The organism is Streptosporangium sp. NPDC049078 (assembly GCF_040648855.1).
Classification (GTDB): domain Bacteria; phylum Actinomycetota; class Actinomycetes; order Streptosporangiales; family Streptosporangiaceae; genus Streptosporangium.
Genome location: NZ_JBEZEL010000011.1, coordinates 171,823 through 229,493, shown reverse-complemented (window position 1 = coordinate 229,493; position 57,671 = coordinate 171,823). Strand labels below are relative to the sequence as shown.

Sequence of the window (57,671 nt, the reverse complement as noted above, 5' to 3'; positions counted from 1 at the left end):
ATGTGGGACCGGGGGCCTTAGGACGAATCTTGAGTCTGTAAGGAAAGCGTGCCGCGAGGCGCCCCATCAGAAAGGAACCCTCATGGGTCCCGAGTTCCACCTTGAGATGATCGCCCACCGGACCGCCGAGCTCCGCGAGGAGGCCGACGACTACCGCCGCGCCCGTGAGGCGGAGGAGGACAGGAAGGCCCACTCCTCGGAGAAGCGCCGCGGGGGCCTCTTCAGCAAAATCATTCCGGCATGACCCCGTCCCGAGAGCCCGGCCGCTCCCCCTCGCCCGGCCGGGCCTCCCTGCCTCCCTGACTCCCCGATTTCACCGAGCGAAAAATGAGGAGATCGCACCTTTAAGGCATGACATGCTGGCAGACATGGTGGGTCGGGCGGTAAGCCCCATCTTCGTGGGGCGGGAGAGGGAACTCGCGGACCTGGCCGAGGCGTTCGAGCAGGCCCGGAAGGGCGCGGCGGTGACCGTGCTGCTCGGCGGCGAGGCGGGTGTCGGCAAGTCACGCCTGATCGGGTGTTTCGCGGAGCGGGCCACGGCCGACGGCGCCCACGTGCTCAACGGGGGCTGCGTGGAGCTGTCGACCGAGGGCCTCGCCTACGCGCCGTTCACCGCGGCGATCCGCCAGTTCGTCCGCGAGTGCGGCGTCGAGAAGGTCGCGGCCCTGCTGCCCGAGGGAGGGACGCGCGACCTGGCCAGGTTGCTCCCCGAGTTCGGTGAGCCGAGCGGCGACACCGAGAGCGACACCGCCCGCGCGCGCCTCTTCGAACAGATCCTCACCCTGCTGGAACGGCTCGCCGAGCGCCACCCGGTGATCCTCCTCATCGAGGACGTCCACTGGGCCGACAGCTCCAGTCGCGACCTGATCGCCTTCCTCAGCCGGAACCTGCGCACCGCTCCCGTGCTGATGGTCCTCACCTACCGCTCCGACGAGCTGCACCGCCAGCACCCGCTCAGGCCGGTGCTCGCCGAACTCAGCCGGCTGGACGGGGTCCTCCGGCTGGACCTGCCCCGGCTCACCCAGTCGGAGGTGGCCGCCCAGATGGCCGGCATCCTCGGCAGCGCCCCCGAGTTCGCCCAGGTCGACCGGGTCTTCCAGCGCAGCGAGGGCATCCCGCTGTTCGTCGAGGCGCTGATGGAGTGCGGCGGCGACTGCACCTTCCCCGACTCCCTGCACGACCTGATCATCGGCTCCGTGGAGCGGCTCCCGGAGGAGACCCAGCGGGTGCTGCGCGTCGCCGCCGCGGGCGGCATCCGGGTGAGCCACGCCCTGCTCGTCGCGGTCAGCGAGCTGTCGGACGTCGAACTCGACGACGCGCTGCGCACCGCGATCGCGGCCAACGTGCTGCAGGTCGCCGACGGCCGCGCCTACGTCTTCCGGCACGCGCTGATCCGCGAGGCCGTACACGACGAGCTCCTGCCCGGCGAGCACGTACGGCTGCACGCCCGCTTCGCCGAGGAGATCGGCAGGGACCGCACGCTGGTCCCTCCCGGCCGGGCCGCCATCGAGATCGCCCACCACTGGCACGCCGCCCGCGACGACCTCTGGGCCCTCATCTCCGCCTGGGAGGCGGCGGGCAAGGCCGCCAACACCTTCGCCTACAAGGAGATGATGCAGCTGCTGGAGCGGGTGCTGACGCTGTGGGGCAAGGTTCCCGACGCCGCCGAGCGCATCGGCGTGGACCACACCACCGTCCTGGAGCACGCCGCCGAGGCCGCGAGCGCGTGCGGAGAGGTCGAGCGGGGCGGCAAGTTCGTCAAGGCCGCGCTGAACGAACTCGACGAGCGGACCGAACCCGCGAGGGTGGCGAACCTGGTCGTCCGCAGATCGCAGTTCAGGAAGTCCAAGCGGCGCCCCGGGGTGCTCGACGATCTTCGCTACGCCGAGCGCCTCGTCCCGGAACCGGGGCTGGAACGCGCCGAGGTGCTGTCCAAGCTGGGCTCGTACCTCATATTCAGCGGCGAGCTGGAGGAGGGGACGGCGCACACCGAGGAGGCGCTGCGGATCGCGCGCGAGTACGGCGAGGAGACCCTGGAGGCGGAGCTGCTGCTCAACCTCGCGCTGGGCCACTCGATCGCGGGGCGCCTCGACGTCACGATCGAACTCAACGAGACCGCGAAGGCGATCGGCGAGCGCGTCGAGTCCGGCCGCAGCGTCCTGCGCGCCATCGCCAACAACGTGGACGCGCTGAACAACATGGGCCGCTCCACCGAGGCGATCGAGCTCGCGCTCGAAGGGGAGCGGCTCGCGAGGAAGTACGGCCGCCACCGTGACCAGGGCACGTTCATCGCCAACAACCGGGCCGAGGCGCTGGAGGCGCTGGGCAGGTTCGACGAGGCCGCCCAGCTCGTCGAGCGGCTCCTCGGCGCGGACCCCACCCTGCGCACCCGCCACCACCTGCGGCGGATCCGCGGGGACGTGGCGATCGCCCGCGGCGAGACGGACGTGCTCAGAGCCGTCCTGGACGAGGTGGGCGCCTTCGGCAACGCCCCCGAGGAGTTCATGCAGGAGCTGACGGCCAACGCCCGGCTCATGATCGGCCTGCACCTGCTCAGCGGGGAGCCGCTGGCCGCGCTGGAGGTCGCCGAGCGCGTCACCCTCGAGGCGCAGATCACCAGCAAGCCCATGCTGGGCTGGCGGGTGCTCGGTCTGCTCGGCGGGGTCTGCGAGACGGCCGAGGCGCTCGCGCCCGAACGGGTGGCGGCGCTGCACGCCCACGTCGAGAAGGCGAGGGAGGCGATGACCGTGGACAGTCCCGTCGCCGAGGCATACCGGCTCGGTCTCGTCCGCGACCACGACGCCGCGGCCGCCGCCTGGGAACGGCTGGGACGCCCCTTCCTGCGGGCGAAGTCGCTGCTCCTCGGCGGGCGGACGACGGCCGGCGCCGGTGACCGCGACGGTGCCGCGTCCCGGCTGCGCGTGGCCCACCCGATCGCCGTGGCGCTCTCCGCCCGGCCGCTCGCCACCGAGATCGAGGCGCTCGCCCACCGGATCGGGATCTCCCTCACCGAGCAGGCCGGAGACACCGGGCGGGCAAGAGGCTCCGAGCCGCCGCTCACCCCGCGCGAGCTGGAGGTGCTCCGGCTGGTCGCCCAGGGCAGGTCCAACCGCGAGGTCGCCGTCGAGCTGTTCATCTCGGCGAAGACCGTGAGCGTCCACGTCTCCAACATCCTCGGCAAGCTGGGTGTCTCCACCCGTGGCGAGGCGGCCGCGGCCGCCCACCGCCTCGCCCTGATCGGCTGACCCCTCACCCGCCGCCGCTGACGCTTCACCCGTCGCCTCGCCCTGATCCCCCTGCTTCACCGCCGCCGACCACACGCGGTCGTACCGGCTCCGATCAGGCGAACAGCGGTTCGAGCAGCAGGATCACACCGAAGACGGCGAAGGCCGCGGCGGCGCCGTACCGGATGATCTTCTCCGGCAGGTGCTTGCCGAGCATCCGGCCGACCACGATGGCGAGGGCGTCCGCGGCGACCATGCCCACCGTCGAGCCGATCCAGGTGCCGAACCAGCCGTACTGGGTGGCGAGGGTGATGGTCGCGAGCATCGTCTTGTCCCCCAACTCGGCGAGGAAGAAGGCGACGGTCACGGCGATGATCGCCGACCGGGTGGTGCGCTGTGCCTTCTGCGACTCCTCGTCGGTCAGCTCGTCCCCGCGCAGCGTCCACAGCGCGAAGCCCAGGAAGGCGATGCCCGCGATGATCGTGATCGCCGTGGTGGGGAGAAAGTCGCCGACCAGCCCGCCCAGGGCGACGCTGAACAGGTGGACCACCGCGGTGGCCAGGGTGATTCCGGCGAGGACCGGCCACGGCTTGAACCGGGTGGCGAAGGTCATCGCCATGAGCTGGCTCTTGTCGCCGAGTTCGGCCACGAAGATCACAGCAAGACTGATCCAGAACGCTTCCAACGAAGGTGCCCTTCCCGCGTACGCAGCCGGGCGGAAGGGGATACCCGGGGAGTTTCGGGCACGTCTTCGGCCCGGCGGCATCCAGTTAATGCCTGCCAGGCCGAAGGTCTCGTCCGCCGCGAAGCCGGGCCGAACCGGCCGGATCCGAGGCCCGCGCGACCGGGCGCCTCAGGCGCCAGCATGTCGATCACGCGATTGGGACTACTCCCCTTCGGGTCTTTCCATCAGACCATAGCAGCAGAAATCGAATGCCCATTCCCCGCTCAGAGCCGGGTGCCGACCATCACGGGCTCGTTGACCAGGGTGACGCCGAACTTCTCCAGGACGCCGTCCCGCACCTCCCGGGCGAGGTCGAGGAGTTCCTCCGTCGAGGCCGTCAGCTCCGGATTCGTCATGGCGAGGGTGTGCTTGGTGGAGATGCGGGCCGGGCCGCGCCGGTAGCCCTTCGGGAACCCGGCGTTCTCGATCAACCACGCCGCCGGGACCTTGACCGCCCCGTCCCGCATGTCCCAGCGGGGAAACCCCGGCGCCCGCGACTCAAGCTCGGCGGCCTGCGCCGCGGCGAGCACCGGGTTGGTGAAGAACGACCCCGCGCTGCGGGTGTCGGGGTCGGCGGCGTCCAGGACCATGCCCTTGCCCGCGCGCAGCTCCAGCACCGCCGCACGGGCCTGGGCGAGCGGCACCCGCTCGCCCAGGGCGACACCGAGCCGGGAGGCCAGCTCCCGGTAGGCGACCGGGCCGGACAGCGCGTCCCCGGCCAGCTCGTAGGTGACCGCGAGCACGACGTATCGCCCCAGATCATCCTTGAACGCGCTGTGCCGGTAGGCGAACCCGCACTCCCGCGCGGTCAGGTCCCGCACCTCACCGGCCCGGCGGTCGTAGACGCGGACGGCGGTGATCGTCTGGGAGACGTCCTGCCCGTAGGCTCCGACGTTCTGGATCGGCGTGGACCCGACCAGCCCGGGAATGCCGGAAAGGCACTCCACACCCGACCGGTCCTCCCGCACCGCGCGCTCGACCAGGGCGTCCCAGTCCTCGCCCGCCTGCGCGGTGACCAGGTCCCCCTCGATCTCGACCCCCCGGGAGGCGACGCGCACGACCAGGCCGTCGAAGCCCGCGTCGGAGACGACCAGATTGCTGCCGCCCCCCAGCACGAGCACCGGCTCGCCCGCCCGGTCGGCCGCCGCCACCAGCTCGACGATCTCCTCGGACGACCCCGCCTCCACGAACGCCCCGGCCGGTCCCCCCAGCCCCAGCGTCGTGTACGGCGCCAGCCGTACCCCCGCCACCCGCTCCGTCATGCGCTTCCCCACCCGCCACCCGGCCGAAATCCGCGACCAGCCTACGGGGAGCGCAGCAGCTTCAGCACCCGGTCATAGGTCCGCCGGGACTCCCTGTCGCGATATTCGGGGTCCGCGCCGTCGTCGCGGCGGTGCCGTTCCTGACGGACCGGGAGATCCTTTCCCAGGGCGACGAGCGTGCCGGGCAGCCTGAGCGAGAACTCCAGGTCGGCGTTGCGGTAGTAGCGGGCGTCGGCGGGGAACCCCCCGGCGGCGAGCGCGGTGTCACGCCTGATCGCGAACAGGTGGCCGAGCAGCCCCCGGACCTCGCCCGGCTCGGCCTCCAGCCATTCCCTGTCGTCCTCGCGGGGGTTCACGCCCTTCCACCCGGCCGCGGTCACATCGTCGTCCAGCGCCTTGACCAGCGGGGTGACGGCGTCGCCCTCCAGGATCACGGAGGTGTCCATCACGACGTGCACGTCCGAGGTGTCGAGACGCAACAGCTTGTCCCTGCTCTCACCCCATCCCGCGGAGCCTCCCCTCCAGTGCGGCGACTCGGCCACGTGCCAGGACTCCACCCTGCGGGGAAACTCTTCGGCCAGCTCCTCCAGGACCTCTCCCGCGCCGTCCACGTTTCCCAGGTCGAGGGCGAGGATCCTCGCCTCCGTACGGGCGACCAGGGCGCGTACGCACTCGCGAAGCTCGTCGGGGTGGCCGTCGACGAGCAGCGCGACGGTCACCGTCGGCCGCGCCTCCGATGGCTCCTCGGCGTCGGCCGGCGGAGCGATCGACTCGTCGAGCCGGGAGATCGACAGGCTGGCGTCCCACAGCAGCTGGGAGGAGACCGTCCGCTCGGGGTGGCCGTCGAGATCGTCGGTCCGGCCGACCAGCTCCGAGCCCTCGGGCCTCTGCTGGGGCGCCGCCTCGGTCTCGGCGACCCGCTCGGCGTCCAGGTCGCCGAGTCGGCCGGGGTCGCGTCCGGGGTCGGCGACCTCGGCGACCCGCCCCGGATCCGCGGAGTCTTCCCGCCCCGCGGCGTCCCCGCCATCCCCGGCGTCGACCCGTCCCTCGGTCGTGGCGGCGTCCGGCTCCCCTGCCGAACCGTCCCGCGCCGCCCCCTCGGGCAGGGCACTCACCGTGGGCCACACCTCGAAGGAGGGAGAGGGGATGAGCTCGAAGCCGTCGGCGGTGTCCCGGACGAGCCAGCCCTCGCTTCTGATCTCGTCACGGAGCGCGTCGGCGGTGGCGTGGTCCCGCTCGGCTCGCGCCTTGGCCCGCCGCTCGGCGAGGCCGGTCACGTTAGGAGGTACTTCGCTCATGCTGGGGAGCTACCCCGAGACAGGAGGAAGATTCGGCCCCTGCCCAGGAGCATGCCGTGAACCACGGGCCGTTCCCGTGAACCACGGACTCCGCCGGTGAAACACGGACCCTGTCGGTGAAACACGATCCGTGCTCGTGGATCACGAGCCGAACCGTCACGAGCCGATGAGCCGCGTCCCGAACCGGCACGGACCGCATCCGGTGAATCCCGGGCGGAGCCACGCCGTATGAGACCGGCCAGGCCAGGCCTGGCCATGCCGTGCAGGGCGGGACCGCGCCCGTGCCGGGGCGCCTACGACAGCTGGACCACCGCGCGGGCCTTGGAAAGGACCCGGGAGTCGTTGGACTTCGCGGTCAGGGCGACCACCACGCGCTTGTCCTCGAGCTTCTCCTCGATGAGCCCGCTCACCGTGATGACGGCACCCTGCTCGTCGTCGGGGACGACCACCATGGAGGAGAAGCGCACCCCGTAGTCGACGACCGCGCCGGGGTCGCCCGCCCAGTCGGTGACGAACCGGCCGCCCTGCGCCATGGTGAACATGCCGTGCGCGATGACGTCGGGGAGCCCGACGGTCTTGGCGAACCGCTCGTTCCAGTGGATGGGGTTGAAGTCGCCCGAGGCCCCGGCGTACATCACCAGGCTGGCTCGGCGCACCGTGTATTCGGCGGGCGGGATCTGCTGGCCCGTCTCGACCTCGTCGTACTTGACCGTCGCGGCCATGTCAGCCCGCCCCTCCACGCTCGACGATGGTGTTGTAGGTCGTGCACACGGGCTCACCGTCGACGGTGCTGACGTCGCTCTTGACGGTGATCAGCTCGTTGCGGCCGACGCTGCGGATGTCGGTCACGGTGGAGACGCTCACCAGCTCGTCCCCGGCGTGGATCGGCCGCCGGTACTCGAAGCGCTGCTCGCCGTGGACCACCATGGCGAGGTTCAGGCCGAGCTCGGGGTCGGTCAGGATCGTCCCTCCGACCAGGCTGAACACGATGGGGAAGGTCGGCGGCGCGATCACGTCGGGGTGCCCGGCGGCCTGGGCCGCCTCCCTGTCCCGGTAGATCGGGTTGTCGTCCCCGATCGCCGTCGCGAACTCTTTGATCTTCACGCGACTGACCTCGTACGGCGAGGAGGGCGCGGACGCCCGCCCGACGAAGTCACGGTTCAGGGCCATCGTGCTCCTTTGCGGATACCGACGCGACGAGACCGGTCCGTGGACCGGAGTGGAAGCGAGACACTAACAGAACAAGATTCCAAAGCGTGCCCCCGGCCCCCGCCCGGACCTCGGCCGGCCACCTGGAAGTGTGCCACCAGCAAACCTAGCCCGGCTCGCCCTCCCGCAGGTTCTCTTCCCCGGTCAACGCCCGCGGGAGAAAACTGTACGGATACGACAAACCGGCGCCTCGTTGGAGGACGCCGGCTTTCGTGGAGTGTGTGCGTGCCGATGAAGCACTCATCTCCCGCCCACGGCGGAAGGCTTCGCGCAGACTAGCGAGTCTCGCGGTGCGCCTGGTGCGTCTTGCAGTTGGGGCAGTACTTCTTCAGCTCAAGCCGATCCGGGTCGTTACGCCGGTTCTTCCGCGTGATGTAGTTGCGGTGCTTGCACTCCTGGCAGGCCAGCGTGATCTTCGGCCTAACGTCGGTGGCAGCCACTTGGGAGTGCCTTTCTACGTTCTGGACAGTGGACAACCCACGACAGGACTTCTCTGGTGGGAGAAGCCCCTGTGGGTAGTAGCGGAGGCCGGACTTGAACCGGCGACACAACGATTATGAGCCGTTTGCTCTGCCTGGCTGAGCTACTCCGCCTTGAGGCCGACGAAATCGACCGACCCCGCAAGGATACCCGACCCGCAGAGTGCCTGCGTACTTGTGCAGGTCAGGGCGACCTCTTCTGGGTTGCCCCAGTATGCCCGCTCGCGTGTCAGGAACCTTGAGTATTTTCTGGCTCGCCTTTGCTTGTTTAAGGCCAACCAAGCCGAAAGCCCTAACCGGGAGGTTAGGGCCTTTAGGCTGTTGAGCCCCTTTACGGAATCGAACCGTAGACCTTCTCCTTACCATGGAGACGCTCTGCCGACTGAGCTAAAGGGGCCTGTCCGTGTCGCTCTCGCTTGCGGACAGGTGTAACCATACACGGCTCCGCAGCGGGATGCGAAATCAATAGAGGTCCGCCCGGACCACCACACGCTCCCCGCGACGGACCCCGCCCGATCTTCGGCCCGCCCCCTCGAATCCCGCCCGGGAACGCGGGGGAAACGGGCGCGCCGACCGGTCACGGTTCGCCACCAAGTGACCACCAAGTAGCCCATAAGAGGACCGTCGCATCGTGGTCGGGTAAGCAGCCCGCACCGACCGAGGAGCCCTCGACATGACCCCGGAACTTCTGGGATTCCAGATCACCCACCGCGCGATGCGCGGTGACGTCCGCCGCCTGGCCGCGCTCGCCACCCAGCTGGCCGAGGGCCGGCAGTCGGCCGACCAGACCCGTGCCCGCGCCATCGCCGATTTCATCACCACGCTGAACCGGGGCATCCACCACCACCACACGATGGAGGACAAGGTGCTCTGGCCCGTCCTCGAACGGTCCGCCGGAGCCGAGGTGGACCTGCGCGACCTGAGCGACGACCACGCCGACCTCGACCCGCTGCTGGCCGAGATCGACGGCCAGGCCGCCGCGTTCGCCTCGACCGGCGACGCCTCCGCGCTCGCCAAGTCCCTCACCCGGCTCGCCGACATGCTCGACGAGCACATCACGGAGGAGGAGCGGCTGCTCTTCCCGATCATCAGGAAGTACGTGTCCGTCGCCGACTGGCACCGGGTCGAGACGGAGGTCCGCAAGGGCGGGAACGTCAGGATCGACCTGCCGAGGATGGAGCAGTACGCCGAGCCCGACGAGATGGCCCGGCTGCGCAAGCTCGCCGGTCCCCCGCTGACGGTGATGCTCTCCCTGTTCCGGCGGGGCCACCGGCGGCGGCAGCGGCTGATCTTCGGCCCCCTCGCCGTCTCCTGAACGGGATCCTCACCGCGTCCTCGGCGTCTCCTCGGCGTCTCCTCGGCGTCTCCTCGAGACGGATCCTCGCCGCGTCTCCTCGTCCCGGCCCTTCAACGCGTCCCCTCGATCCGGGTTCTCACCGCCCAAGCGCCTCGGCGGCCCTGCGCGCCCAGTGCGGTGATCCGATCCGATCCGCGACGGCCACCGCCCGCTCGTAGTGTGCGGTCGCGTCCCGGCCGAGGAGGACGGCCAGGTCGCCCAGGATCTGGGCGACCGGCCCGAGGGTGATCGACCCCGAGTGCATCCCGGCCGGCTCGCCGTCCCAGGGCAGCAGGACCTCGTAGCAGTGCTCGGCCGCCCGCCGGTCGCCCAGCGCGATCGCGTTCTCCCCGCGCAGGCCCTGCCAGAGGAGCCAGTAGTAGTCCAGGCGGGGCTCCTGATCGGCCTGCCAGTACGTCCGCGCCTCGGCCAGGCGCCCCTCGGCGATCAGCGCCCTGACCAGGATGTCCGAGAGCCCTTCCGGGACGAGCTCGTGCAACGCCAGCAGCTCGGGGATGTCCTGCGGCAGGCCGCCCGCCAGCCGCGCCGCGAACCGGCCGATGGGCCCCATGACGTGGGCGTTCGCCCCTCCGGCGGCTCTCATGCGTTCGGCGATGGCCAGGTAGGACCGCTCCGCGCCCTCGAAGTCACCCTTGATCAGCAGGATCAGCGTGTCGAGCATGGACAGCACGCCCAGCGCGAGACCGAGCTGGCCGGTGGTGGAGTGCTCCAGGGCGCGGTCCGCGTGGTGCCTGGCGGCGGCGAGGTCGCAGCGACCCAGGCTGACCATGAACAGGGCGTGGTGTCCCTGCATCGCGTACCCGGGCAGCCCCGCGCGGTCGCCGAGCTCGACCAGCTCACGGGCCACGACCTCCAGCTCGTCGCGGCGGCCGGGGGTCAGCAGCACGAAGTAACGGGCGTTGAGCGCCAGGCAGACGAGGTCCGTACGCCTCAGGCGCCTGGCGATCTCGACCGCCTCGGCGCTGTAGGCCCGGCAGCGCTCGTCGTCGTGCCCCTCCAGCTCGAAGACGAGCGTGGCCAGCAGCCGGCAGCGGGTCTCGTCGTCGGCGCCGTCCAGCGCCGCCACCAGCGCGTCGACGAGCGGCCGGTCCACGTGACGGCCCGGCTGGATCGACCAGGTCACCGGCGCGTCGTACGCGGTCAACGCCCGGTTCAGGCCGCTGCCCAGCCGCCGCGCGAGGGCGACGGCCCGCTCGCGGTTCTCCCTGGCGGCCAGTACGTCGCCCTCGTGCGCCTGTACGGCCACCAGCGAGCAGAGCAGGTCGAGCCGGAGCGCGTCGTCGTCGACGTGTTCCAGCGCTCCCCGGTAGAACGCCCCCGCCTCCCGATAGGAGTGCATCCCCCTCGCCTGCTCGGCCGCCGCCCTGGCGTAGGGCACCGCCCACCCCGCCGAGCCCGGGGTGGCCGCGGCGAGCGCGTGGTGGCCCAGCGCGGTGACCTCCCCCGGCCTGACCCGCTCCAGCGCGCCGACGACCCTGCCGTGCAGCCGGGTACGGCGCAGTACCGGCGTGTCCTCGTACAGGGTCTCCCTGACGAGCACATGGGCGAAGCGCACCCGTCCGGGGGCGGGTTCGGTGAGCAGCCCGGTCACCACACCCGCCTCCAGCGCTTCGAGGGCGGCGTCCTCCTCGGCGCCCTCCAGGGTGAGCAGCACGTCGACGTCGACGTCCCTCCCGACGACGGCCGCGTCCCGCAGGATCCGCTGGGCCGTCGCGGGCAGTCTGGCGATCCTGCGGCGGATCAGGTCGCGCACGCCCGGCGGCAGCGCGCGGGCGGCCGAGGTACCGTCCGTGGTGATCAGCCGCGCGGTCTCGCAGACGAACAGCGGGTTGCCGCCGGTCCGCTCGGCCACGGTCCGGGCGGTCACCGCGTCCACCTCCCGCCCCGAGCGCTCACGCAGCAGCAGTGCCACGTCCTCGTCGCCGAGCCCGCCCAGGTCGATCCGGTGGGTGTCACGCCCGGCCAGGGCCGCCCAGGTCGCCCCCAGGTGCTCGACGGCCTCGGTGGGCCGGTAGGTCGCGACGATCATGATGTCCGCCTCCGCGCCCCCCGTGGCGAGGTGACGCAGAAGCTGGAGCGTCTCGCTGTCGGCCCGGTGCACGTCCTCCATGACCACCAGCAGCCGGGTGCCGCGCCCGACGACCCGGGAGAGGTAGTCGCCCACCGCGCGGGCCAGCAGGAACGGTCCCGCGGGCGGGGCGTCGTCGTCCAGCAGCGGTGCCAGCCGGACCGCCAGATCACCCTCCGGCGGCCGTTCCACGGCCAGGGCGCGCAGCACCTCGCTCCACGCCCACGCGGGCGGCGCCCCGCCGTCGGTCTCCGGGCACTGCCCGGTCGCGGTCAGCCAGCCGCGCTCCGCGAGCCGCCGGGCGAACGCGGTGGCCAGGGTGCTCTTACCCGCTCCCGGATCACCGCCCAGCCACACCGTGCGCACACCGCCCCGGCGCGCGACCGTTTCCAACGCCGCCAGTTCCTCGGTACGGCCCACAAGACCGGAACCGGGGTCGTCAAGGGCCTCGGGGACGTCGAGAGCACGACCTTCTCCCCTGTCACGGCCCGTGTCCCTGTCCCTGTCGTGCTCCTGGCCCTTGTCCCCGTCCCGACCTCGGTCGAGCCCCCGACCCCGGTCGTGGTTCGGGCCGCGGTCACGCCCCGCCCGGTCCGGCCCCGGCCGTCCCCGACCTCCCTGATCCGGCGCCCTCCCCCCGTTCCCCACGGCGTCCGAGCGCGGCGTCCGTACCCGAACGGGCGCCTCCACCCGGTTCAGGGAGTCGGCGTGGGCCAGGATGTCGGCCTCCAGCGAGCGCAGCGCGGGGCCCGGCTCGATTCCCAGCTCGTCGGCGAGGGTCTCGCGCGCCGTCCTGATCGCGCCCAGGGCGTCGGCCTGCCGCCCTGCCCGGTAGTAGGCGAGGGCGAGCAGCCGTACCGCGTTCTCCCTGAACGGGTGGGCGCGGACGTGCCGCTCAAGCTCGACCTCCGCGTTGCGGCCGAGCGCCAGCAGTGCCTCCGCCCTGTGTTCCACGGCGACGAGCCGCAGCTCTTCGAGCCGCGCGGCCTCGGGCTCGGCCCACTCGTCGTCGGCGAACTCCCCGTACGCGGGTCCCTGCCACAACCCGAGAGCCCGGTCCACCGTCTCCAGTGCCCGTGCCCCGTCCCTCTCGGCGAGCGCGGTCCCGGCGGCCTCGACCAGCCGGGGGAAGGACCAGGCGTCCACCTGATCGGGATCCAGCCGCAGACGGTAGCCGGGTACGGCGCTGACCAGCACCGTGGCGGGCGTGCGCGGCAACCGGCCGGGTTCGAGCACCCGCCGCAGGTTGGACACGTAGACCTGGAGGGCGGCCAGCGCCTTCGGCGGCGGTTGCCCGCGCCACAGGTCATCGATGAAACGATCGGTGGAGACCACGTGCCCGCCCGCCGCGACGAGCCTGGCCACCACGGCCCGCTGCCGGGAGGTGCCGAGGTCCACCGTACGGCCGTTGATCTCCGCCTGGAGCGGACCAAGAACACGCAACATAACAAAAGGCAGGGTATGCGCCCTTCGGCTGCTTCTGGCAAGCCCTGAGCCCTTCCTCGCCTTCGACGAACACCCAAACCTCTGACGAACACCGGGGAGCACGATGTCGCAGGATCGCCGCAGGGAAACGATCCGGGCGCTCGACGAGAGCGACCGGCCACACCTGTACTGGCACGGGGTGGACGGCGACGGCCACGTGTGGCTGTTCGAGACCGTCATCGACAGCGGCGGGGAGTACTGGCCGGTGAGACACGCCGAGCTCGGCTCGGACGGCATCGCCCGCACGTACTCATGGCGCCACATCGAGGACGAGCACGGTTTCCTGGCCGAAGGGCCGATCTATCCCGGCGACTTCGGCCTGAACGCCCTGACCTCGCAGGAGTTCGACACCCTGTGGGCCGCGATCGGCGGATGAGTGCCCTGGCGGTGACCCGGCTCACCCGCCCGGAAGCGTGACCGAGTCTTCGGCAGGAAAGCCTCTCGCACGACTCACCCGGCCGGGGCCGTCGCCCGGTTCCCGGCCGGAAGCCCCTCGTACACCTCTCGGCTCACCCGGCCGGAACCCTGACCAGGATCCCGGCCGGAAAGCCCTCGCACACCCCTCGGCTCACCCGGCCGGGGCCGTCGCCGAGGTCTTGGCCAGCAGCCCCCTCACCCGCGGCACGACCTCCTCGCCGTAGAGGCGGATCGAGTTCATCAGCTTCTCGTGCCCGAGCGTCCCCGAGCTGTACTTGAGCTCGAAACGGTTGACGCCGAGCGTGCTCACGGTCTTCGCGATCTTCGCGGCCACCGTCTCGGGTGATCCGACGTAGAGCGAACCCTCGTCGGCCTCCGTCTCGAAACCGTCCCGGGACGTGGGACCCCAGCCGCGCTCACGGCCGATGCGGTCGTGCAACGCCCGATAGTGCGGCCAGAGTTCTTCGCGGGCCTGCCGGTCGGTCTCGGCGATGTGACCCGGCGAGTGCACCCCGACCGGCAACCGCTCGACCTCCAACTGGGCGAGGGCGCGGTGGTACAGGTCGACGTACGGCGCGAAACGCGCCGGCGCACCGCCGATGATCGCGAGCATGAGCGGCATCCGGTAACTCGCCGCGCGCACCACGGACTGGGGGCTGCCGCCGACGCCGATCCAGGTGCGCAGCCGGCCGGACTCCGTCTTCGGATACACGTGCTGGTCCTTCAGCCCGGCACGGAGCCAGCCCTGCCACGTGACGGGGCCCTCCTCCAGGAGATGGGAGAGCAGGTCGAGCTTCTCCTCGAACAACTCCTCGTACTGGGCCAGGTCGAAACCGAACAGCGGAAACGACTCCGTGAACGAGCCGCGGCCGAGAATGATCTCCGCGCGGCCCTGGGACACCGCGTCCAGGGTCGCGAACTTCTCGAAGACCCGTACCGGGTCGTCCGAGCTGAGCACGGTCACCGCGGTGCCGAGGCGGATGCGTTCGGTGCGACCGGCGATCGTCGCCAGCACGATCTCCGGTGCCGAGATCGCGAAGTCGTCCCGGTGGTGCTCCCCGACGCCGATGGCGTCGATCCCCACGCTGTCGGCGAGCACCGCCTCCTCGACGACGTTGCGGATCACCTGCGCGTACGGCAGCCGGTTTCCGTCCGCGTCGGCGGTGACGTCGCCGAACGTGTCGATCGCGAACTCAAGCGGTGCGACCATGATCCCTCTTTCCCAACGGTTTCCCAACCGCCTCTCAACAGCCTCTCAAGGCTCTCACCGGCACGGGCAGTAGACGAAACCACGGCACCGGGGCGAGAATTCCGGCATCCCCACCCCGCCTCTGACCTGCTACTTCGTGCTCCGGCACTGCGGCAGGAACTTTTTTCCGCCGAATGTCGGCCAGAATGTCGAGAACACGGTCGCCTGCTTCTACCTGTGGGTGAGAGCGTCGAGGAGGACGCTCGAACGTGAGGAGCGATGGCATGAAGTACATGATTTTGATGCAGTTCAGCGGTCAGATGAAGGACGCGGTGCCGCCGATCGACACCTGGCCTGTCGAGGACGTCCAGGCCCACATCCAGTTCATGCAGGACACGAACGGCAAGCTCGTCGAGTCCGGGGAGTTCGTGGACGGCCAGGGACTTGCGGCCCCCGACCAGGCCAAGATCGTACGGGCCGGGGAGGGCGGCGCGGCCGTCGTCACGGACGGCCCCTTCCCCGAGACGAAGGAGTTCCTGGTCGGCTACTGGATCGTCGACTGCGAGAGCCCCGAGCGGGCGATCGACCTCGCCGCGCACATCTCGGCGGCCCCCGGCCCCGGCGGCCGGCCGCTGAACATGCCGATAGAGCTGCGCCAGGTGATGTCGGACGCTCCCTCCGAGGAACTATGACCGCTGAACGGCCCGGTCCCCGGAGGACCGCGACCACCGACATGCCTGGCACCCAAAGGGCCGTGGCCGTTGGATAGCCCTGCCGCCGACGCCGTCGACGACCTGCTGCGCCCGCTGGTGCCGCAGGTCGTCGGCGTGCTCACCCGGCGGTTCGGGGACTTCGCCGCCGCCGAGGACGCGGTCCAGGAGGCACTGATCGACGCCACGGCCCAGTGGCCGGACGAGGGCGTCCCGGCCAACCCGCGCGGATGGCTCATCCAGGTCGCGTACCGCCGGATGACCGAGCAGGTACGCAACGAGCAGGCGCGGCGCCGCCGGGAGGAGTTGGTCGCCACCCGGGAGCCCTCCGACCGGCGGACCGCCCCACCGGCGGACGACGCGTACGAGACGGACCGGGACGACACGCTCACCACCCTGTTCCTGTGCTGCCACCCGGCGCTCACCCCGGCGTCGGCGATCGCCCTCACCCTGCGGTCCGTGGGCGGCCTGACCACGGCCGAGATCGCCAGGGCGTTCATGGTGCCCGAGCCGACCATGGCGCAGCGGATCAGCCGGGCCAAGCAGCGCATCAAGGCCTCGGGGATCCCGTTCCGCATGCCGGCTCCCCGGGAAAGGGCGCGACGGCTCGGCTCGGTGCTGCACGTGCTCTACCTCGTCTTCAACGAGGGCTACGCCAGCAGCGCCGGACCCGACCTGCAGCGGGTGGAGCTGTCCCGCGAGGCGATCCGGCTGACCAGGATGGCCCACGACCTGCTCCCCGACGACTGCGAGGTGGCCGGGCTCCTCGCGCTGATGCTGCTCACCGACGCCCGGCGTCCCGCCCGTACCGACCCCGGCGGCACCCCGATCCCCCTCGCCGAGCAGGACAGGAGCCTGTGGAACGGCGCCGCCGTCGCCGAGGGCGTCGCGCTCGTCACCGCCACCCTGTCCAGGGGCGCGGTCGGCCCCTACCAGCTCCAGGCGGCGATCGCCGCGGTCCACGACGAGGCGGCGACGGCCGAGGAGACCGACTGGCCGCAGATCCTGGCGCTGTACGGCCTGCTGGAACGCATGTCCGACAACCCCATGGTCTCCCTCAACCGCGCGGTCGCCGCCGCCATGGCGCACGGTCCGGAAATCGGCCTCGACATGCTCAGAACACTCGGCGCCGACGACCGCCTCGCCGACCACCACCGCTTCTACACGGCACGTGCCCACCTGCTGGAGATGGCCGGTGACCGGCGGGCGGCCCTCGCCGACTACCGCGCGGCGGCGAGCCGCACCACGAGCGCCCCGGAACGCGACTACCTCACCACCCGCGCCGCCAGACTCACCACCCCGAACCAGCCGGAACTCAGCCCCAATGGCCTGCCGACTCTCTTCGGCACCTGTCAAACAGGTCGGGGCGACACTTCGGAACGAGTGGAAGAGATCCTGACCGAAGGCCACGGTCACGAAGCGTGATCGACACGGCCCCGATCATGGCCGTGACCTTCCGGGACCACAAGAACCACGAACGCTGTGAACGGTTGACGTGGCCGGGTGCCCGGGGCTCTAGGGCCGCGCCGAAGGCTCGGCTTCCCCGCCGACCTCTCGCGCGACATGCTCCAACCGGTCTCGGTAGCCCTCCCACCATCCCTGGTCACCCAGTGCCATGGCATCTCTGTTCTTGCTCAGTCCGACGGCTCCGTCGATGATCTCCCTGACGATGTCGGCGTGCCCGGCGTGGCGGTCCGTCTCGGCGATCATGTGTATCAGGATCCGGTGCAGTGTCACCTGACTCCGGTCATCCGGCCACCACGGCACCCGGCCGATCGCGTCCAGCGCCAGTGCCTCGATCGTCGCGTCCGAGTGCGTCCACGCGCGGTGATACAGCCCGACGATCTCTTCGCGCGATTCATCGGCGGTCGCCCACATGTCCGCGTTGGGTTCGGCTCCGTCCTCGAACCAGGGAAGCGGCTCCGCGGACGGCCGCCCGAAAGTCTCGCCGAAGTATCCCAGCTCGACACTGGCCACATGTTTGACCAGTCCCAGCAGGTTCGTACCGGTCGGCGTCAGCGGGCGGCGGATGTCGTACTCCGAGAGCCCGTCCAGCTTCCACAGCAGGGCTTCGCGGGCGATCCGCAGGTAGTGGTGGAGGTCCGACTTCATGTCCGATTCAGCCATGGCGGACATCCTTCCACTCCGGCGCCGGCGGCAGTCTGTGGGCCCTGAACCTTCCGGACAGGCGCTCGTCGCCTTACCGCCCCATGCCGAAAAAGCCGCGCCTGTGCGCTCTCGACAGGGGCTCCGTCGTCCACACGTCAGGGACGAGTCAGCCTGACGGAGAGAAAGGACGGCGTCCGGTGCAGTTTGTCGTATCTGGCCTCGTCGATCTCTCGCAGGCCGGGTACCGGGCGCGGCTCGACGAGCCGTTCCAGGACGAATCCGGCGGTGAGCAGCTCACCGAGGAACGTCTCCAGCGGCATGCGCTGGTAGCGGATGGAGAACGAGCCGCTCTTGAGGGGAAGATCGACCCAGTCGTCGGCGTAGTACGAGCCGCCGAAGTGGCGCCAGTCGGCCGTCGGATGGGTCGTCGAGACCAGCAGCCACCCGCCGGGCCGCAGCACGCGCCGCAACTCGCCCAGCAGTTGCGCGCGACGAGTGAGGTGGTGGAACACCAGCGCGCACACGGCGCCGTCGAACGACGCGTCGCCGGCGAAGTCCAGCGGCTCCTCCAGGTCGTGCAGCCGCAACTCGGCCCGTTCGCCCACCCGTGCCCGCGCGTGCTCCAGCAGCGTGGCGCTGCCGTCGACACCGACCACCTCGGCGCCCCGCGCCAGCAGGTCGGCGGTGTAGTGCCCGCCTCCGCAGCCGACGTCGAGGACCCTCGCACCGGCGACGTCACCCGCGAGTTCCAGCATCGCGGGCCGATCGGTGTAGGCGTTGTAGGGGCTGATGTCGGCGTGGCCGGCGAAGTAGTCACCGAGGGCGTCGTGGTACGCGGTCTGCTGAGGCATCGACACATCATGACGACGACGGCCGTTCGTCCGCGAACGAATTTCCGGGACGACACGAGGTCGGCGCCGACGGCCCTCCTCCCTGCGCCCACACTCCACCTATAGTAACCTGTAAAAACGCTATAACAGTTATTCGCATTCGGAGGCGCGCGCCAGGAACCGCTCACGTACGTCAAGCCTTCAACCCCAGTCGGAGGATTCGAGATGACCACCCGTAGCGATCGGAAAGCGTCCGGCCCCCTCACCGCCAAAGAGCTGTCCAAGAAGACCTGGAGCGATTTCGAGACGGTTCTCGGGAGCAACGGAGGTGCCCGCGGGTGCTGGTGCATGCACTGGCGGCTGTCCATCGCGGAGTGGACGGAAGGAAAGGGCGAGGGGAACAAGCAGGCGATGAGTCGTCTCGCCCAGCGTGACCCGGCCCCCGGCGTGGTCGTCTACGAAAACGACACGCCGGTGGCATGGTGCTCGCTCGGGCCGCGTTCGTCGTTCCCTCGGCTGGAGCGCTCGCCGCTCCTCGCGAGCGTCGACGACGAGCCGGTCTGCGCGATCGCGTGCGTCTACGTCCAGAAGAAGCATCGCGGCTCCGGGCTGCTGCCGGCCGTTCTGGAGGCCGTCTGCGACTACGCGGCCTCCGCGGGCTACGAGGTCGCCGAGGGCTATCCGGTCGAGCCTCGCGAAGGGAAACGCGCGGGTGCGGACACGGCGATGACGGGAATGGCGAGCGCCTTCCTCGACGCCGGATTCTCCGAGGTGGCCCGCCCCCGCGACGATCGGCCGATCATGCGACGGAAGCTGGGGTGACGCCCCGCATGATCGGTCGACCGGTGAATCCCTCTCGTGCGTCCGGCGGAGCGGGACGCACGCCCGCGTCGCGACGTACCGGCACGTCACCGCCCCCTGCCACCGGCCGGTAAGCACGTCACCGCCCTCTGCCGCCGGCCGGTAGGACGGTGGCACGCGCTCGCGTCGCGTCACCGCCCCCGGCCCTACCCGGTCACGTCACCGCCCCCCGGCCTTACCCGCAGGTGAGGCGGTGGCGCGCGAGTTCGTCGTAGAACGGTTGGTGATGCTCGGCGACGCGGCGCAGGTGATCGTTGGTGTCGGGCGTCTCACGCCGCTCGGGCGCCTTGGCGACGAGCCCGCTGCTCTCGGCCACCTCCGCGTGCCACCGGTTCGTACGCTGCCAGTTCGCCTGCTGGCCGGGGTCCCAGCGCATCGCCTCGGGCATGAACTCCAGCCCGACCCGCTCGCAGTACGCCCGGACCGTCGCCTCCGGACTGGCCACCAGGTCGTCGCCGTCGATCACCAGGGGGATCTCGCCGGTCGCCGACCGCACGGCGTCGAAGATGGCGTGCAGGTATTCGAATCCGTACTCCTCCAGGGTGGCCTCGGGGTTGACGGCGTAGTGCGAGGAGATCGCGCTACGCGGTTCCCGGATCATGAAGGTGTTGATCACGTCGCCGAACAGGCGCTCGTCCTCGAACAGCGGGGTGTAGGTGTAGTCGGAGGTGTCCTTGGCGAACACCCGCCGCCCTTCGGCGTTCACCTCGAGCATCGCGTCGAGCAACTCGATCGCCGACGTGGCGCGCCTGCCCGCGAACTCGAAGTGGCCGTCCGTCTGGAGGTACGAGAACGGCTCGTGGGCCACCTCCAGGTCGCCGCGTTCGAGCATGATGCGCAGGAACGCCGTGGACCGGGATCGGGGCACGGCCCACAGCACGATGGGCTTCGACGCGGCGCTCATTGCGACCACGCCGTCGGCCGGCGGTCCCAGCGGTGTTCGCGCAACCGCGCCATCAGCTCCTCACCCAGGGGTTCGGCGTCACTGGCGGCGATGTTGGCGCGTACGTGGGCGGGCTTGCGCATACCCGGGATGACGGTGGTGACGTCGGGGTTCCGCAGGATGAAGCGCAGGGCGAGCTCGGGCATGGTCATGCCCTCGGGCACGATCCGCGCCAGCCGTTCGGCGCGCTCCACGCTCGCGACGAGGTTCTCCGGTACGAAGTAGGTGTTGCGCCAGTCGCCTTCCGGCCAGCGGGTGTCGCGGGTGAGGGTGCCGGTGAGCGTTCCCTCGTCGAAGGGCACCCGTGCGATCACCGCCACGTCCAGCTCACGGCATGCCGGGAAGAGCTCGTCCTCCGGGGCCTGGTCGAAGATGTTGTAGATGACCTGTACCGCGTCGATCAGTCCGGTCTTCAGGGTCTCCAGTACGTTCCAGGGTTCCCAGCGGTTGACGCTGATGCCGACGCCTTTGATCAGCCCGCGTTCCTTCATCTTGATGACGGCGTCCTGCCACGCCGCGTCGTGTGCCCAGGCGTCCTCCCAGACGTGAAACTGGAACAGGTCGACGGACGGGGTGCCCAGCCCTTCGAGGCTGCGGTGCAGACACTCCCAGAGATAGTCCGGCGGGTACACGTCGGACAGCTTGGAGTCTCGGGTGGACGGCCACTCGCGATCCTTCGGCGGGGGTTTGGTCGCGATGCGCAGGCGACGCTCCGGGTGCCTCCGCACCAACTCGCCGAGCATCCTCTCGCTTTCCCCGCGGCCGTAGATCCAGGCGGTGTCGAAGAAGTCGCACCCGAGCCGGACGGCCTCGTCCAACGCGGTGTCGCCCGTCTCGCCGTCGGCGCCGGTCCATCCGCCCTCGCCTCCGGCTATGCCCCACATTCCGTAGCCGACGTCGCCGACCATCCAGCCCAGCCGGCCGAATCGACGCTCACGCATCGCCTCCTCCTTTCATCCAGATGGCTCGTTCATACGGTTCTTTCGGACGGTCCTTTCAGACGGCGACCACCTCGCTCCAGCGGTTGCCGCCCGAGCCGAACCGTGTCTGCTGCACCACGTGACCGGCCACCTTCATCCGCTCGACCCTGACGACGCCGCGGTGGACGGAGAGGGTCACGCTGCCGCCGAGCTCGCCGACGAGCCGGTCGATCGCGTCCCGCGCCGCGCACGCGGCGGGATCGAGCCACCGCGCCTCGTACAGCGCGGCGCCCAGAACGCCTGCCAGCCGGTCGTGGAGTTCGCGGCCGGCCGCGTCGAGGCCGGCCTGCAGGACGCGGGTCCACGCGCGTTCGAGCAGCTCAAGCCCCGGCGCCTCGTAGACGCCCCGGCAGACCGTGCCGATGATGCGCCGTTCGACCACGTCACGAAGCCAGACGCCGTGCCGTGACCCGATCTCGTTGGCCCGCGTCATCCACTCGACCGGGTCAGGCCCGCTGCCGTCGACGTCGGCGACGCGTCCTTCGTGGAAGACGACGGTGACGGTCTCGGGCTCGGCGGAGGTATCCCCCGGCCATCGGCTCCACCGCGGCCGAAGGCGGGTGACCGGCGTTTCCAGGTCTTCCAGCTCGGCCGACTCGTGCGAGATGCCCGCGAGGTTGGCGTCGGTGGACCGGTCGGCGCCGCTGCCGTGGTCGAGGTGCAGCCCGTGCTCGGTGACCGCCGCGAGCATCGCGTCGCGATCGGGGAACCTCTCCAGCGCCCGCGGGCTCGTCCACGGCTCGACGACGGACATCTCCGGGGCGACCTGGGTGCCGTAGCGCGCGAACCGGCGCTGGTCGTTGCCCCCGCCGACACAGCCGTGGACGAACGTCCGGCATCCGTCCGCCCGCATCCTCGGCAGGACCTCGTTGACGAGCACGAAGCGGGACGCGCCGGTCGTGTTCCAGTAACCGCCGTCGTGACGGGCGCCGTACCGCAGCAGGTCCGACGCCATGGAGGCCATCGACGATCGTAAATCCATAACGACGACCTCGTCTCCGAAACTTCGCAGAGAAGAAACGAGTGCGTCCATATTCGTGATATCTGATTGACCGATATCGGCGAGATAGTGCCTCGCCGGAGTGGACGTCTCACGAAGCCAGACTCCGACGGCGAGGGAGGAGAGCCCTCCCGATTGGAATAATCCGACCCGCGTGTTGTCGTTGACCTGCTCCACAGCCTCCTCCTATATCCCGCCGGGCGAGATGCGACGCGATGATCAATAAGCCGACACTCACCCACACTACCCATGCACGACAATCCCTCACTCCTTGCTGGCCGACGAACTCCGCATCGAATCCCGGCGACCGGAAGCGATCTTTACGGGCGCCCTTACAGGCCATTCAGTTAAGTCGATCAAGAGCGCCGGGAGGTGCCCCGGATTGCCCACCGATAATTTATCGGCCACGATGTCGCATTGATCATTCTTTGATCCTCCGCTGGTCATCGTCCATTTTCGAGCGGATCTGACAGAAAAACGCGATCGGTGGATTAGCGGGCATCGGGTTGGGTACGGACGGACATGCCTTTCACACCCCCTCTGGGCGACGACGTCCTGTCGCACCGGCACCGGAGCCTTTTGTTCCACATTCCGGGTGGTCGGACCGCACATCCGGAATCAGCGTTTGTGTTGTCACCGATTCGGATGGGGGCGCGAAGCCGTCACGACGAGGAGCACCCGGACGCCCGTCGCCGCTCCACGCGAGCCTGGCGCTCATTTCCCCAGTTCACAGCTACTGTCAGCCGACCGCAGCGACGCCCGAGCTTGCGAACCCGGAGCAGGTGTCCCACTATGGAAGTAACCCGTAAATTAGTTAACGACGGTTACTTAATATTTTGTGCAGCACCTAAACCGACTGGCGTTGGGAGGAAACGCGTGGTCACCGCACGCACGAGCCGTCATGGAACGAATACCTATCGGCTTCGCATATTCGACCGAGAGCCGGGCGGCCGCCAGGCGCGCCGGAAAAACGCGGTGAACACCCCTTCGCCACCCTTGTGACGCTCGCCGAGAATCGGCCACGGCTATCTGAAGCCCACCTATCTGAATAGTGATCGATCTGCCTGACAGAGGACCTGTTGCCAGCCGAGACCATGGAAGCACGATGTCAAGCCATCAGCAGACGCACTTGATTGACGATGCCCGAACCGCCATTCACTTATCACTGGGTCCGCAGCATGCGTTCCCCCGGCAAAGCACAGTTCTCGACCTGTTCCACGAACAGCGGGAGAACGCACCGGACCGTCCCGTGATTCGCTATCGGGACATGACGATGAGCTACGCAGCCCTCGACGCCGCAGCCAATACAACGGCCAATCGACTGATCGGCGACGGCGTACTGACACGACATTTGATACCCGTGCTGATAGCGGAAGGGCGCGAATTCCCGGCCGCGCTCCTCGGAGTGATGAAGACGGGCTCGGCGTTCGTTCCACTGGATCCCTCCTGGCCGATCGACCGGCTCAGGACGATCGTCGCCGAACTGTCGCCACCCGCCGTCCTGGCGTCGCCGGCGACGGTGGAGACAATCACCGAACTGCGATTGTCCATTCCGACGGTGATCGTCGACTGCTCGAAACCTCCGCGTGATCCGGCCGACCTGGAACCGCCGCCCGCCGACCGTGCACCCGGGCCGGAAGACCTGATCTACGGGTTCTACACCTCCGGTTCGACGGGCACGCCCAAGTGCGCGCTCAACCACCACCGCGGCCTGGTCAACAGGTTGACCGCGATGTCGCGCCGGTTCGGCGACGGGGCCGGCCACGTGACGCTGCAGAACAGCCGGTCCACGTTCGACTCCTCGATGTGGCAGGTGCTGTGGCCGCTGACATCGGGTGGGCAGGTCGTACTGCCGGACCGCGACGGGATCCTCGACCTTGAGGAGACCGCGATGACCATCGGCCGCTACGGCGTCACGATGACCGACTTCGTCCCCTCGGTGCTCACGGCGTTCGTCTCCCTGCTGGAGACGCGCGAGGATCTGCGCGCCGCGACGTCGAGCCTGCGCCGCATGCTGATCGGCGGGGAGACGGCCGGTCCCGCCGTGGTGCACCGGCTGCGCGCGCTGCTGCCCGACCTCGAGGTCACCAACACGTTCGGGCCGACGGAGTGTTCGATCGGGTCGGTGTTCCACGACGTCACGGACGCCGACGTCGACCGGATCCCGCTCGGGCGCCCCATCGACAACACCGCCGCGATCGTCCTCGACGAGGATCTCAGGCCCCTCCCGAAGAACGCCCCCGGCGAGCTGTACCTCGGCGGCGAGTGCGTCGGAGCGGGCTACCTCAACGATCCCGAGCGCACCGCGCGGGTGCTCGTGACCAACCCGTTCCCGGAGATCCCCGGCGAGAGGCTGTACCGGACGGGCGACCTGGCGCGGGTCGGCGAGGACGGGCTGCTGCACTTCAACGGCCGGCTCGACGAGCAGGTCAAGATCGGTGGGGTACGGGTGGAACTCGGCGACGTCACCTCCGCCCTCGCCGGCCATCCGCTCGTCGGCGACGCGATGGCGGTCGTGCTCGGCGAGGCGCCCGAGGCCACCCTGGTCGGTTGCGTCACGCCCCGCTCACCGGACGAGACACCCTCCGTGGAGGAACTTCGCGCGTACGCGGCGGAGAAACTACCGGCCGAACAGGTCCCGCACCGGATCGTGGTGCTCGACGCGCTCCCGCTCAACCGCAACGGCAAGGCGGACCGCAAGGCGCTGGCCGCGCTCATCGTGGCCGAGACGGCACGGCAGGAAGGCCCGGCCGAACACATCGAGCCGCCGACCAACCCGATGGAGGAGCTGCTCTGTTCGGCGTGGCGCGAGGTGCTTGAGCGGGAACAGGTCTCGGTGGTCGTCCCCTTCTCCGACTACGGGGGCACCTCGCTGAGCGCCTACCGGCTCACCACCGCCGTCAGCGAGCGGCTGGGCAGGCCGGTGCGGCCCAGGGACCTGCTCGTCGAGTCGACCGTGCGCGCACAGGCCGCGCGGCTGGCCGAGGGCGTCGACGACGACAGCGCCGAACTCGCCTACATCAAGCACGACCTGACGTGGCGCCCGCCTCGGACGCTGCTGCTCACCGGCGCGACCGGGTTCATCGGGGCGCACATCTTCGCCGAGTTGCTGACCCGCTCCGACGTCGAGCTGATCTGCCTGGTGCGGAGCCTCGACCCCTCGGAGGGCGCCCGGCGGCTGACCGAGGCCCTCGACCGGTACGGGCTCACGTCCGCCTGGCAGCAGCTACCGGCGGCGATCAAGGCAGGACGGGTCGAGGTCGTTCCCGGCGACCTGGGCAGCGAGCTGCTCGGCCTGCCGCAGTGGCGCTTCGACGCGATCGCGTCGGCCGTCTCCGGTGTCGTCAACGCCGCGGGCGCGGTGAACTTCCTGTTCGGCTATCTGGACCACCGCCCGGCCAACGTGCTCGGCGTGCAGGAGCTCATCAAACTCGCGTCGAGTGGTGCCCGCCTGCACACCCTGTCCACCCTGAGCATCTTCGCCCCCGGCGAGCAGGCCGCCTCCAGCTTCACCGAGGACCAGATCCCGGTGCTGGACCAGGTCGCCGCGGACGGCTACAACAGATCGAAGTACGTAGCGGAGAACCTGCTCGCCGACGCGCACCGCCAGGGCGTCAGCTCGGTGGTGTACCGCCTCGGTGAGGTCTGGCCGCACCGGAAGACAGGCGTGGCCAACCCCGATTCACTCGCGCACAACCTGTTGTACGCGTGCGCGCGCACCGGATGCGTGTTCCCCACGGAGGCCGAGGCCGACGTGACGCCGGTGGACGTGGTCGGCCGGTTCGTGGCGGGCGCCGCGATCGGCGACATCGAGGTGCCCGACGGCGCGATGCACGTGCTGTGGCCGACGAGGCTGCGCTTCGCCGACGCGTTCGACGTGCTCACCGCCCGATGCGGGCTCGACCGGGTCGGCTACGCGCGGTTCCGCGACCGCCTGGAGGCGATCGCCGAGCCCGACGAGCGGCTCGCCGGGCTGCACCTGCTGCTGCCGCCCGCGGCCTCCGGCCGTGACGCGGCGCCGGTCGAGTTCGACCGGATGTTCACCGACTGCTCCCGGCACTTCGACACCCGGCGGTTCGACCGGCACGCGGCCTCGCTCGCGCGGCCGACGGTGGACGGGCTCGGGACGCTCGACCGCTACCTCAGTCAACTAACCGATATTTCCGCCTTCGTACCTCAAGAAAGGTAGGCGTTGTGGAAGAGAAGTTCGCCGTGGTGATCAACCACGAGGAGCAGTACTCGATCTGGCCCGCCGGCCGGGAGATCCCGCCCGGCTGGCGCGAGGCCGGGGTCGAGGGCGACAAGGGCGAGTGCCTGGAACACATCGCGCGGGTGTGGACCGACCTGCGACCGCTGAGCGTGCGACGGTGAAGGAGGAGAAGGAGATCATGGCAAACCCCGAAGAGCGTGACGTCGCCGACATCAGACGCGCCCTGCTGGAGAGGAAGGTCCGCCAGCGTGTGGCGGAGAAGGCCGAACGGGAACGGATCGTCGCCGTCCCGCGCACCGGCAAGATGGCGATCGCCGAGCAGCAGCGATTCCTGTGGTTCCTGCACCAGATGGTCGCGGGCGCACCGGTCTACAATGTGCCGTTCGCGATGCGCCTGCGCGGGCCGCTCGACGTGAACGCCCTGTCCGAGGCGCTGCGCGGGATCGTCGCGCGGCACGAGAGCCTGCGCACCCGGTTCGGCGACGAGCACGGCGTGCCGTTCCAGGTGGTCGACCCGCCGCCGGAGACGTGGGAGCTGCCGGTCGTCGACGGGACCGAGGAGTCCGTCCAGGAATGGATCGACGCCCAGGTGCGCGAGGAGTTCGACCTGCGCAACAGGCCGCCGTACCGGTTCGCCGTACTGCGTCTGGGTCCCGAGGACCACGTGCTGTCCATCGTGTGGCATCACATCGTCATCGACGGATGGTCCTCGCGCCAGTTCGCCGAGGAACTGACCGCCCGCTACACCGATCCGAGCGGCTCGCAGTTCCCCGAGCTGAGCCTCCAGCCCGCCGACTTCGCGGCCTGGCAGCGGCTCTGGCTGCTCAGCGAGGAGCCGGCCAAGCAGATCGACTCCTGGCGTTCCGCCCTGGACGGGATGGAGCCGCTGGAGTGGCGCGGCGACCGGGAGCGTCCGTCGGCGCCCACCGGGGCCGGCCGCATCTACGAGGGCCGCCTGCCCGACGAGCTCGCCCGAGGGATCCGCGACCTGGCCCAGGCGGAGAACGTCTCCCTGCTCGCCCTCACGATGGCCGGATACCAGGTCGTGATCAACCGCTACACCGGCCAGGAGGACATCGCGCTCGGATCGGTCTTCTCCGGACGGACCCGCTCGGAGACCGAACCCATGATGGGGTTCTTCGCCAACACGGTGGCGGTCCGCGGGAACCTCGGGGGCGATCCGGTGTTCCGCGATCTGGTGCACACCACCAACGACACCGTCCTGGACGCGATGGCCCGCCAGGACATGCCGTTCGGCCGGATGATCGAGGAGCTCGGCCCGGAGCGGATCCCGGGACGGAATCCGCTGGTCGCGCACCTGTTCACGCTGCTGCCCGAATCGATGATCGCGCGCTGGAGCCTGCCCGGCGTGGACGTCGAGATGCTGACCCCGCAGCCGGAGACGACCAGGTTCGACCTCACGTTCCAGATCAACGACCTGCCGGACGGCGGACTGGGCGTGTGGATCGAGTACTCCTCCGAGCTGTTCGACCACGAGCGGGTCGAGCGCCTGGTGGAACACTTCACGACGGTGATGACCGACGCGCTGTCCAGGCCGGACGCCCGGATCGACTCGCTGGACATCATGCCCAACAGCGAGTACCTGCGCGTGCTCACCGAGTGGAACCCCGAGCCAGGCGAGCGCGACGAACGCCTGCTGCACGAGCTGGTCGCGGCGCGCGTGGCCGAGGCGCCCGACGCGGTCGCGATGCGTTTCGCCGGAGAGGACCTCACCTACGCGCAGCTGGACGAGCGCGCCAACCGGCTGGCGCACGCGCTCGTCGAGGAGTTCAAGGTGGCGCCGGGGAGCGTGGTCGGGGTGCTGCTCGACCGCGGCTTCGACCTGCCGGCCGCCGAACTCGGCGTGCTCAAGGCGGGCGGGGCGTGGCTGCCGCTCGACCCGCAGTATCCGCCGGAGCGGCTCGCCTACCAGCTCGAAGACGCCGACGTGGCCGCGGTCGTCACGACCTCGGACCTCGTGGACCTGCTGCCCCCGAACGTGGGGCGGATCCCGCTGGACACCGACGCGCTCGACGGCCGGGAGGTCTCGCCGCCCTCGGTGCACGTGGCGCAGGAGGACACCGCCTACGTCATCTACACCTCGGGCTCGACCGGCACCCCCAAGGGAGTGATGGTCCCCCACCGGGCGGTCGCGAACTTCTGCACCACCTTCCGGCGGATGTTCTCGGTGACGCCGGACGACCGGATCCTGCAGTTCTCCAACCCCGCCTTCGACGTGAGCGTCTCGGACGTCTTCTCGACGCTCACCGCCGGCGCGACCATCGTGGGCGCACCGCGCTCGGAGCTGCTCGACCCCGAGACGCTGCAGGCGCTGCTCGCCCGCGAGCGGGTGACGATGGTCGACATCCCCCCGGCCGTGCTCGGGCTGCTCGATCCGTCCGCCCTGGACGACCTGCGGGTGTGCTTCATCGGCATGGAGCCGTTCGGCCCCGACCTGGTCAACAGGTGGCGCAAGCCGGGACGCGAGTTCCACAACGGATACGGCCCGACGGAGGTCACCGTGACGTGCGTGGACTACCTGTGCCCGCCGGAGCCGCTGGACGGACCGCCGCCGATCGGCCGGGCGATGGACAACCAACGCGCCTACGTCCTGGACAAGAGGTTGCGGCCCGTGCCGGTCGGCGTCCCCGGGGAGCTCTACATGGCGGGCGCCGGTCTCGCCGTCGGCTACCTCGGCCGGCCGGACCAGACCGCCGAGAAGTTCCTGCCCGACCCCTTCGCCCCCACACCGGGCGAGCGCATGTACGCCACCGGTGACCTGGCGCGCTGGAACGGCGAAGGCAACCTGGAGTTCCTGGGCCGGGTCGACCGTCAGGTGAAACTGCGCGGGCTGCGCGTGGAGCTCGGCGAGATCGAGCACGCCGTCGAGAGCTTCGAGGGCGTACGGCAGTGCGTCGTGACCGTGCGCGACGCGGGCACGACGTCGGCGTGGCTCGCCGCCTACGTGGTCGGCGAGTTCGAGCCGGACGCGCTGCGCGAACACCTCGCCGGGCGCCTCCCCCTGCACATGGTGCCCACCGACTACGTGCGGCTGGAGCAGCTCCCGCTCACCTCCACGGGGAAGGTGGACCAGACGAAGCTGCCCGACCCTCGCCCCGAGGGCGACGCGGGACAGGTCGAGCTGACCACCGAGACCCAGCGCCGGCTCGCCGAGATCTGGCAGAGCCTGCTGAGCCTCGACCCCGGGAGCGTCGGCGCGCAGGACAACTTCTTCGTCCTCGGCGGCAACTCGCTGCAGGTCACCCAGATGATCTCGCGGGTACGCGACGCCTTCCAGGTGACGCTCGACCCGCGACGGCTGTTCAGCTACCCGCTGCTCAGCCAGTTCGCCGCCCAGGTCGACGACGCGCAGCGCGCGCTGCTCGGCGACGACGAGGTGGCACAGCTGGAGGCTCAGGTCGCCGATCTGTCCGAGGAGGAACTCGACCGGCTGCTGAAAGAGTCGAGCTGATGGGCGGTTCGCGTCCCTCCACCCTGGAGGAGAAACGAGACGCGCTGCTGAGGCTCCGGCTCCGGCGCAAACGGGAGGAGGCCCTCTCCCTGCGGAGGGCCCCCTCCGCCCCGGCGGAGGGGCGGCCGCCCGCGTCTCCGCTGGTGCCGCTCAGTCGCGGGGGCACGAAACCACCGCTGTTCCTCGTACACGCGGCGGGCGGATCGGTGGCGCCCTACGTCACCCTCGCCGCGCTGCTCGGCGACGACCGGCCCGTCTACGCGCTGGAGGACCCGGGCCTGCACGGCGGCGTGACCGAGGGGCGGCGGCTGTCCGACCTCGCGGCCACCTACCTCGCCGCGGTCCGCGAGGTCCGGCCCGACGGGCCGCTGCACCTGGGCGGCTGGTCGGTCGGCGGAGCGGTGGCGCTCGACATGGCGCGCCAGGACGGCGACGTCGCGGTGACGTTCGCGCTCGACACCGCCCTCCCCGAGGAACCGTCCCATCCCTGCGACGACGAACTGCGGGCGTGGTTCGCCGCCGACGTCGCGGAGATGGGCGCGGAACCGGACACCACCGAGATGGCCGAACGATTCCCGGTGTTCGCCGCGAACGTACGCGGACTCCTGACGTTCCGTCCCACCCGGGTGGGCGGCCGGGTGGTGCTGCTGTGCGCCGAGGACGCCGACCCGGACAAGCTCGACGGCTGGCGTGCCTACGCCGACGAGATCCAGGTGGTGCGCGGCGACCACTACACCATGCTCCAACCAGCACACGTCGAAGCCCTGGCGGACGTGATGCGCGACAGATTAAGCGAGGTGAGTGTCCGATGATGCCGGCCTTCACGCCAGAGCAGGACGGCTTCCGGCAAGAGGTCTGCGGGCTGTTGTGCGAGGACGCGGTGAGCGCGGAGATCGCACAGTCCCGGCGGATGCCGTACGGGCAGGAGAGCGGCCTGCTCGACGTGCATCGGCGGCTGGGCAAGCTCGGCCGGCTCGCGATCAACTGGCCGGAACGGTACGGCGGATCGGGCGCCACGATCGTGGAGAAGGCGATCCTCACCGAGGAGATGATCCGCCACGGCGTCCCCGAGAACGTGCACTCGCTCGGCGTCGACATCGTCGGGAACGCCATCCACCTGTTCGGCACGCCGGAGCAGAAGGACCGGTTCCTGCCTGGCCTGGCGCGCGGCGAGATCACGGCCAACGTGCTGTTCAGCGAGCCCGACGTCGGCTCCGACCTCGCGTCGCTGACCACGCGCGCCGAGCCGGACGGCGACGGCTGGCGCCTGTACGGGCGGAAGATCTACAACATGAAGGCGCAGCACAGCGAGTTCGCGCTGTGCGCGGCCCGTACGTCGACCGGCCCGGTGAACTTCTCGGGGATCACGCTCTTCCTGGTACCGCTGCAGAGCGTGGGCACGGTCATCGAGCCGGTGTGGAACCTGTCCGAGGAGCGGTTCGACCTGGTGACGCTCGACGGGATCCGGCTCGGGCCCGAGGACGTGCTCGGCGACGTCGACGACGGGTGGCAGGTGCTGGGCAAGGTGCTCCCGCTGGAGCGCACCGGGCTGGACCACTCGGCCAAGGCCGAGCGCACCCTGTCCGCGCTGCGCGAGCACGCGCCGCCCGGCTGCGAGGAGCGGCTGGTCCAGCTCGAAACCCGGGTGCGCGCGGCCCGCCTGCTGGCCTGGCGGTGCATAACCAACCTGCACGAGGGACGGCCCGACGAGGTCCACTCGGCGACCGCCAAGTGGTACACGTCGGAGACGGCCAAGGAGGTGTCGCTGGCGGCGGTCGAACTGCTCGGACCACGGGCGCTGCTGGACGCACGCGACCCCGAGGCCATCGCCGAGGGTGTCTTCGACGCCGCGTTCCGCGAGGCTCCGGGACTCACGCTCGCCCAGGGCTCCTCGGAGATCATGCTCTTCTTCGTCGCCACATCGAAATTGGGGTTGCCGTCATGACCACAGTGGAGACCAGAGCGGAGAGCACGGCGTTCGCCGACTTCTTCGACGGAGATCTGGCGCCGCTGGTGCGGCGGATGACCGATCGGCCTCGCCCGGCGGGTGGGGAGACCGACGACGACAACCGCGAAACCCGCGCGATGGTGTGGGAGGGGCTGGTCGGGCTCGGCGCGCTGCACACCTCGGACACCGTACGGCTCGCCGAACTGCTCGGGTCGGTGCTGTACCAGGGGCCGCTGCTCGACACGCTCACCGCGCGGGAGCTGTTCCCCGACGACATCGGCGAAGAACCGGTGGCGCTCGCGGTCGCGGCCGAGCCATGGTCCGACCAGGACGGTGCGATCTCCGCGCGGCGGGCCTTCGTCGGGTTCGCGGCGGAGGTCGACCACTTCGTCGTGGGCGAGGTCGGCGTGGGTGGAGCCGACGTGAACGGAGCCGGCGTCGGCCAAGCCGACGCGGATGGAACCGACGCGGGCCGAGCCGACACGAACGGAGCCGACGCGGGCGGCGCCGACACCACCGGGCCGCGCCTCGCGCTCGTGCGTGCCGGCCATCCGTCCATCACGATGCGGCGCCACGAGGAGACGAGCCGGGGCGAGACGTACCGGGTCGAGTTCGAGGGCACGCCCGCGGTGGCCCGGGCCGACTCCTCCGCCGCGTGGGAGGCGGCGCTCGCCAACGCGCGGGTGCGCCAGGCGGCGTATCTGGTGGGCCTCGCCCAGGCGGCGCTCGACCACGCCGTCGACCACGCCAGGACACGCCGCCAGTTCGGCCGGCCGATCGGCAGGTTCCAGGCCCTGTCCTTCCGGCTCAGCGAGCTGTCGATGCACATCGACGCGACGCGCCTGCTGGTGCACGACCGCGACGCGGCCTCGCACGCGGCGGCCAACCTCGCGGCGGCCTCGGACCTGGCCCGTACGGTCACGACGCGGACCATGCAGATCCACGGTGCCGCGGGCATGCGGTCCGACAACGACGCGCAGCTGTACTACAGGTGGGCGGCGGCCGAATCGGTACGGTTCGGCACACCGTCCCGGCTGCGGCGCGAAAGCCGGGACACACGATGACGGAGGCCGCGGCGGCCGGGAGGCCGTTCCGCACCCGCGGAACGGCCTCCCGGCCGCGACGACACCTCGCGCGTCGACCGGCCGACCGTGTCGGCCACGCCGACAGGGCCGGTCGGGCCGGTCACTTCGACCGCACCGGCCGCGCCGGCCGTCGAGCCGGAAACCCGGCCGAGCATGCCCGGATGGTTCTCAAGGAAGCACGTGACGCAGGAGTGAACGATGGGCCTGGTGATACAGAAGTACGGCGGAACATCACTGGGTGACGTGAGCAAGATCAGTCACGCAGCGCAGCGCATAGCCGCCGCCGATGGATCCGTGGCCGTCGTGGTGTCCGCGATGGGCGGCACCACCGACGCCATGCTTGAACTCGCACGCGACCTCACCGACAATCCACACGCCCGGGAACTGGACATACTGCTCAGCACCGGTGAACAGGCCTCCGCCGCCGCACTCGCCATGGCGCTGCACGAGCTGGGCGTACCCGCCCGTTCGTTCAACGCCCGCGACGGCGGCATCATCACCGACGGAGTGCACGGCTGCGCGCGCATCGTCAACGTTCACCCCGAACAGATCCGCGAATGCATCCAGGCCGGCTATGTCCCCGTGGTGACCGGCTTCCAGGGCATCGCCGCGGAAAGCGGCGAGCTGACCACCCTGAGCCGAGGCGGCTCCGACACCACCGCCGTCGCCCTCGCCGCCGCGCTACGGGCCGAGGTGTGCGAGATATTCACCGACGTCGAGGGCGTGTTCACCGCCGATCCCCGATACGTCGCCGAAGCCCGCAAACTGAGCCACCTCTCCTACGAGGACATGGCCGAGCTGGCCGCGGGCGGCGCCACGGTGCTCGCCCACTCCAGCGTCCAGTACGCAGGTACCCACCGTGTTCCCCTCCACGTCCGGTCCAGCACGACCGAGACCACCGGCACCTGGGTGACCGGCTCCCGCTCGACCACCCCGCCGGACGGCGAGCGGTTCACCGCCGTCGGCGTCGCCCACCGGACGGGTCAGCTCCGCTGCCGACTCGACGGGGTCGTCCCCACCGCCCTCACCACGATCGCCGCCATGCTGGCCGACCCCGCGCTGTCCGTGGACATGCTCGACCACCTGGCCGCCGACGGCTCCGGTCACTCCCTGCGGTTCGTCGTGAAGGCCACCGACCAGGACCAGGTCAACGGGGTGCTCGCCGACCTGCGCGCGGCGGGCGCCTTCGGTGAGTGCCACTGGTCAGGGCCGGTGGGGAAGGTGTCGCTGGTCGGCCACGGGTTCTGTGCCCGCCATCCCCAGGTGCGACTCCTGCCGGGCGCGCTCGCGACCCACGGCGTCACGGTGCGGGACATGACGGTCCGTACCCGGCGGATCTCCATCACCTGCGCCGAGTACGAGGTGCTCAACGCCGTAAGACGGCTTCACCGGATGTTCCTCTCCGCCGACACCCACACGGATCCCTACTCCCACGCGGGTCGTTCTCCCGGCGGCACCCACGCGGACCTCTCCTCGTACCCGGATCGTTCTCCCCGCGACACCCACGCGGCCCCCTACTCCCACGCGGGTCACCCGGCACGCGGAACCCCGCACGCCCGCGCCGAGGCTCCAGCGGGAACGGGCGAGATCCGGGACACGACCGCGCAGGGACCGGCCCAACCCCATCTCCTGGAATCTCCGGCCCGATGGTCGGCAGAGACGAAAGGCGGGTGAGATGAAGACGGCATCGTCACACACGACAGGAAGCGCCGAGATCGCGTTCGGGTCCCGGCGGTTCTGGCAGCTCACCGTCATCTGCGGCACCCAGTTCCTGGTCGCCGTCGACTATTCGATCATCAACGTCGCCGCCCCGAGCATCCGCGAGGGCCTGAACTTCGGCTCCGGAGGTGACATCGCCTGGGTGCTTTCCGGCTATCCGCTCGCTTTCTGTGGCTTCCTCCTCCTGGGCGGAAGGGTCGCCGATCTTTTCGGAAGAAAGCGGGTGTTCATCTGGAGCCTTGTCGGCTTCGGCCTCGCCTCGCTCCTCGCGGGCCTCGCCTGGTCACCGGCCGCGCTCATCGCGGGCCGTGCCCTGCAGGGCGTCGCCGCCGCGTTCATCGCCCCGGCGGGTCTGGGGCTGCTCCAGGCGGCCACTCCGGAAGGACCGCAACGCGAACGCGCTCTCGGCGTCTACGGTGCGGCGCTGTCGGCGGGGTTCGTCTCCGGCATGGTGCTCGGGGGTGTTCTCACCGAGTACGCCGGATGGCGGTCCGTCTTCCTGATCAACATACCCGTCGTCGTGGCCGCCGGTCTCCTCGCGAGGGTCCATCTCGACGAGAGCCGGGACACGCGCGCCTCCCGCCACCTCGACGTCATCGGCGTCGTCCTCGCGACCACGGGCATGGTCGCCCTCGTGTTCGCCCTCACCGAAGGTGAGAAGTACGGCTGGTCGTCGGCTCCGATCCTGCTCTCAGCGGGGATCGCGGTGCCGGCGATCGCCCTCTTCGTCTGGACTCAGTCCAGAAAGGACGACGCGCTGGTGCCGATCCCCATCTTCCGCACGGCCGCCATCGGCGCGGCCAACCTCGTCACCGTCCTGCTGGTCTGCTCCTACGGTGGAATGCTGTTCATCCTCACCCTCTACCTGCAGACACATCTCGGTCTGGGCGCGCTCGCGACCGGTCTGGCGTTCGCCCTCTCGGGCGTGATCGCGGTCGTCACCGGAATCTACGCGGGAAAGCTCGTCGAACGCTTCGGGCTGTACCGTGTCCTCCTCTACGGAATCGTCGTCGAGACGATCGGCATCGTGGTCATGGTCGGCCTGCCGGAAGACCACGGACTCACCCTCATCCTGATCGGCACCTCCGTGAACGCCGCCGGTCACATCCTCGCGCTGATCACGACGAGCATCGCCGGCACGAACGGCGCCGAGGAAGGGCGACGGGCGACGGCCGGCGCGCTGATCAACGCCTCGCAGCAGCTGGGACTCGCCGTGGGGGTGGGGGTCGTGACCTCGGTGGCCGCCCACTTCGCCGCCGGATCCGCCGGCCCCGAGGCCGTCCTCATGGGCTGGCGCTGGTCCCTCTGGTGCTCGGTCGGGTTCGCCACCGTGGCGATCGTGACGACCGTCCTTCTCAGGAGGCGTTTCAAGGGAGATGCCGTGCGGGTCACGTAGGCCGTGCGGGTCACGTAGGCCGTGCGGGTCACGTAGGCCGCGTGACCGCGGCTCCCACACGATCGCTGCACGCCACCTCGACGCCCCACCCCCCGCTCCGAGTCGCACGGCAGACCAACCCCAACCCCCGACACCACCACCGACCACCGACCACCGACCACCGGCTTCGGCCACCGACCACCGGCCACCGGCCACCGGCGGAAAACCATATACACTCAGTACAATGGTTACTTTGACCCCCCAGGCCCGGCCGCCCTGGCAGGACACCCATTTCGTCGGCGGCCATCCGGTCCTGGACCTCACGAACACCGTCTTCGACCGCACGCTCCCGGCCGAGGACGTCGAACTGCTGAACACCCCCTCGGACGTCCTCACCTGGTGCGCGTCCGCCGGCCTGTTCGACGAGGTGCCGTCCTTGGCGGAGGACTCCGTGAGCGGTCTCGTACGTGAGGTCCGGGCCGTTCGCGAGCAGGCGTGGGCCGTGTTCAGCGCGATCGCCGACGGCGAGACCGTGCCGACCGAACCCTTCGGCGCACTCCTGCAACGAGCGGGTAAGGGAACGCGAGCCGGGCAGGTCCAGCGGATCGACGCCGCGCTCGACGGCTGCACCGCCGACTGGACGGCACCCGGAGCCATCCCCACGACACTGTCGTTGCTGACCGTTCACGCGGTTTTCACCCTCCCGCCCGGTCGGATCAGGACGTGCGGGCGATGCGGCTGGTTGTTCCTGGACTCCTCGCGAGGCGGACGTCGCCGCTGGTGCAGCATGAGCGTCTGCGGAAACCGCGAGAAGGCGCGCCGCCACCGCCAGACGTACCGCTGACGCCCCTCACCCACGGGGTGAGACCATGCGGCGGGATCCAGGGCGGCACATGCGCGTATGAGGCGCACGCCGCGGAAAACCCCGGGCTCGTGATGATCGAATTGTTGTTTCACCAGCCCCACGTACATCTTGTGCAAATCTCCTCGATACCGTAACAATTGCATCGTTCCAATACGCTGCCGGAAAGGTGTTTTAGTACTGTCCCGATCTATCAGGTAAGGGACCTTTCCTCCCCGCAGCCGCACGAGCATCTTGGGGCGAACACGCCCAGAAGGATCAGTGGAATCCGCCGTGAATTGGTTTGATGCTGCCTACGAATGGATCGTGCGATCCAGTGCCAACGGAACCTGGCGGGATCTGATTCCGCTGGGCTTGGCGGGTCTGCTCGTCTGGGGCCTGTGGGTTTATCGGGTGGTGTTGTCCCGGCTGGCCAAGCCGGTCGTGAACGGCTACCGGACCACGGTCTCCGTGGTCGTCCCGTCCTACCGGGAGGATGCCGAGATCCTGGTTCGCTGCCTGGACAGCTGGCTGGCCCAGAACCCCCAGGAAGTGATCATCGTCGTGGACGTCGGGGACACCGACTGCCACGCCAAGCTCCGCGAGGTGACAGACCCCCGGCTGCGTGTCCTGGTGTACGAGCACTCGGGCAAGCGCTCCGCGCTCGGGGTCGGCATCCGGGCGGCCCAGGGCGAGATCGTGGTCTTCGCCGACTCCGACACCTGGTGGCAGCCCGGTCTGCTGGACGCCGTACAGATGCCGTTCGAGGACCCGTCGGTCGGCGGGGTAGGCACCCAGCAGAACGTGTACCAGCGGACCAGCAGCGTCTGGCGGCGCATCGCCGACTGGCTGGTCAACCTGCGCTACTACGACTACGTGCCCGCGATGGGCAGCAGGGGTGGGGTGGCCTGCCTGTCCGGCCGCACCGCCGCCTACCGGCGCGAGGCCATCCTCCCGGTGCTCACCCACCTGGAGAACGAGTTCTTCCTCGGCCGCCGGTGCATCGCCGGCGACGACGGCCGGCTCACCTGGCTCGTCCTCGCCTCCGGGTACAAGACCGTGCACCAGTCCTCGGCCCGCGCCATCTCGATGTTCCCCGACTCCTTCCGCGCCTTCGTCAAGCAGCGCGTCCGCTGGAGCCGCAACTCCTACCGCTGCTACCTGACCGCGCTGTGGAAGGGATGGCTGTGGAAGACGCCGCTGGTCACCAAGGTGACCGTGCTGCAGATCCTGCTCACCCCGGTGACCATGGGCGTCACACTCGCCTACCTGTTCTTCAGCAGGCTTGAGCTCACCCCGCTGGGCATCGGGCTCGCCGTCGGCTGGCTGCTCCTCGGCCGGGGCGTCCGCGGCTGGTCGCACCTGCGCCGTCACCCCGGCGAGATCCTGCTGCTGCCGCTGCTCTGCCTGGTGGTCATCATGATCGCGCTGCCGATCAAGCTGTACGCGTTCCTCACGATGAACAAGCAGGGCTGGCTCACCCGTACCTCCGACCAGGTGGGCGGGGCGGGCCAGAGCGCTGCCACCCTGCAGGGAATGAGCTGAGATGGAACGCTCTATTTCCGTGCTGCTCGGCGCGGTGGCGCTGGCGGTCGGGCTGGGGGGCGGGCCGGCCGTCGCCCTCTCCTCCCCCACCCCCGGAGGGAATTCCGAGACGGTCTCGGGGCCCAGCGCGTCTCCGACGGGCAGCGCCCCCTCGGACGACAACCCGTTCCTCGCCGACCCGTCGCCAGAGCCCAAGCCCTCCGCGGAGGACGACCCCCCTCCGAAGGCCACCCGGACCCCCACCGCCAAACCGAGGCCGACGGCCACCGCAACCCGGACAACCGACCCGGCCACGGGAGAAGGCTCGGAGCCGACGTCCGCTCCCCCCTCGACGACCCGCCCCGCTCCGACCTCCGGTCCCGCCCCGACCTCCGCGACGGACGACCCCGACCTGGAGGAGAGCCCGGCTCTGGTCGAAGACGCGATCATGGCGGACGACGCGATCCTGGAGGCCGGCACCCTCGCCGCGGAGGACGCCGAGGCGCAGGCGATCCTGGTGGACGTCGAGGACCAGCGGATCATCCAGACTCGCGCCGCGCTCACGGCCATGCTGCAGAGCGGTGGCATCGCGGCCGCCCAGCGCAAGCAGCCCCAGGTCTTCGTGTCGGCGCACGGCAGGACGCTGGTGCTGCCCGCGCGCAACACCGAGGCCGCGTACACCCTCAGGGATCTGGCGGCCGTCGAGAAGGGCCGGTACCTGCGGCGGCTGAAGGACGGTTCCTACCTGCTCGGCGTCCACGTCTTCGTGGCCGACGGGGCGCGCCTGCAGTTGCGCGGCCCGCTGACGCTGCGGATGGGCAGCCTGCCGGGTTCGTTCAGCTCGATCATCACGTTCGGCGGCGGCATCGAGATCAAGGGCACCGCCAAGAGGCCGGTGCGGATCACCAGTTGGGACGTGCGGACCCAGAAGCCGGACACGACCACGACCGACGGCCGCGCCTACATCCGTGCGGTCGGCGGCGAGTTCGAGATGACCCACACCCAGGTCTCCCAGCTGGGATTCTGGAGCGGCCGTACCGGGGGCATCGCGCTCACCGGCACCGAGCGACCGGCCAGTGTCTACCGGCACCGGACGAAGGACCAGCGTCACCAGGACAAGCGGGAACGGCTGGCGAACACCAAGCAGGGCGAGCGAGGTGGCAGCAACTTCGGCGACGTGGAGACCATTCCGATCGGCCCCGGCACCGCCTCACACGTGCTCGCCGACGAGCTGGTCTCCGGATCGATCAAGAACAGCGTCATCACCGGCGACGCCTACGGCGTCTTCGTCTCCGGCTCGAACCAGACACAGATCATCGACAACAGGATCGTCGACAGCCTGGTGCACGGCGTGTTCATGCACCGGTTCGCCAAGAACGCGACGATCGAGAAGACCGAGGTGATCGGTAGCGGCGGCGACGGTTTCGTGCTGTCGCGGGCGACCGAGAAGGTGAAGGTCGTCGACTGCCTGGCCGAGCGGAACGGGCGCAACGGCTTCACGCTCAACGGACGGGCGCTCGCGAGCGGTCCGTCCGCGAGCGGCGAGTCGCTCGCCGTCTACGGTGACAGTTCGGTCAGCGGCAGCACCGCCCGCGACAACGGAAGGTACGGCGTCGAGGTGCTCGGCGGCAGCCGGCTGGCCGTGCAGACCAGCGAGATCATCGGCGGTGACATGGGAATCGTGGTGCGCGAGGGCGCCAGCGGTGTGCAGATCTCCGGCAACAGGCTGACCGGCCAGCGCCGACAGGCGATCGCGCTGCGCGACAGGGCGACCGGCGCGCATGTGGCCGGCAACACGATCGCCGGGACCGTCACCGGGATCTATCTCCGCGACTCCGCCGGCATGATCATCGGAAACAAGATCACAACCCTGTCGCATCCCAAGGCCCACGGGATCACCGTGGTCGGCGACGCGGCGGGTTCCGAGATCACCCGCAACACCGTCATCGGTTCGGGGACGAGCGCGATCAGCGTCGCACGGGCCGCCGACACGGTGAACAAGCACAACAACGACGAGGACCAGTGGAACGACACGTCGTCGTTCTGGGTCAAGGCCAAACGCTTCGTCAAGCCCATGAACGTGATCTGGGCCGCGGTCATCCTCCTGGTGATCGTGTCGGCGATCCGATCCCGCGCTGTCGTGGAACGGACGCAACGGCGCAGGGAGATCCGCAACCCCTACGAGCAGCAGCGGCTGCTCGCCGAGGGGCGGTTCCAGGTACTGCGCCACGCCGCCGTGCCCGCGCCGGACCATCCGGTGCCCGCCGACGGACGTCTTGCACGGCGCCGGCGGCCGTCCTCGCCGCACCTCGACCCGGCCCACATGACGGGCCCCTCCATCGGCGGCCCCTCCATCGGCGGTCCCTCCGTGGGCGGCGCTCCCGTGGGAGGCAGGGGATGAGCCGGCCACCCCGGAAGAGGAGCCGTACCCTCCTCATCGTCCTGGCCCTGTGCCTGTCCGCGGCCGGTACCTGGACATACCTCTCCTACATCGATCGCCCCGTGCCACCTCCCGGCGTGAACGAGGTGCCCGCGGTGGAGGCACAGCAGCAGTCGGCCCTGGTCGACCAGGAGGATCTGCGGATCATGCAGACCCGGGCGACGCTGACCTCGGCGATGGCGCGGGGCGGCCCCGCCGCCGCGAGATCCCGCGTGCCGCACATCTCCAGCTCGGCCAACGGCCAGACGCTCGTGCTACCGCAGCGCCGCGAGCCGTACCGGGTCGCCGACCTGGAACGCCTCGGCCAGGAGCACTTCCAGAAGCAGTCGGACGGCTCCTACGTGCTCGGCATCAACCTGTTCGCCGGTCCGGGGGCCAAGGTCGTGCTCCAGAACGCGACCGGCCCCCTGGTGATCCGGATGCGCAGCGACCCGGGTGCCTTCGTGTCGATCGTGAGCTTCGGCGCGAACATCAAAATCAACGGTTCGGCACGAAACCCGGTGCGGATCACCAGCTGGAACGCGCACGACAGGACGGCCGACACCAAGGTCTCCGACGGACGCGCCTACCTGCGCGTGATCGGCGGGGAGCTCAAGATGAGCCACGCGACGGTGGAGCATCTCGGATTCTGGAGCGGCCCGACCGGCGGGCTCGCGTTGACCGGCAGTGACCGGCCGACCACGAACGCCGATCTGGTGACCGTCCCCGCCTCCCTGCCGGGGGCGTCGCCCACCTCCTCGCCGAACCCCACCTCCCGGCCGAAGCGGGCCTCCTCCCAGCAGCGGGCGCTCCTGCCCAACGGCCTCCTCGTGCCGAGCAGGGGCAGCGGTAACGAGGTCGAGATCACCAACGGAGCCGGCCGGGGCAGGGTCGCCTACCGGCTGCCCGAGGCCAATCTGGTCACCGGCGACATCACCGACACCAAGGTCACCGGCAACGCGTACGGGATCTTCATCACGGCCTCCAACGAGACCCGGATCATCAACGTCTCGGTCACCGGGAGCCTGGTCCACGGGATCCTGCTGCACCGGTTCGCGCGCAACGCCACCATCGAGAACACCACCGTGACCGGCAGCAGGGGTGACGGGTTCGTCCTGTCCAGGGGCACGCAGAACGTCACGATCACCGGTTCGGGAGCCGAGCGCAACAACGGCAACGGCTTCACCATCAGCGGCCTGCCGCTCGCCCGGGGGCCGTCGGCGTCCGGGGAGTCGCTGCGCAGCTTCGGCGGCAGCTCGGTGACGAGCAGCACGGCGCGGGACAACGGCCGCTACGGCGTGGAGATCCAGGGCGGCGTCAAGCTCGTCGTACAGACCACCGAGGTGATCGGCGGGGAGATGGGCATCGTGGTGAGCGAGGACGCCACCGGGGTCCGGGTCTCCGGCAACCGTCTCACCGGCCAGCGCAGCCAGGGAATCGCGCTGCGCGGCGGGGTACGGGGGGCCCGGATCAGCGGCAACATCGTGCGGGACACCCAGACCGCGATCTACCTCCGTGACTCCGAGGCCACCATCTCCGCCAACACGGTCGAGTCCGCCTCGCTGCACGCGATCTCACTGCTCGGCGCGGCCGAGGGCACCACGATCACCGGGAACACCCTGGGCGGTGCCGGCCGCAGCGCGCTCGACACCGGCCGGGCGAAGGGAGCCACCACCGTCGCGCAGAACAACACCACCGGCTGGCAGGACACCGCCGGCTTCTGGACGATGGTCAAGCGGATCGCCAAGCCGATGAACCTGATCTGGCTGGGAGTCATCTCCCTGATCGTGCTCTCGGCGCTCCGGGCACTACGCGGCGACGGCCCGCGGGCCGGCCGGCGGTTCGTCCATCCGTACGAGAAGCAGACACTGCTGGAAGAGCGACCGGCCAAGCTCCTGCGGACCGCCGCCCACACTCCAGCCGAGAGAAGTTGAGCGATGCGCCTGGACATTGACAGGAAGACCCTGGTGGGGATGCTCGCCGGGGCGGTCATCACGGTGATCGTCGTAGTGCTGCTGCGCGGGCTGTTCGGCGGTGCGGAGGAGCCGGGCACCGCGATCGAGGACATCCGGCCGAAAAGCGCGGACGCGCCGGCCGCACAGCAGGAGGACGACACCGCGCGGGCGGAGGATGACGTGAACGAGGACCGGGACGCCGAGGACAGGGACGCCGAGGAGTTCGTCGCGTCGCAGGAGCCGCCCGACATCGCCGTACCCCTCGGGAAAGGGCTGGTCGAGTGCCCCGAGGCCACGGTGACCGTCACGGACGCCACCGAACTCGCCGAGGCCCTTGAGGCGGTCGAGCCGGGTGCGGTGATCAGGCTGGAGCCCGGTGTCTACAGCGGCCGGTTCGTGGCGGCGGTCTCCGGGACGGAGGCCGAACCGATCTTCGTCTGCGGCCCGCCCGAGGCGATCATCGACGGCGGCGGGATCAAGAAGGGCTACGCCTTCCACCTCAACGAGGTCGATCACTGGCGGCTGGTCGGCTTCACCGTCCGCAACAGCCAGAAGGGAGTGATGGCCGACCGTACCGGCAACACGATCATCCAGCAGCTGACCGTCCACCACATCGGGGACGAGGCGATCCACCTGCGCAACTTCAGCAGCGACAACACCGTCCAGTACTGCATGATCTACGCGACCGGCCTGCGCCGGGAGAAGTTCGGCGAGGGCGTCTACCTCGGCACCGCGGAGAGCAACTGGGCGGCCTTCTCCGGCGGGCAGATGGACCGCAGCGATCGCAACACCGTGCGCGGCAACGTCATCCGGGCCACCGCCGAGGCGATCGACATCAAGGAGGGCACCTCGGACGGCCGCATCCTCGACAACGTCTTCGACGGTTCCCGCCTCGGCGGCCACAAGCACAACGATTCATGGGTCGACGTCAAGGGCAACGGCTATCTCATCCGCGGTAACACCGGTAGCCAGAGCAACGGGGACGGATTCCAGACTCACAAGATCGTAAATGGCTGGGGCACCGGAAACGTGTTCCAGGCCAACACCATCGATCTTGGTGGTTCGGGCGGCTTCGGCATCAACGACACGGTCGGCGGAAACACGATCACCTGCGACAACAACGTCACCGGCGGGGCCCTTTCCAAGGCCGACGACTGTTCCTGAACAAGAGCCCGAAGACAAGTAGTAGATAGGACGACGGATATGGGCGAAGCCGAGCTCCCCCGATTGACCGTGATCGGAACCGGCTATCTCGGCGCGACGCACGCGGTTTGCATGGCGTCGCTGGGGTACGACGTGGTCGGCCTCGACGTGGACAGCAAGAAGATCGAAAAACTACAGGCCGGGGAGGTGCCTTTCTTCGAGCCCGGCCTGCCCGAGTTACTGGGCAAGGCCCTGGAGTCGGGCCGCCTCCGGTTCACCACCTCCTACGCGGAGGCCGCCGAGCACGGCGACGTCCACTTCGTCTGCGTCGGCACCCCCCAGCAGCCCGGCTCGGACGCCTGCGACCTGACCTACGTCGACGCCGCCGTACGCGACCTGGCCGCCCACCTGACCCGGCGCTGCCTGGTGGTCGGCAAGTCGACCGTCCCGGTGAACACCGCCACCCGCCTGGCCGGCATGCTGCGCGAACTCGCCCCCGCGGGAGAGGAGGTGGAGCTGGCCTGGAACCCCGAGTTCCTGCGGGAGGGCTTCGCCGTCGACGACACCCTCAAGCCCGACCGGCTCGTGTTCGGCGTCACCTCCGAATGGGCGCGCGAACGCCTCACCGCGGCGTTCCAGCCGATCCTCGACCTCGGTACCCCGGTGGTCGTCACCGACCTGGCCACCGCGGAGCTGGTCAAAGTGGCCGCCAACTCGTTCCTGGCCACCAAGATCTCCTACATCAACGCGATGGCCGAGGTCTGCGAGGCCACCGGGGCCGACGTCCGCGACCTGGCCAAGGCCCTCGCCTACGACGACCGGATCGGCGGCCGGTTCCTCCAGCCCGGCCTCGGCTTCGGCGGCGGCTGCCTGCCCAAGGACATCCGGGCCTTCGCGCACCGGGCCGAGGAGATCGGCGTCGGCCAGGCCGTGTCCTTCCTCCGCGAGGTCGACGCGATCAACCGGCGCCGCCGTTCCCGGACCATCGACCTGGTCAGGGAACTGCTCGACGGCCGGCTCGACGGCAAGAGGATCGCCTGCCTGGGCGCGGCCTTCAAACCCAACTCCGACGACATCAGGGACGCCCCGGCGCTGGACGTGGCCAGGACCATGCACGGCCTGGGCGCCAACGTCCGGGTGTACGACCCGGCCGCGATGGACAACGCGCGCCGCACCTACCCGGAACTCAGGTACGGAACGAGCGCGCTGGACGTGGCCCGTGACGCGGACGTGGTCGTCCTGCTCACCGAGTGGGCCGAGTTCCGCGAGATCGAGCCCTCGGCACTGGCGAGCGTGGTCAAGCACCCCCGGATCGTGGACGGCAGGCACGCGCTCGACGCGGACACCTGGCGTGCGGCGGGCTGGGAATACCGGGCACTGGGCAGCCCCTGACCACTCGCCCACCCTCTCAGCGGTACATCCCCTCCGCGTCCACGCAGGAGGGGACGTGGTTCGTGATTTCCTAACAGAGCACCGTCAACGACCGGATGGTGTTCTGCTCGCGCGCGCGGCCTTCCGGGACGCCGGACGCTTCGACGGCTCGGCGTTCGGCGAGGCGGCTCATCGAACGGGCGTCGTCGGCGGGTTCGCGGCGGGGGGGCCGGAGTCGTCCTGCCCGCCGCTGGCTATCCTGTGGCGCGTCGAGCCGGGTACGGCTCCCCCACCACGAGCCCACCGGAAGGCGACGACCGTGACAGCCTCCCAGCGCCGGAGCGCGTGGCCGACGCCGGTGGCGGTGACGGCGCACCTGGTCGTCGCTCTCCTGACGGTGATCATCCTGGTGGGCGTCCGGCACCTCGGCGCGGACCTGTGGCAGATCTTCGCCTCGGCGGGTGCCGCCGGCCTGCTCCATGCGGGAGTGGTCGTCGCCGATCGACGGCCGTGGGCGGGGTACGCGATCGGCGCGCTGGCGATGCTCGTCCTGGTGACGATGCCCCAGCTGGGCTGGTCACCGAGCATGCTGCCCTCGGCCGTGTGCTTTCCCCTCATGTTGTGGCGGCTGACCGGCCTGGTCCCGGTCAGGTCCTCGGTGGTCGCGTTGGCCGTCGCCGCGCTCGGGATCGTGCTCACCGAGCTGGTGGCGTGGGCCCGGCTGCCCCCTGACACCCCCGGGTGGACCCCCCTCGTCGAGGGTGGCCTGCTGATGCTCGTGGTCGGCGGCGTGTGGCTCGCGGCCCTGCTGGTACGTCGCAGGCACGAGGCCCGGCAACGGGCCGAGAGCGAACGGCTGGCCGCGGCGGTCGCGGACGAGCGGGCCGGCATCCGCCGCGACCTGCACGACGTGATCGCCCACACGGTCACCGTCATGGTCGCGCGGATCGAGGCCGCGGCGGTGACGACGGCGGATCCGGCGACCCGCCACGAACTCGGCGACATCGCCGAGGCCGGCCGGGACGCCCACCAAGGTCTGCGGGCGATGCTGGCCACCTTGGCGCCGCGCGCCGGTTCCCGGCCCGGGGAGGTCCCGATCTCGCTCGACGCCCTCCCCGACCTCGTGGCCTCGGCGGCGAGCCCGCTCTACGCGGTGACGTTCGCGGAGGTGGGCGAGCGACGGCCGCTGAGCCTGAGCGCCGAGGTCGCGGCGGTCCGGACCGTGCAGGAGGGCATCACCAACGCGCTGCGCCACCTCGAACCGCCGGTCGAGGTGACCGTCCGCCTGCGCTGGACCCCGGCCGAGGTGATGGTGGAGGTACGCGACGACGGCGGCAAGGCGCTTCGCGACATCGGCGGCCAGGGGACAGGATTGATAGGAATCGAGGAACGTGTGCGCACCGCGGGCGGCACCCTGTCGGTCGACGGCGGGGACGACGGTTGGGTGCTGCGGGCGCGGCTCCCCACGAAGGAGGGGCATGACCCGGCCGCCACCGAGTCCCTTCACCGAGCACCGTAGTGGTGCCCGCGAGAAAGACGGTGCCCCGGTGACCGGGATCCGAGTCATGCTCGTCGACGACCAGGAGCTGCTGCGGGCCTCGCTCCGTACGGTGCTGTCGGCCGACGAACGCATCGAGGTCACCCACGACGTCGCGAACGGCGGCGACGCGATCGAGGTCGTCCGGCGGCACCGTCTCGACGTGGTGCTGATGGACATCCGCATGCCGCGCATGGACGGGGTCGCCGCCACGGCGGAGATCGTCAGGATCGCGCCCGCGACCCGGGTGCTCATGCTGACGACGTTCGACGACGACGAACTCGTCGTGGCCGCCATCCGGGCCGGCGCGAGCGGCTACCTGACCAAGGACGTCCGGCCCGCGGCCCTGGCCCAGGCCGTGTGCGACGTCGCCTCCGGGACGGCGGCGCTGGCTCCGGGAGTGGCCGCGACGATCCTCGATCTCGTACGACGGGTGCCGACGCGAAGGACGACGGCCCTGGACGGCCTCACCCCCCGCGAGGTCGAGATCTTCGGCCTGCTCGCCCGCGGCAGGTCCAACAACGAGATCCGCGCGGAACTGGTGCTGAGCGAGAACACGGTGAAGTCGCACGTCCGTGCCGTCCTGCAGAAACTGAACCTGCGCGACCGCGTGCACGTGGTGATCCACGCGTACGAGAACGGACTTGTGGGGCGCGGCGATCTGCCCGGCTGAGATTCCATCCTGCCGAGTGGTGCCGTCTCACCCCTCGGGGTGATGTCGGCCGGTGACGCCCGGCCTACGTTCGACGTCGTGCATCTCCTCCATCTGTTCTTTCCTCGGGTGACCGCCCTCCTCATCCTCGGCGGTGTGCTCGTCGCCGTGCTGCTCGGCTGGACGGCACCGGCTCACGCCGTCGGCGAACGGCTGGTCGACGACTACCGCTCCGTCTACGGTGCGCCGGGGGTCGCGGCGGCCGTGATCGACGGGTCGTCGGTCGAGACGATCGTCCGCGGCCGGGACGGGGACGGCAACGCGGTGACGACGCGGACCCGCTTCCGGATCGCGTCGATGAGCAAGTCGATGACGGCTGCGGCGATCATGCTGCTCGTCGACCGTGACCGCGTCTCCCTGGACGACCCGGTCGTCAAGCTGCTGCCCGACTTCGAGATGGCCGATCCGCGCTTCACCAGGATCACCGTACGCCAGGTCCTCAGCCACACCTCGGGGCTCTCGAACGACACGAACAACGAGTACGTGTTCCCGCCTCCGCGCGGCGCGCGGGAGGTCGTGGCCAGGCTGGCCGACAAGACCCTCGCCGCCGATCCGGGCACCCGCTCGGAGTACCACAACACCAACTACTCGATCGCGGCGAGGATCGTCGAAGTGGTGTCGGGCAGGTCCTTCGACGCCTTTCTCCGCAGCGAGCTGTTCACGCCGCTGGGCATGACCGGCACCGGCTCGACCTCGGGGTGTTCCGATCGTGCCGAGGGCCTGCCGTCCGGGTACGAGGTCGTTCTCGGGGTCGCCGTCGCGGCACCGGAGATGCCGGGGTTCTGCGTCGGCAACGGCGGGGTGATCTCGACCTTGGACGACATGGTGCGGTGGCTGCGGTTCAACCAGGGAACCTTCGGGGCGGACCTGCTGAGCGCCGGCTCCCTGGCCGAGTTGCACACCGTCCAGCCCAAGGCCGGCGCCTACGCCCTCGGCTGGCAGTCCCGCCCCCTCGCGGCGGACGCCCCGCCGTCGGTGATCGGCCACGGCGGAACGCTGGCGACGTGGACCGGGGACATGGTCTTCTCCCCCAAGACCGGTGTGGCCGCCATCGTCCTCACCAACAGCGGCGGCGATCCCGGTCTGCTCTCGACCAACCTTCTCGCCGAACGGATCGGGGCGCCGACAACACCGATGAGCAACCCGCTCACCGTCGTGAACGCGGTCCTGCTCGGGCTCACGGCGGGAATGACCGCACTGCTGGTCACCGCGATCGTCCGAGCGCGCCGCTGGGCCTCGCGACGCCGCGCGGCGCGCCGGCCGAGGCTGGTCCCGCGGCTCGTGCCCCTCGCCCTGGTGACGGTGCTGGGCCCGGTGCTGCCGACGCTGATCTGGGGGGCGTTCAGCATCCACTACTGGATCGTCACCGCCTGGCTGCTGCCACTGCTGGCGCTCTTCTGTCTCACCTGTTGCGTGCTCGGGGCGGTCGCGCTCGGCCGCCGCCTCTGGTGCTTCCACCGCGCCGGTCAGGTCGCATAACACCCGGCACGACCTGGGGAAACCCGTACACCACCTCCGTGGACGGTGGACGCGACCCACCCGCCCACTCAGCGGTACACGTGGACGCGCCCCCGTCCCCTCAGCGGTACACGTGGACGCGACCGCCCGTCCGCTCAGCGATATATCCCCTCCGCGTAGGCGGGGCCGTAGTAACGCTCCAGTTCCTCGATCGGCTCCCCCTGCCGTTCCAGCGCCTGGGCGATACGCGCCCGCGAGGGCACGACCTGCGGGTTCCAGCTCTCCGGGCGCCACAGTTCCGAGCGGAGGAAAGCCTTGGAGCAGTGGTGGAAGATCTGCTCGATCTCGACCACGATCGCGAGCGACGGCCGGTGCCCCTTGACCACCATCCGGTCGAAGAAGGGGGCCTCGCGCACCAGGCGCGCCCTGCCGTTGACCCGCAGGGTGTCGCCGCGACCGGGGACGAAGTAGATCAGGCCGACGTGCGGGTTGCGCAGGATGTTGTGGAATCCGTCCGCCCTGCGATTGCCCGGCCGTTCCGGGATCGCGATCGTGGAGTCGTCCAGGACCAGCGTGAATCCGGGCGGGTCACCCTTGGGCGAGACGTCGCAGTTACCGTCGGCGTCCGAGGTCGCGACGAGGCAGAACGGCGAGGCGGCCAGCCAGGCCCGGTCCAGCTCGTGCAGGGTCCTCCGCTCCTTCGCGAGCGCGGCCGGTTTGGGTGCGCCAAGCACCTCCCGCAACTCGTCCGCCGACTCGATCGATTCCCAGCCCTCGGCCCCCATGGTTTCCCCTTCGACGTAGAAAGCCTGTAACGACTATTTCACCGCTTCTGTCGCACGCTTTTAAGAGCGATCGAACGATCCGCCCGTTCGAGGGTTCGGACCGCCCGATCGGGAGTTCAGACCGCCCGATCACCGAAGACCGGACTCCGGCGAGAGCGGTTCGAGAAACTCCAGACGGTTGCCGTGGGGATCTTCGCTGTAGAAACGCCGCATCCCCGGGAAGTCATCGTCGAAGACGACCGGATAGCCGGCCTCGCCCAGCCGCCGGGCCCACCGGTCGATGTCACGGACCAGGAGGCCGGGATGCGCCTTGCGAGCCGAGCGGAAGCCGTCTTCGACCCCCAGGTGCAGCTCGATGCCGTGACCACGGAACCAACATCCGCCACGCGCGGCGAGGACGGGAGGCTTGGGGATCTCGGCCAGCCCGAGCACCCCTTCGTAGAAGTCCCGCGAGATCGACTCACTTCGGGGAGGGCAGGCCAGTTGCACGTGATGCAGCACCACGACTCCTCACATATATCTTGATGTGAAGATACTTTGACCTCATCGCACAGTGCAATCCCCGCCGACCTCCGCGAACTTCCCGGCGACCTGGAGGTACGAACGGTTCACCTCGCCGATGTCGCCTTCGATCTCGGCCAGATCAAGTGGCATTGACTGTGAACAGGCCCTCGCCGGGTCCGCGGTGTCGACGACCCCGGCCCACCAGGGGGTGCAGGATGGTCATCAGTTCCTCGCCGTCGGGAGAGGGGCGTAGCGGATCTGGTCACCGTCCAGCGCACGCTCTCCATCCGCGGCACCATCATCGTCGTCGGTCGGCATGGTGCCGACAGAGCTCAGCCGGTGAGCGCGGCCGGAAGTTCGTCGAGGGAGTGGATGACTCGAATGCCGCTACCGATGGCCGTGCCGACACCGGTGTTCACCCGGTCGAGCCAGTAGGCGTGCAGCCCTGCTTCGTGGGCTCCCACCGCGTCCAGCGCGTACTTGTCTCCGACGTAGGCCACTTCGTGCGGCTGGAGGCCGAGGGAAGCGCAGCCGGCGACGAAGATGCTCGACGCGGGCTTGGCCGCGCCATGCTGCTCAGAGCACACAAGCGTGTCGCCGAAGTAGGGCAGGAGGCCAAGGACGTCGAGCTTGTGACGCTGGTGATCGGCGGATGAGTTGGAGACGACGCCGAGGCGGTAGTCGGGTGCGAGTTTCCTGAGGATGGGCTCGGCGTCGGGGAATGCCGCCCAGGCGGCCCTGCGGTGAACCTGGTATCCGGCGAACCAGGCGGAGGCCTCCTGGTCCGACAGACCGGCGTGCGTGATCTGCCCGAGGCGGGAGAGGAATTCCCTGGTGCGTTCGCGCTGCTGTCCGGTGAAGGTGAGCTCGCCATTCAGAAAGCGGGCGTACTGCCGCTCCATGACATCCCGCCAGAGCGCGAGTGCCGTGGCGGAGTCGGGGAATCTCTCAAGCAGTCCTTCGGCCCGCAGGTGGGCGAGCACGCCGACTTCTTCCGAGGTCGAGTAGTCGAACAGGGTGTCGTCCACGTCGAAAAGCACACCCTGGATCGGCATGAGGTCGTCCCTTCTGGTCCTGGGGTCGCCGGGGTCCGGCGCCGAGCATTCCACATGCCGACCCTGATCGAGACGTGTGAAAAGGGTGGACGAGATCCCGTCCGATCACCTTCGGGCGGGACCTTGTCGTTCCTCCGGAGCCTTCGGCGGCGTGCGGCAAACTCCGGCGGTCTCCTCATCATGGTGGATACGGTCATCAGGTTCACCCGCCACACAGCGGGCGGGGCTCGGCGAGAGTCAGCAGCGCCTCATGAAGGCTAGCTGTCGCACACCTTGGAAATGCGCCGCCCGGTCTTGGCGTCCGTACACGTCTTGCACGTGCGGTTCGGGCTGGCCGTGGTCGGGTCCTTGGTGGTCACGCATTCGACCTCTGTCGAATTCTCGGACTCGTCGTGCCTCCGCTCGCAGTACTGCTTCTTGTATCCACTGCCTTTCTTGTCGCGGCAGTAGTAGCACCTCTTCCCTCCCTCGTCGAGCCATTTACATTTCGGGGCCTGCGAGACGGAGTGGTTGGTGGACGAGACGACGGCGCCGGCGCTCCCGGCCTGCGCCTGCGAGGGTATCGAAGGGACGAGGACGGCAGCCACAAGAGCGCTGACAACACAGGCTTCCTTGAGCATGGTTCCTCCCACGGTTCGCGTTCCTCTGACCCTCCCATCATGAACCCTTCTCTCCGAGAAGCGTCAAGGCAGGCGCTGAACTTATTCCTCAATCACCGTTCGCGCATTTTCGCGGCCAAACATACGCGAACAACTTCCTTTCGATCCTACGGCTGTCCCCGGAAGGCTCCTTTACGTTCTCATGCTTTTCTTTCCATATTGCCCTTACGTTTTTTGGTATCGATGACGGTTCTCTCCGGCGGCGGTATGACGCTGATCCAGCGCCTGCCGCACATCCTCGAACAGGTCCGGCGAGTCGGCGAGAAACCACGGCCCGCAAGATCGCCGGCACGCGATCGCGGTGATCCCCACCCCGCGCCACAGCGGACACGCGCCTCCGGCGAAGCCGCCGCATCCGCTGCCCGCCTCGGCGTCCGATCGGGCTAGGCCGGAGCGGCCGGGTGGTCAAGGCCGACGGACAGCAGGTCGAACGCCTGCTCGATCAACTCGGAGTCCGGCGCGTCACGGCCGACGGCACGCCACGCGTTGACCGCCGTCGGCACCGCGCACAGCGTGACCGAAGCCACCAGATACGGCCGCGGATCAGCCGCCGGATCGACGCCCATCCGGACACCGATCAGACGCGCAACCTCGTCGATCCGGGCAGCGGCCCGCTCGACGCACGCGGCCATCAAGACTGGACTGGCCGAGATCAGGCCCTGCATGCGCAGGTAACGGACCCGGTCCGAGTCGGTCGCACCGCTCTCGTAGGCCCGTACGACCTCGACCGCGGCCCGCCGCATCGCGGTCAGCACCGGCAGGTCGGCCGGTTGCGTCGCGAATCCCTCCAGCATCGTCGTGATCTGCTCATCCGCGAGCGAGAGCGCGACGTCCTCCTTCGAGGTGAAGTATCGGAAGAAGGTTCGTGGCGAGACCTCGACCGCCTCGGCGATCTGTTCGACGGTGGTGGCGTCGAAACCGTTGGCGCAGAACATCGAGTAGGCGGCATCGGTCAGCGCCTCGCGTGTCCGCTGCTTCTTCCGCTCGCGCAAGCCGGGCTTGTCCACCGCGCCAGCGTACGCCCTTTCGACACCACACGCCAAGTGTCACACTCTGCCTTTTTTCAGTTGACGACAGATGCCGATGTCTGCCAACATGACGCCAATGCCGAAGCCTCCTCAGCCCACCTCCCCTTACTGGAAACTCCATCGTCAGATGGCGCGCCTGCACAAGTTCTTGTTCCGCGCGACGCGCGGCAAGCTGGGAGTCACCTTCCTGGGCTCGCCCGTGCTACTGCTCAACCATGTCGGCCGCAAGTCCGGACAGGCCAGGACCAACCCATTGATCTACCTCGACGACACACCCCGGCTGGTCATCGTCGCGTCGAAGGGCGGCGTGGACGCCCACCCGGCCTGGTTCCACAACCTGATGGCGATGGCGACCACCGAGGTCGAACTGCCCGGCGGCGAACGCCGCCGGGTCCGTCCACGCCTCGCCGAAGGCGAGGAGCGGGCGGCGCTGTGGGGGCGACTGGTGGCTATATACAAGCCGTACGCGGACTACGCGACCCACACCGAGCGGCAGATCCCGGTGGTCGTGCTGGAGCCCGCCTCTGAGTGATCATGGTCATCCCGCGGCACGGTATGGACCGGACCGCGGGGTGCCGCCCGGCGCAAAGGCCGGGTGAACATGACGGCCGTGACCGCTTTCCGCCCCGGCGGGCGACCGCATCTGTTCTACGAGCTGCACGTCTACCATGGCCGCAAGAGTGAACCCAAGAGCTTCACCTGGGCTGACTACCGTGACCTCATCGTCGCCACCCACCAGCGGCCGGGCACTCCGATCGTCTGGTGTGGGACAACCTCAACGTCCACCTGGCCGCCGATCTGACCGCGTCCGCTGAGGCTGACACCGACTTGCTACAGATCTTTCACCTGCCCGCCCATGCCCCGGAGCCAAACCCGGTCGAGGGCATCCGGTCCCTGCTCGAGCGCAGCATCGCCAACTTCATCGTCGCCGACCTGGCCGGGCCGACCTGGATCATCAAGCGCAAGCCAAAGAAGATCCAATACCGCCCGCACCTGATCAATGGATGCCTGAAACAGACGGGCTTGCCCCTCGGACCAGGGTGATCACGCGGCCGACTCTACGAATTCAACCTGTTGTACTGTGTTCACTTCGCGCGGGACTGATCGTTGGAGAGGCTTCCTCATGGCCGACCACACCACCCTCATCGACGAGCTGACCAAGGCCGAACAGCGCCTGCAGGCGGCACAGCTCGCCGGAGACGTCGAAGAGCTGGACCGGCTGCTCGACGAGCGGCTCGTCTTCACCGGACCGCCGGACAACCGGTGCCACCCGGATGCCAAGCAGTTCGATCTCCACAACCACCGCTCACGAACACTGGTCCTGACGAAACTCCTCCAGGAAGACCTCACCGTGCTCGTTGTGGGGGACACCGGCGTCACCTGCTTCCTCGGCACGCTGGAAGGCAGCTTCGCTGGAACGCCGTTCGCCGGACGGATGAGCTACACGCGGACGTGGGTTCATGCGAACGAGCACGGGTGGCGCATCCTGGCCGCCCATGCCGGCCCGGCGTAAGCGGGTGCGCGGCACAGGCTGACCGGCCTGCCGAGTATTAGGGCGTACTTTCAAGAAGCCTCGGCCGAGGAAGTTGCGGCCTCCCCGCCGTCCACCTTCTTCGGGACTGTAGGGCACTCCCCCAAGGCCGGGTAGCTAAGGTTTCTGGCCTGCCGGCAAGGGGCCGGGGGAAGCCCCCGCTGTGATCAGCTTCGGAACATGGACAAGGGAGTCATGCAGAGGGTCTGCTCAGCACCGAACTCCTCGAACGTGCTGATGGGGAAAAAGCCAAGGCGGGCGGCGAGTTTCAGAGATCGTTTGTTCGCGGTCTGGGTCACGAGCAAAACCGGCTGGTCGGGGAGTTCGTCAGCCGCAGCGCGCAACGCAGCCGTTGCGGCCTCGAATGCGAACCCGGCGCCCCATGCACTGCGCCGCAGCACATAGCCCAGTTCCAGTTCCTCGCCATCCTCGGTGACATGCCCGGGGCCACCAGTCGACCGGCGGGCGAGCATCAATGTCCCGATAAGTCGGTTCGTCGTGTTGTCCGCGATGACGTAATTGCCGGGGCTGGATGTCGCGTTCGCGATCGCTGCATCGAAGCGCTGCTCGACGTCCTTCCGAGGCTGGGGACCACCGATGTATGCCTGAACCTCGGGGTCGGTCGAGAGCTCGATGAATCCTTCACGGTCGGCATCGTGTAACACACTGCGCAGCAGGAGTCGTTCCGAAAGGACCTCCGTGGCAGATAGCGTGCGCAAGGGGCTCATAGGCCCGTGATCATAGAACAGACCCTTGCACTCGTCTGCGCCTATGGCGTCGATCGCGACCTGTTCGGCACCCGCTACGCCGCAAGCCCGGCCAACTGCGCCGACCTCCTCGAATCCGCTGTTCTGCCCACTGTCGAGCCGTCACATGATCACCATTCGGCCAGACGATGTCGCCACCATGCGGCTGACATCGACGAGCGTCCGTCGTCTGCCCTTGGATCAGGCAGGGTCCGGTCGCGGAACTTCGTGTCCAGAGGCTCCACGATTCGCCAAAGCTCAGATCGAGCGAACGAAGGCAGGGCGTGAAGGGCTTTTTCCAGGAGGTCACGGGCTTCTAGGGGGTCGCAACACGGCAACCCGTCCGGACGGAGGTAGAGGTACCGGCCAGGGTGCCGGAGAAACCCCGCGTACTGGTCCAAGGCATCGGCCAGGGCGTTCAACCACAGACGCTCGGCTTCCAGCCGTCGTATCGCGGCATGGGTTTTACGAGAGATTCCAGGTATCTGCCTGGCCAGGGTGGAGTCGGATGATCGAGGGCACCCTGAACGCAGAGTGCCGGGCGGCCTACGCGGCACGGTTCCTTCGAGTCAGCATGCGGCCATCCTGTCACGTCTCAGCAGGCCATCGAAAGGCCCATACCCGTCGCAGAGCCGCCGGAAAGCCCAGCGCGACCAGGGAAAGCACGGTCAAGATCATTGCACGCATGTTGCGTGGAGTGGTGACATGCGACTGCTTCCGGCTGCCTGTCCCGGAAGCGCAAAAGAGGCCCCGGAGGGCCTCTGAGCTGCCAGTTTGGCTGGTGGCAGGTGCAGGACTTGAACCTGCGTAGGCTGAGCCGACGGTTTTACAGCCCGTGACCGTTCACGCATGCCCACCGCTCTTCACCTGGGATGCAACCTCGTTGACATGCACGCGACACTAAGATCATTGCACGCATATTGCACGGCCTCTGAACGGTCCAGGAAAGCTCGTTCATGCCTGACGCTGGAACGATCTTCATCTGTACGGTGAGTACCCTACCTCTGTGTGCACATACGCAATGGTCACCAACAAGGTCCACTACGTGTACGTCACTTGCCGCCAGAGCCACAAATTGCCGTAGGACGTCGCGGAACACCTCTACACACGCTGCCGGGCACCGATGCTCCTCGCCAGCCATGACTTCGCCGCACCACGCAAAACCAAAGATCGCCATTGAACGGCAGTCGAGGCCGTCCTAAGGGTGGGCCTCCGATACGAAGGATTCGAGGCCTGCAGCTGCGGCTAGGAGCCGAAGTACCGTCCTCGTACGAGCGCGCAGGTCCGAGCACGGCGCAGAGTTACAGCATGTGAAGGACTACCCGAACCTGAAGCACTCGCGCTATGTGACCCCGCCGACGCGTAACTCACCCTGCAGATAGTCAGCTTGACCGTCGGACTAAAAAAGTGAAACGCTGTTTCTCGGCCTAGTGATGCGCCAACCTGGCGCTTATCGCGCAACCTTTCTCGGCATGATAAATGCATTCTGCATATGTTTCAGATCTTGCTTATGACCTTCTAGGGGTGCGGAAGCGAAAGAACTACCTCTTCATCTACAATCCCGGAATCGCTCATGCCGAGCGCTCCAAAGCCAGACACCCCACCGTCACCGCCGAGTGAAAACTAATCGAAATGTGTCGATAACTCGAATTCACCGACATCCTTAATCCATAAACAGGTTTTCTTCCAGCCGGCCTAAACCCCGCAGCACAAGCGCCAGGTTGTTACGACTCTCTAGCGTGCCGGGGTGATTTTCGCCTAGTACCCGACAGCATATCTCTAAGACAGCCCGGTGCTCCCTCTCCGCCTCCTCTAGCCGACCCAAATCATGCAGCACGAGTGCCAGGTTATTACGACTTCCTAGTGTGTCGGGGTGCTCTTCCCCCAGCACTCGGCGGGATATCTCTAAGACGGCGCGGTGCTCCCTCTCCGCCTCCTCTAATCGACCCAAATCACGCAGCACGAGCGCAAGATCGTTGCGGCTGATCAGTGTGGGAGAACGTTCTTCACCCAATACCCGGCGGCGTATTTTCAAAACGGCCCGCTGCTCGACCTCGGCCTCCTCGAAGCGACCTAGCTCTCGCAGCATGAGCGCCAGATTTCCCCTGCTGATTAGAGTGTCGGGGTGTTCCTCACCTAGTACTCGACGACAGACCTCTAATTCAGCCCGCTGCTCGACCTCAGCCTCCTCCAACCGCTTCATATCACTCAGTACAATCGCGAGGCCGTTGCGGCTGGTTAGCGTGTCGGGGTGCTCTTCCCCCAGCACCCGGCGGCGTATTTCTAAGACGGCCCGCTGCTCGACCTCAGCCTCCTCCAACCGCTTCATATCACGCAGCACGTTTGCGAGGTTGTTGCGGCTGGTTAGCGTGTCGGGGTGCTCTTCCCCCAGCACCCGGCGGCGTATTTCTAAGACGGCCCGCTGCTCGACCTCAGCCTCCTCCAACCG

At 69.2% G+C, this 57,671-nt stretch carries 47 protein-coding genes and 2 tRNA genes; 27 read left to right on the top strand and 22 right to left on the bottom strand.

Annotated elements, in window-relative coordinates; translation table 11 throughout:
• Positions 1-82 precede the first annotated feature (82 nt).
• Positions 83-244 carry a hypothetical protein gene (locus AB0B90_RS20655; RefSeq protein ID WP_350942882.1) on the top strand — a complete coding sequence of 54 codons (162 nt, stop codon included), beginning with the start codon at positions 83-85 and terminating at the stop codon, positions 242-244.
• A 124-nt stretch (positions 245-368) separates the two neighbouring features.
• Positions 369-3,245 (top strand): AAA family ATPase, encoded by a 2,877-nt coding sequence (locus AB0B90_RS20650; protein WP_362924104.1) that lies wholly within the window; start codon positions 369-371, stop codon positions 3,243-3,245.
• Positions 3,246-3,339: 94 nt separating this feature from the next.
• Here the strand turns inward: AB0B90_RS20650 and AB0B90_RS20645 are convergent, their stop codons facing one another.
• From AB0B90_RS20645 to AB0B90_RS20610, 8 genes are all read right to left on the bottom strand, one after another.
• Complete coding sequence (locus AB0B90_RS20645) at positions 3,340-3,909, bottom strand: TMEM165/GDT1 family protein (RefSeq protein WP_350942880.1); 570 nt, start codon at positions 3,907-3,909, stop codon at positions 3,340-3,342.
• Positions 3,910-4,172: 263 nt separating this feature from the next.
• Entirely contained in the window at positions 4,173-5,210 is a 1,038-nt protein-coding gene (locus tag AB0B90_RS20640) for a UDP-N-acetylmuramate dehydrogenase (protein WP_362924102.1), read from the bottom strand.
• Positions 5,211-5,251: 41 nt separating this feature from the next.
• Positions 5,252-6,508, bottom strand: a complete 1,257-nt coding sequence (locus AB0B90_RS20635; protein ID WP_362924100.1) for a glycosyltransferase family A protein — start codon at positions 6,506-6,508, stop codon at positions 5,252-5,254.
• 293 nt (positions 6,509-6,801) lie between these two features.
• Complete coding sequence (locus AB0B90_RS20630) at positions 6,802-7,230, bottom strand: MaoC family dehydratase (protein ID WP_350942877.1); 429 nt, start codon at positions 7,228-7,230, stop codon at positions 6,802-6,804.
• Between the two features lies 1 nt (position 7,231).
• Entirely contained in the window at positions 7,232-7,678 is a 447-nt protein-coding gene (locus tag AB0B90_RS20625) for a MaoC family dehydratase N-terminal domain-containing protein (protein WP_350942876.1), read from the bottom strand.
• 314 nt (positions 7,679-7,992) lie between these two features.
• Positions 7,993-8,157 carry a 50S ribosomal protein L33 gene (rpmG, locus tag AB0B90_RS20620; protein ID WP_030921771.1) on the bottom strand — a complete coding sequence of 55 codons (165 nt, stop codon included), beginning with the start codon at positions 8,155-8,157 and terminating at the stop codon, positions 7,993-7,995.
• Between the two features lie 79 nt (positions 8,158-8,236).
• Positions 8,237-8,310, bottom strand: a tRNA-Met gene (locus tag AB0B90_RS20615).
• Positions 8,311-8,520: 210 nt separating this feature from the next.
• Positions 8,521-8,593: transfer RNA gene (locus AB0B90_RS20610), tRNA-Thr, on the bottom strand.
• Positions 8,594-8,869: 276 nt separating this feature from the next.
• Here AB0B90_RS20610 and AB0B90_RS20605 point away from each other — a divergent pair.
• Positions 8,870-9,511, top strand: a complete 642-nt coding sequence (locus AB0B90_RS20605) for a hemerythrin domain-containing protein (RefSeq protein WP_350942875.1) — start codon at positions 8,870-8,872, stop codon at positions 9,509-9,511.
• A gap of 118 nt (positions 9,512-9,629) precedes the next feature.
• Here the strand turns inward: AB0B90_RS20605 and AB0B90_RS20600 are convergent, their stop codons facing one another.
• Positions 9,630-13,067, bottom strand: coding sequence for a BTAD domain-containing putative transcriptional regulator (locus tag AB0B90_RS20600; RefSeq protein ID WP_362924097.1), 3,438 nt, complete (start codon positions 13,065-13,067; stop codon positions 9,630-9,632).
• A 103-nt stretch (positions 13,068-13,170) separates the two neighbouring features.
• On the opposite strand from AB0B90_RS20600, the gene AB0B90_RS20595 reads away from it, so the two are divergent.
• A complete protein-coding gene (locus AB0B90_RS20595) occupies positions 13,171-13,482 on the top strand; it encodes a hypothetical protein (protein WP_350942873.1) in 312 nt (103 codons plus the stop codon).
• Between the two features lie 192 nt (positions 13,483-13,674).
• Here AB0B90_RS20595 and AB0B90_RS20590 read toward each other — a convergent pair whose 3' ends face one another.
• Entirely contained in the window at positions 13,675-14,733 is a 1,059-nt protein-coding gene (locus tag AB0B90_RS20590) for an LLM class flavin-dependent oxidoreductase (RefSeq protein WP_362924095.1), read from the bottom strand.
• A gap of 263 nt (positions 14,734-14,996) precedes the next feature.
• Here AB0B90_RS20590 and AB0B90_RS20585 point away from each other — a divergent pair, with 263 nt between their 5' ends.
• Both AB0B90_RS20585 and AB0B90_RS20580 read left to right on the top strand, forming a co-directional pair.
• Positions 14,997-15,404, top strand: a complete 408-nt coding sequence (locus AB0B90_RS20585; protein WP_362924093.1) for a YciI family protein — start codon at positions 14,997-14,999, stop codon at positions 15,402-15,404.
• A gap of 69 nt (positions 15,405-15,473) precedes the next feature.
• Positions 15,474-16,847 carry a sigma-70 family RNA polymerase sigma factor gene (locus AB0B90_RS20580; protein ID WP_362924091.1) on the top strand — a complete coding sequence of 458 codons (1,374 nt, stop codon included), beginning with the start codon at positions 15,474-15,476 and terminating at the stop codon, positions 16,845-16,847.
• A gap of 90 nt (positions 16,848-16,937) precedes the next feature.
• Here the strand turns inward: AB0B90_RS20580 and AB0B90_RS20575 are convergent, their stop codons facing one another.
• Both AB0B90_RS20575 and AB0B90_RS20570 read right to left on the bottom strand, forming a co-directional pair.
• Positions 16,938-17,549, bottom strand: a complete 612-nt coding sequence (locus AB0B90_RS20575) for a DinB family protein (RefSeq protein ID WP_362924089.1) — start codon at positions 17,547-17,549, stop codon at positions 16,938-16,940.
• 137 nt (positions 17,550-17,686) lie between these two features.
• Positions 17,687-18,382 (bottom strand): class I SAM-dependent methyltransferase, encoded by a 696-nt coding sequence (locus tag AB0B90_RS20570; RefSeq protein WP_362924087.1) that lies wholly within the window; start codon positions 18,380-18,382, stop codon positions 17,687-17,689.
• A 204-nt stretch (positions 18,383-18,586) separates the two neighbouring features.
• Here AB0B90_RS20570 and AB0B90_RS20565 point away from each other — a divergent pair, with 204 nt between their 5' ends.
• Positions 18,587-19,183 (top strand): GNAT family N-acetyltransferase, encoded by a 597-nt coding sequence (locus tag AB0B90_RS20565; protein WP_350942865.1) that lies wholly within the window; start codon positions 18,587-18,589, stop codon positions 19,181-19,183.
• A gap of 214 nt (positions 19,184-19,397) precedes the next feature.
• Here the strand turns inward: AB0B90_RS20565 and AB0B90_RS20560 are convergent, their stop codons facing one another.
• The 3 genes from AB0B90_RS20560 to AB0B90_RS20550 are packed head-to-tail and all read right to left on the bottom strand — an operon-like array spanning position 19,398 to position 22,322.
• Positions 19,398-20,126 carry a sulfotransferase family protein gene (locus AB0B90_RS20560; RefSeq protein WP_362924084.1) on the bottom strand — a complete coding sequence of 243 codons (729 nt, stop codon included), beginning with the start codon at positions 20,124-20,126 and terminating at the stop codon, positions 19,398-19,400.
• The gene (locus AB0B90_RS20555) at positions 20,123-21,106 is read right to left on the bottom strand and encodes an aldo/keto reductase (protein ID WP_362924082.1); all 984 of its coding nucleotides are present in this window, start codon (positions 21,104-21,106) and stop codon (positions 20,123-20,125) included. The genes AB0B90_RS20560 and AB0B90_RS20555 overlap by 4 nt, the downstream gene beginning before the upstream one ends.
• 55 nt (positions 21,107-21,161) lie before the next feature.
• Positions 21,162-22,322 (bottom strand): argininosuccinate synthase domain-containing protein, encoded by a 1,161-nt coding sequence (locus tag AB0B90_RS20550; RefSeq protein ID WP_362924080.1) that lies wholly within the window; start codon positions 22,320-22,322, stop codon positions 21,162-21,164.
• A gap of 928 nt (positions 22,323-23,250) precedes the next feature.
• Between AB0B90_RS20550 and AB0B90_RS20545 the strand changes: the two genes are divergently transcribed.
• From AB0B90_RS20545 to AB0B90_RS20465, 17 genes are all read left to right on the top strand, one after another.
• Positions 23,251-26,334 carry an amino acid adenylation domain-containing protein gene (locus AB0B90_RS20545; protein WP_362924078.1) on the top strand — a complete coding sequence of 1,028 codons (3,084 nt, stop codon included), beginning with the start codon at positions 23,251-23,253 and terminating at the stop codon, positions 26,332-26,334.
• A gap of 5 nt (positions 26,335-26,339) precedes the next feature.
• A complete protein-coding gene (locus AB0B90_RS20540; RefSeq protein WP_350942859.1) occupies positions 26,340-26,516 on the top strand; it encodes an MbtH family protein in 177 nt (58 codons plus the stop codon).
• Between the two features lie 17 nt (positions 26,517-26,533).
• A complete protein-coding gene (locus AB0B90_RS20535) occupies positions 26,534-29,827 on the top strand; it encodes an amino acid adenylation domain-containing protein (RefSeq protein WP_350942857.1) in 3,294 nt (1,097 codons plus the stop codon).
• Entirely contained in the window at positions 29,827-30,639 is an 813-nt protein-coding gene (locus AB0B90_RS20530) for an alpha/beta fold hydrolase (protein ID WP_350942855.1), read from the top strand. Before AB0B90_RS20535 ends, AB0B90_RS20530 begins: the two co-directional genes overlap by 1 nt.
• On the top strand, positions 30,636-31,772 hold the full coding sequence (locus tag AB0B90_RS20525) for an acyl-CoA dehydrogenase family protein (RefSeq protein WP_350942853.1): 1,137 nt from the start codon (positions 30,636-30,638) through the stop codon (positions 31,770-31,772). The genes AB0B90_RS20530 and AB0B90_RS20525 overlap by 4 nt, the downstream gene beginning before the upstream one ends.
• Positions 31,769-32,839 carry an acyl-CoA dehydrogenase family protein gene (locus AB0B90_RS20520; RefSeq protein ID WP_350942851.1) on the top strand — a complete coding sequence of 357 codons (1,071 nt, stop codon included), beginning with the start codon at positions 31,769-31,771 and terminating at the stop codon, positions 32,837-32,839. The genes AB0B90_RS20525 and AB0B90_RS20520 overlap by 4 nt, the downstream gene beginning before the upstream one ends.
• A 219-nt stretch (positions 32,840-33,058) precedes the next feature.
• Positions 33,059-34,534 carry an aspartate kinase gene (locus tag AB0B90_RS20515; protein ID WP_362924075.1) on the top strand — a complete coding sequence of 492 codons (1,476 nt, stop codon included), beginning with the start codon at positions 33,059-33,061 and terminating at the stop codon, positions 34,532-34,534.
• 1 nt (position 34,535) lies between these two features.
• Entirely contained in the window at positions 34,536-35,975 is a 1,440-nt protein-coding gene (locus AB0B90_RS20510; protein WP_362924073.1) for an MFS transporter, read from the top strand.
• 223 nt (positions 35,976-36,198) lie between these two features.
• Positions 36,199-36,798: an ABATE domain-containing protein gene (locus AB0B90_RS20505; RefSeq protein ID WP_350942845.1), complete on the top strand. Its 600-nt coding sequence runs from the start codon at positions 36,199-36,201 to the stop codon at positions 36,796-36,798.
• A 324-nt stretch (positions 36,799-37,122) separates the two neighbouring features.
• Complete coding sequence (locus tag AB0B90_RS20500; RefSeq protein ID WP_350942843.1) at positions 37,123-38,340, top strand: glycosyltransferase family 2 protein; 1,218 nt, start codon at positions 37,123-37,125, stop codon at positions 38,338-38,340.
• Position 38,341: 1 nt separating this feature from the next.
• Complete coding sequence (locus AB0B90_RS20495) at positions 38,342-40,720, top strand: right-handed parallel beta-helix repeat-containing protein (RefSeq protein ID WP_362924070.1); 2,379 nt, start codon at positions 38,342-38,344, stop codon at positions 40,718-40,720.
• Positions 40,717-42,672, top strand: coding sequence for a right-handed parallel beta-helix repeat-containing protein (locus tag AB0B90_RS20490; RefSeq protein ID WP_350942840.1), 1,956 nt, complete (start codon positions 40,717-40,719; stop codon positions 42,670-42,672). The genes AB0B90_RS20495 and AB0B90_RS20490 overlap by 4 nt, the downstream gene beginning before the upstream one ends.
• Before the next feature lie 3 nt (positions 42,673-42,675).
• Complete coding sequence (locus AB0B90_RS20485) at positions 42,676-43,857, top strand: right-handed parallel beta-helix repeat-containing protein (protein ID WP_362924068.1); 1,182 nt, start codon at positions 42,676-42,678, stop codon at positions 43,855-43,857.
• 39 nt (positions 43,858-43,896) lie between these two features.
• The gene (locus AB0B90_RS20480) at positions 43,897-45,228 is read left to right on the top strand and encodes a UDP-glucose/GDP-mannose dehydrogenase family protein (protein ID WP_362896656.1); all 1,332 of its coding nucleotides are present in this window, start codon (positions 43,897-43,899) and stop codon (positions 45,226-45,228) included.
• 298 nt (positions 45,229-45,526) lie between these two features.
• Complete coding sequence (locus AB0B90_RS20475) at positions 45,527-46,726, top strand: histidine kinase (RefSeq protein ID WP_362924066.1); 1,200 nt, start codon at positions 45,527-45,529, stop codon at positions 46,724-46,726.
• A 28-nt stretch (positions 46,727-46,754) separates the two neighbouring features.
• Positions 46,755-47,417 (top strand): response regulator transcription factor, encoded by a 663-nt coding sequence (locus AB0B90_RS20470; RefSeq protein ID WP_350942834.1) that lies wholly within the window; start codon positions 46,755-46,757, stop codon positions 47,415-47,417.
• Positions 47,418-47,495: 78 nt separating this feature from the next.
• Positions 47,496-48,935, top strand: a complete 1,440-nt coding sequence (locus tag AB0B90_RS20465; protein ID WP_362924064.1) for a serine hydrolase domain-containing protein — start codon at positions 47,496-47,498, stop codon at positions 48,933-48,935.
• Positions 48,936-49,069: 134 nt separating this feature from the next.
• Here AB0B90_RS20465 and AB0B90_RS20460 read toward each other — a convergent pair whose 3' ends face one another.
• From AB0B90_RS20460 to AB0B90_RS20440, 5 genes are all read right to left on the bottom strand, one after another.
• Positions 49,070-49,699 (bottom strand): pyridoxamine 5'-phosphate oxidase family protein, encoded by a 630-nt coding sequence (locus AB0B90_RS20460; protein ID WP_362896662.1) that lies wholly within the window; start codon positions 49,697-49,699, stop codon positions 49,070-49,072.
• Between the two features lie 129 nt (positions 49,700-49,828).
• Complete coding sequence (locus AB0B90_RS20455) at positions 49,829-50,203, bottom strand: VOC family protein (RefSeq protein ID WP_362924062.1); 375 nt, start codon at positions 50,201-50,203, stop codon at positions 49,829-49,831.
• Between the two features lie 332 nt (positions 50,204-50,535).
• Positions 50,536-51,258 (bottom strand): HAD family hydrolase, encoded by a 723-nt coding sequence (locus tag AB0B90_RS20450; RefSeq protein ID WP_362924060.1) that lies wholly within the window; start codon positions 51,256-51,258, stop codon positions 50,536-50,538.
• Positions 51,259-51,515: 257 nt separating this feature from the next.
• Complete coding sequence (locus AB0B90_RS20445) at positions 51,516-51,878, bottom strand: hypothetical protein (protein WP_362924058.1); 363 nt, start codon at positions 51,876-51,878, stop codon at positions 51,516-51,518.
• Positions 51,879-52,300: 422 nt separating this feature from the next.
• Complete coding sequence (locus tag AB0B90_RS20440; protein WP_362924056.1) at positions 52,301-52,924, bottom strand: TetR family transcriptional regulator; 624 nt, start codon at positions 52,922-52,924, stop codon at positions 52,301-52,303.
• Between the two features lie 97 nt (positions 52,925-53,021).
• Here AB0B90_RS20440 and AB0B90_RS20435 point away from each other — a divergent pair, with 97 nt between their 5' ends.
• From AB0B90_RS20435 to AB0B90_RS20425, 3 genes are all read left to right on the top strand, one after another.
• Positions 53,022-53,477, top strand: coding sequence for a nitroreductase family deazaflavin-dependent oxidoreductase (locus AB0B90_RS20435; protein ID WP_362924054.1), 456 nt, complete (start codon positions 53,022-53,024; stop codon positions 53,475-53,477).
• Between the two features lie 230 nt (positions 53,478-53,707).
• Positions 53,708-53,989, top strand: a complete 282-nt coding sequence (locus tag AB0B90_RS20430; protein WP_362924052.1) for a transposase — start codon at positions 53,708-53,710, stop codon at positions 53,987-53,989.
• A gap of 79 nt (positions 53,990-54,068) precedes the next feature.
• Complete coding sequence (locus AB0B90_RS20425) at positions 54,069-54,458, top strand: nuclear transport factor 2 family protein (RefSeq protein WP_362924050.1); 390 nt, start codon at positions 54,069-54,071, stop codon at positions 54,456-54,458.
• 185 nt (positions 54,459-54,643) lie between these two features.
• On the opposite strand, the gene AB0B90_RS20420 is transcribed toward AB0B90_RS20425, so the two are convergent.
• Positions 54,644-55,204, bottom strand: a complete 561-nt coding sequence (locus AB0B90_RS20420; RefSeq protein ID WP_362924048.1) for a GNAT family N-acetyltransferase — start codon at positions 55,202-55,204, stop codon at positions 54,644-54,646.
• Between the two features lie 1,681 nt (positions 55,205-56,885).
• On the bottom strand, positions 56,886-57,671 hold a 786-nt coding region (locus tag AB0B90_RS20415), incomplete at its 5' end, for a tetratricopeptide repeat-containing protein (RefSeq protein ID WP_362924046.1).

Bases quoted from the DNA above. Each gene is read 5' to 3' on its own strand.
- AB0B90_RS20655 (WP_350942882.1), top strand. From the start codon at position 83: ATGGGTCCCGAGTTCCACCTTGAGATGATCGCCCACCGGACCGCCGAG.
- AB0B90_RS20650 (WP_362924104.1), top strand. From the start codon at position 369: ATGGTGGGTCGGGCGGTAAGCCCCATCTTCGTGGGGCGGGAGAGGGAA.
- AB0B90_RS20640 (WP_362924102.1), bottom strand. From the start codon at position 5,210: ATGACGGAGCGGGTGGCGGGGGTACGGCTGGCGCCGTACACGACGCTG.
- AB0B90_RS20635 (WP_362924100.1), bottom strand. From the start codon at position 6,508: ATGAGCGAAGTACCTCCTAACGTGACCGGCCTCGCCGAGCGGCGGGCC.
- AB0B90_RS20630 (WP_350942877.1), bottom strand. From the start codon at position 7,230: ATGGCCGCGACGGTCAAGTACGACGAGGTCGAGACGGGCCAGCAGATC.
- AB0B90_RS20625 (WP_350942876.1), bottom strand. From the start codon at position 7,678: ATGGCCCTGAACCGTGACTTCGTCGGGCGGGCGTCCGCGCCCTCCTCG.
- AB0B90_RS20605 (WP_350942875.1), top strand. From the start codon at position 8,870: ATGACCCCGGAACTTCTGGGATTCCAGATCACCCACCGCGCGATGCGC.
- AB0B90_RS20600 (WP_362924097.1), bottom strand. From the start codon at position 13,067: ATGTTGCGTGTTCTTGGTCCGCTCCAGGCGGAGATCAACGGCCGTACG.
- AB0B90_RS20595 (WP_350942873.1), top strand. From the start codon at position 13,171: ATGTCGCAGGATCGCCGCAGGGAAACGATCCGGGCGCTCGACGAGAGC.
- AB0B90_RS20590 (WP_362924095.1), bottom strand. From the start codon at position 14,733: ATGGTCGCACCGCTTGAGTTCGCGATCGACACGTTCGGCGACGTCACC.
- AB0B90_RS20585 (WP_362924093.1), top strand. From the start codon at position 14,997: ATGAAGTACATGATTTTGATGCAGTTCAGCGGTCAGATGAAGGACGCG.
- AB0B90_RS20575 (WP_362924089.1), bottom strand. From the start codon at position 17,549: ATGGCTGAATCGGACATGAAGTCGGACCTCCACCACTACCTGCGGATC.
- AB0B90_RS20570 (WP_362924087.1), bottom strand. From the start codon at position 18,382: ATGCCTCAGCAGACCGCGTACCACGACGCCCTCGGTGACTACTTCGCC.
- AB0B90_RS20565 (WP_350942865.1), top strand. From the start codon at position 18,587: ATGACCACCCGTAGCGATCGGAAAGCGTCCGGCCCCCTCACCGCCAAA.
- AB0B90_RS20560 (WP_362924084.1), bottom strand. From the start codon at position 20,126: ATGAGCGCCGCGTCGAAGCCCATCGTGCTGTGGGCCGTGCCCCGATCC.
- AB0B90_RS20555 (WP_362924082.1), bottom strand. From the start codon at position 21,106: ATGCGTGAGCGTCGATTCGGCCGGCTGGGCTGGATGGTCGGCGACGTC.
- AB0B90_RS20545 (WP_362924078.1), top strand. From the start codon at position 23,251: ATGTCAAGCCATCAGCAGACGCACTTGATTGACGATGCCCGAACCGCC.
- AB0B90_RS20535 (WP_350942857.1), top strand. From the start codon at position 26,534: ATGGCAAACCCCGAAGAGCGTGACGTCGCCGACATCAGACGCGCCCTG.
- AB0B90_RS20530 (WP_350942855.1), top strand. From the start codon at position 29,827: ATGGGCGGTTCGCGTCCCTCCACCCTGGAGGAGAAACGAGACGCGCTG.
- AB0B90_RS20525 (WP_350942853.1), top strand. From the start codon at position 30,636: ATGATGCCGGCCTTCACGCCAGAGCAGGACGGCTTCCGGCAAGAGGTC.
- AB0B90_RS20520 (WP_350942851.1), top strand. From the start codon at position 31,769: ATGACCACAGTGGAGACCAGAGCGGAGAGCACGGCGTTCGCCGACTTC.
- AB0B90_RS20515 (WP_362924075.1), top strand. From the start codon at position 33,059: ATGGGCCTGGTGATACAGAAGTACGGCGGAACATCACTGGGTGACGTG.
- AB0B90_RS20510 (WP_362924073.1), top strand. From the start codon at position 34,536: ATGAAGACGGCATCGTCACACACGACAGGAAGCGCCGAGATCGCGTTC.
- AB0B90_RS20505 (WP_350942845.1), top strand. From the start codon at position 36,199: ATGGTTACTTTGACCCCCCAGGCCCGGCCGCCCTGGCAGGACACCCAT.
- AB0B90_RS20495 (WP_362924070.1), top strand. From the start codon at position 38,342: ATGGAACGCTCTATTTCCGTGCTGCTCGGCGCGGTGGCGCTGGCGGTC.
- AB0B90_RS20490 (WP_350942840.1), top strand. From the start codon at position 40,717: ATGAGCCGGCCACCCCGGAAGAGGAGCCGTACCCTCCTCATCGTCCTG.
- AB0B90_RS20485 (WP_362924068.1), top strand. From the start codon at position 42,676: ATGCGCCTGGACATTGACAGGAAGACCCTGGTGGGGATGCTCGCCGGG.
- AB0B90_RS20480 (WP_362896656.1), top strand. From the start codon at position 43,897: ATGGGCGAAGCCGAGCTCCCCCGATTGACCGTGATCGGAACCGGCTAT.
- AB0B90_RS20460 (WP_362896662.1), bottom strand. From the start codon at position 49,699: ATGGGGGCCGAGGGCTGGGAATCGATCGAGTCGGCGGACGAGTTGCGG.
- AB0B90_RS20450 (WP_362924060.1), bottom strand. From the start codon at position 51,258: ATGCCGATCCAGGGTGTGCTTTTCGACGTGGACGACACCCTGTTCGAC.
- AB0B90_RS20445 (WP_362924058.1), bottom strand. From the start codon at position 51,878: ATGCTCAAGGAAGCCTGTGTTGTCAGCGCTCTTGTGGCTGCCGTCCTC.
- AB0B90_RS20435 (WP_362924054.1), top strand. From the start codon at position 53,022: ATGCCGAAGCCTCCTCAGCCCACCTCCCCTTACTGGAAACTCCATCGT.
- AB0B90_RS20425 (WP_362924050.1), top strand. From the start codon at position 54,069: ATGGCCGACCACACCACCCTCATCGACGAGCTGACCAAGGCCGAACAG.
- AB0B90_RS20420 (WP_362924048.1), bottom strand. From the start codon at position 55,204: ATGAGCCCCTTGCGCACGCTATCTGCCACGGAGGTCCTTTCGGAACGA.